Annotated in this window: 34 protein-coding genes, 4 tRNA genes and 1 pseudogene; 18 read left to right on the forward strand and 21 right to left on the reverse strand. The window is 60.0% G+C overall.

Annotated elements, in window-relative coordinates; translation table 11 throughout:
* Positions 1–29: 29 nt before the first annotated feature.
* Positions 30–344, forward strand: coding sequence for a quaternary ammonium compound efflux SMR transporter SugE (sugE, locus tag FW800_RS21480; protein ID WP_010211634.1), 315 nt, complete (start codon positions 30–32; stop codon positions 342–344).
* A gap of 106 nt (positions 345–450) precedes the next feature.
* Here sugE and FW800_RS21485 read toward each other — a convergent pair whose 3' ends face one another.
* From FW800_RS21485 to FW800_RS21495, 3 genes are all read right to left on the reverse strand, one after another.
* Positions 451–2,325, reverse strand: coding sequence for an MFS transporter (locus tag FW800_RS21485; RefSeq protein WP_032877034.1), 1,875 nt, complete (start codon positions 2,323–2,325; stop codon positions 451–453).
* Between the two features lie 59 nt (positions 2,326–2,384).
* A complete protein-coding gene (locus FW800_RS21490; protein ID WP_446438420.1) occupies positions 2,385–3,533 on the reverse strand; it encodes a TDT family transporter in 1,149 nt (382 codons plus the stop codon).
* A 111-nt stretch (positions 3,534–3,644) separates the two neighbouring features.
* A complete protein-coding gene (locus tag FW800_RS21495) occupies positions 3,645–4,832 on the reverse strand; it encodes an MFS transporter (RefSeq protein WP_446438421.1) in 1,188 nt (395 codons plus the stop codon).
* A 90-nt stretch (positions 4,833–4,922) separates the two neighbouring features.
* Here FW800_RS21495 and FW800_RS21500 point away from each other — a divergent pair, with 90 nt between their 5' ends.
* The gene (locus FW800_RS21500) at positions 4,923–5,462 is read left to right on the forward strand and encodes a TetR/AcrR family transcriptional regulator (protein WP_032877039.1); all 540 of its coding nucleotides are present in this window, start codon (positions 4,923–4,925) and stop codon (positions 5,460–5,462) included.
* Positions 5,463–5,487: 25 nt separating this feature from the next.
* Here FW800_RS21500 and FW800_RS21505 read toward each other — a convergent pair whose 3' ends face one another.
* The 4 genes from FW800_RS21505 to FW800_RS21520 form a co-directional block, all read right to left on the reverse strand.
* Positions 5,488–6,267 (reverse strand): ABC transporter permease, encoded by a 780-nt coding sequence (locus FW800_RS21505; RefSeq protein WP_005786689.1) that lies wholly within the window; start codon positions 6,265–6,267, stop codon positions 5,488–5,490.
* Positions 6,264–7,196, reverse strand: coding sequence for an ABC transporter ATP-binding protein (locus FW800_RS21510; protein WP_032877040.1), 933 nt, complete (start codon positions 7,194–7,196; stop codon positions 6,264–6,266). The genes FW800_RS21505 and FW800_RS21510 overlap by 4 nt, the downstream gene beginning before the upstream one ends.
* A 135-nt stretch (positions 7,197–7,331) precedes the next feature.
* A complete protein-coding gene (locus FW800_RS21515) occupies positions 7,332–7,949 on the reverse strand; it encodes a glutathione S-transferase family protein (protein WP_005786686.1) in 618 nt (205 codons plus the stop codon).
* A gap of 56 nt (positions 7,950–8,005) precedes the next feature.
* Positions 8,006–8,665 carry a transglutaminase-like domain-containing protein gene (locus FW800_RS21520; protein ID WP_446438422.1) on the reverse strand — a complete coding sequence of 220 codons (660 nt, stop codon included), beginning with the start codon at positions 8,663–8,665 and terminating at the stop codon, positions 8,006–8,008.
* A gap of 191 nt (positions 8,666–8,856) precedes the next feature.
* Here FW800_RS21520 and FW800_RS21525 point away from each other — a divergent pair, with 191 nt between their 5' ends.
* Both FW800_RS21525 and FW800_RS21530 read left to right on the forward strand, forming a co-directional pair.
* Positions 8,857–11,304, forward strand: coding sequence for an acyl-CoA dehydrogenase (locus FW800_RS21525; RefSeq protein ID WP_446438423.1), 2,448 nt, complete (start codon positions 8,857–8,859; stop codon positions 11,302–11,304).
* 75 nt (positions 11,305–11,379) lie between these two features.
* Positions 11,380–11,787, forward strand: coding sequence for a PA2817 family protein (locus FW800_RS21530; RefSeq protein WP_003190109.1), 408 nt, complete (start codon positions 11,380–11,382; stop codon positions 11,785–11,787).
* A 60-nt stretch (positions 11,788–11,847) separates the two neighbouring features.
* Here FW800_RS21530 and FW800_RS21535 read toward each other — a convergent pair whose 3' ends face one another.
* A complete protein-coding gene (locus FW800_RS21535) occupies positions 11,848–12,822 on the reverse strand; it encodes a LysR family transcriptional regulator (protein WP_050549327.1) in 975 nt (324 codons plus the stop codon).
* A gap of 89 nt (positions 12,823–12,911) precedes the next feature.
* Here FW800_RS21535 and FW800_RS21540 point away from each other — a divergent pair, with 89 nt between their 5' ends.
* Positions 12,912–13,592, forward strand: a complete 681-nt coding sequence (locus tag FW800_RS21540) for an alanyl-tRNA editing protein (protein WP_446438424.1) — start codon at positions 12,912–12,914, stop codon at positions 13,590–13,592.
* Positions 13,593–13,657: 65 nt separating this feature from the next.
* Here the strand turns inward: FW800_RS21540 and FW800_RS21545 are convergent, their stop codons facing one another.
* Both FW800_RS21545 and FW800_RS21550 read right to left on the reverse strand, forming a co-directional pair.
* Positions 13,658–15,232 (reverse strand): alkaline phosphatase D family protein, encoded by a 1,575-nt coding sequence (locus FW800_RS21545; RefSeq protein WP_446438425.1) that lies wholly within the window; start codon positions 15,230–15,232, stop codon positions 13,658–13,660.
* The gene (locus FW800_RS21550; RefSeq protein WP_256858632.1) at positions 15,229–15,351 is read right to left on the reverse strand and encodes a hypothetical protein; all 123 of its coding nucleotides are present in this window, start codon (positions 15,349–15,351) and stop codon (positions 15,229–15,231) included. Before FW800_RS21550 ends, FW800_RS21545 begins: the two co-directional genes overlap by 4 nt.
* 190 nt (positions 15,352–15,541) lie before the next feature.
* Between FW800_RS21550 and FW800_RS21555 the strand changes: the two genes are divergently transcribed.
* The 6 genes from FW800_RS21555 (at position 15,542) to FW800_RS21580 (ending at position 22,762) form a co-directional block, all read left to right on the forward strand.
* Positions 15,542–15,949, forward strand: a complete 408-nt coding sequence (locus FW800_RS21555; protein WP_005786670.1) for an ExbD/TolR family protein — start codon at positions 15,542–15,544, stop codon at positions 15,947–15,949.
* 2 nt (positions 15,950–15,951) lie between these two features.
* Positions 15,952–16,671, forward strand: coding sequence for an energy transducer TonB family protein (locus tag FW800_RS21560; protein WP_446438426.1), 720 nt, complete (start codon positions 15,952–15,954; stop codon positions 16,669–16,671).
* Positions 16,672–16,695: 24 nt separating this feature from the next.
* Positions 16,696–18,981 carry a TonB-dependent receptor gene (locus tag FW800_RS21565; RefSeq protein ID WP_446438427.1) on the forward strand — a complete coding sequence of 762 codons (2,286 nt, stop codon included), beginning with the start codon at positions 16,696–16,698 and terminating at the stop codon, positions 18,979–18,981.
* Positions 18,982–19,005: 24 nt separating this feature from the next.
* Positions 19,006–19,653, forward strand: a complete 648-nt coding sequence (locus tag FW800_RS21570) for a MotA/TolQ/ExbB proton channel family protein (RefSeq protein ID WP_005786664.1) — start codon at positions 19,006–19,008, stop codon at positions 19,651–19,653.
* 56 nt (positions 19,654–19,709) lie between these two features.
* Positions 19,710–20,927, forward strand: coding sequence for a phospholipase D-like domain-containing protein (locus tag FW800_RS21575; RefSeq protein WP_446438428.1), 1,218 nt, complete (start codon positions 19,710–19,712; stop codon positions 20,925–20,927).
* Positions 20,928–21,022: 95 nt separating this feature from the next.
* Positions 21,023–22,762: a dipeptidase gene (locus FW800_RS21580; protein ID WP_446438429.1), complete on the forward strand. Its 1,740-nt coding sequence runs from the start codon at positions 21,023–21,025 to the stop codon at positions 22,760–22,762.
* 1,091 nt (positions 22,763–23,853) lie between these two features.
* Here FW800_RS21580 and FW800_RS21585 read toward each other — a convergent pair.
* Positions 23,854–25,515, reverse strand: a complete 1,662-nt coding sequence (locus FW800_RS21585; RefSeq protein ID WP_446438430.1) for a M24 family metallopeptidase — start codon at positions 25,513–25,515, stop codon at positions 23,854–23,856.
* A 78-nt stretch (positions 25,516–25,593) separates the two neighbouring features.
* On the opposite strand from FW800_RS21585, the gene pdxR reads away from it, so the two are divergent.
* The 3 genes from pdxR (at position 25,594) to FW800_RS21600 (ending at position 30,369) form a co-directional block, all read left to right on the forward strand.
* Entirely contained in the window at positions 25,594–27,084 is a 1,491-nt protein-coding gene (gene pdxR, locus FW800_RS21590) for a MocR-like pyridoxine biosynthesis transcription factor PdxR (protein ID WP_446438431.1), read from the forward strand.
* A gap of 113 nt (positions 27,085–27,197) precedes the next feature.
* Positions 27,198–29,378 (forward strand): hypothetical protein, encoded by a 2,181-nt coding sequence (locus FW800_RS21595; RefSeq protein ID WP_446438432.1) that lies wholly within the window; start codon positions 27,198–27,200, stop codon positions 29,376–29,378.
* Positions 29,365–30,369 (forward strand): NAD(P)/FAD-dependent oxidoreductase, encoded by a 1,005-nt coding sequence (locus tag FW800_RS21600; RefSeq protein ID WP_248129107.1) that lies wholly within the window; start codon positions 29,365–29,367, stop codon positions 30,367–30,369. The genes FW800_RS21595 and FW800_RS21600 overlap by 14 nt, the downstream gene beginning before the upstream one ends.
* 98 nt (positions 30,370–30,467) lie before the next feature.
* On the opposite strand, the gene FW800_RS21605 is transcribed toward FW800_RS21600, so the two are convergent.
* A complete protein-coding gene (locus tag FW800_RS21605) occupies positions 30,468–30,755 on the reverse strand; it encodes a hypothetical protein (RefSeq protein ID WP_005786654.1) in 288 nt (95 codons plus the stop codon).
* A gap of 48 nt (positions 30,756–30,803) precedes the next feature.
* A complete protein-coding gene (locus tag FW800_RS21610) occupies positions 30,804–31,907 on the reverse strand; it encodes a polyamine ABC transporter substrate-binding protein (protein WP_446438433.1) in 1,104 nt (367 codons plus the stop codon).
* Positions 31,908–32,043: 136 nt separating this feature from the next.
* Between FW800_RS21610 and FW800_RS21615 the strand changes: the two genes are divergently transcribed.
* Positions 32,044–32,835 (forward strand): response regulator transcription factor, encoded by a 792-nt coding sequence (locus tag FW800_RS21615; protein ID WP_446438434.1) that lies wholly within the window; start codon positions 32,044–32,046, stop codon positions 32,833–32,835.
* 78 nt (positions 32,836–32,913) lie between these two features.
* On the opposite strand, the gene FW800_RS21620 is transcribed toward FW800_RS21615, so the two are convergent.
* The 4 genes from FW800_RS21620 to FW800_RS21635 form a co-directional block, all read right to left on the reverse strand.
* Positions 32,914–32,989, reverse strand: a tRNA-Gly gene (locus FW800_RS21620).
* Positions 32,990–32,992: 3 nt separating this feature from the next.
* A tRNA-Glu gene (locus tag FW800_RS21625) sits at positions 32,993–33,068 on the reverse strand.
* 105 nt (positions 33,069–33,173) lie between these two features.
* Positions 33,174–33,249: transfer RNA gene (locus FW800_RS21630), tRNA-Gly, on the reverse strand.
* A 3-nt stretch (positions 33,250–33,252) separates the two neighbouring features.
* Positions 33,253–33,328 (reverse strand) — tRNA-Glu (locus FW800_RS21635).
* Positions 33,329–33,697: 369 nt separating this feature from the next.
* Between FW800_RS21635 and FW800_RS21640 the strand changes: the two genes are divergently transcribed.
* Complete coding sequence (locus FW800_RS21640; protein WP_005786648.1) at positions 33,698–34,456, forward strand: hypothetical protein; 759 nt, start codon at positions 33,698–33,700, stop codon at positions 34,454–34,456.
* A gap of 135 nt (positions 34,457–34,591) precedes the next feature.
* Positions 34,592–35,404 (forward strand): alpha/beta fold hydrolase, encoded by an 813-nt coding sequence (locus FW800_RS21645; RefSeq protein ID WP_446438435.1) that lies wholly within the window; start codon positions 34,592–34,594, stop codon positions 35,402–35,404.
* Between the two features lie 35 nt (positions 35,405–35,439).
* Here the strand turns inward: FW800_RS21645 and FW800_RS21650 are convergent, their stop codons facing one another.
* The 4 genes and pseudogenes from FW800_RS21650 to FW800_RS21665 form a co-directional block, all read right to left on the reverse strand.
* On the reverse strand, positions 35,440–36,357 hold the full coding sequence (locus FW800_RS21650; RefSeq protein ID WP_442961457.1) for a methyl-accepting chemotaxis protein: 918 nt from the start codon (positions 36,355–36,357) through the stop codon (positions 35,440–35,442).
* Positions 36,346–37,440 (reverse strand): annotated as a pseudogene (locus FW800_RS21655) (HAMP domain-containing protein); the annotation flags it as partial. The pseudogene FW800_RS21655 and the gene FW800_RS21650, both read right to left, overlap by 12 nt.
* A gap of 80 nt (positions 37,441–37,520) precedes the next feature.
* Positions 37,521–38,933 (reverse strand): aminotransferase-like domain-containing protein, encoded by a 1,413-nt coding sequence (locus FW800_RS21660; RefSeq protein ID WP_032877072.1) that lies wholly within the window; start codon positions 38,931–38,933, stop codon positions 37,521–37,523.
* Between the two features lie 200 nt (positions 38,934–39,133).
* On the reverse strand, positions 39,134–39,895 hold the full coding sequence (locus tag FW800_RS21665; RefSeq protein WP_032877073.1) for an SDR family oxidoreductase: 762 nt from the start codon (positions 39,893–39,895) through the stop codon (positions 39,134–39,136).
* A gap of 228 nt (positions 39,896–40,123) precedes the next feature.
* Between FW800_RS21665 and FW800_RS21670 the strand changes: the two genes are divergently transcribed.
* Positions 40,124–41,131 carry an NADP-dependent oxidoreductase gene (locus tag FW800_RS21670; RefSeq protein ID WP_248132379.1) on the forward strand — a complete coding sequence of 336 codons (1,008 nt, stop codon included), beginning with the start codon at positions 40,124–40,126 and terminating at the stop codon, positions 41,129–41,131.
* Positions 41,132–41,400 lie beyond the last annotated feature (269 nt).

Raw genomic sequence — 41,400 nt, forward strand, 5'->3', positions numbered from 1 at the left:
CGACCCCACTTTGTAGAAGCGAGGTCATCATGTCCTGGATCATTCTGTTTTTTGCCGGGTTGTTTGAAGTTGGCTGGGCCGTCGGCCTGAAATACACCGACGGTTTCAGCAAGCCACTGCCCACCGCCCTGACGATTGCCGCCATGGCCGTCAGCCTTGGGTTGCTGGGGCTGGCCATGAAAGAGCTGCCGCTGGGCACCGCCTATGCGATCTGGACAGGCGTAGGTGCCGTGGGCACTGTGATTGCCGGGATTATCCTGTTTGGGGAGTCCATGGCGTTGTTTCGGTTGGCGAGTGTGGCGTTGATTATTTGCGGGCTGATTGGGCTCAAAATTTCCACTTAAGCCACTACGCTATCGCAGGCAAGCCAGCTCCCACATTTGACTGTATTCACAATTCAAAAGGTGGGAGCTGGCTTGCCTGCGATGAGGCCCTGACAAACAACGAAAACTACCTGACACTCCCCCGCAAACCACCCACTACTGCCTGCAACTGCACTGGCGTTGCCGCCTCCACAACAATCGGCTCACCCGCCACCAACACCACCCGCGACCAGATCCGATGAAAGAAGCCCTTGTGCGGATCGCGACTGAAGAAACTCCCCCACAGCCCCTGCAACGCCATCGGAATCACCGGCACCGGTGTCTCCTCCAGAATGCGCGTCACCCCACCACGAAATTCATTGATCTCGCCATCGGCCGTCAGCTTGCCTTCCGGGAAGATGCACACCAACTCACCTTCCTTCAGATACTGGGCGATCCGCGCGAACGCCTGTTCGTAGATCTGCATATCCTCATGGCGCCCGGCAATCGGAATCGCCCCGGCGGTGCGGAAGATAAAGTTGAGTACCGGCAAACGGTAGATCTTGTAGTACATGACAAAGCGAATCGGCCGACGCACCGCGCCGCCGATCAACAGCGCATCGACAAACGACACATGGTTGCACACCAGCAACGCCGCGCCTTCATCCGGAATAGCCTCCAGGTTGCGATGCTCCACGCGGTACATGGAATGGCTGAGCAGCCAGATCATGAAGCGCATGGTGAATTCGGGGACGATCCTGAAGATGTAGGTGTTGACCGCAATATTGAGCAGCGACACCACCAGGAACAACTCGGGGATCGACAGCTTGGCCACGCTCAACAGCAGGATCGAAACGATGGCCGAGACCACCATGAACAATGCGTTGAGAATGTTGTTGGCCGCGATAACCCGTGCCCGTTCGTTCTCGGCGGTGCGCGATTGGATCAGCGCATACAGCGGCACAATATAGAAGCCACCGAATACGCCCAGGCCGAGGATATCGAACAACACCCACCAGGCCTGGCCGTAGCTGAGCACCGCGAGCCAATCGTTGGCCTGGACGTTCTGCGGGAAGCCGCCGGAGTGCCACCACAGGAGCAGGCCGAACACCGTCAGGCCAAACGAGCCGAACGGCACCAGGCCGATTTCCACCTTACGCCCGGAAAGCTTTTCGCAGAGCATCGAGCCCAGGGCGATGCCCACGGAAAACACAGTGAGGATCAGGGTCACCACGGTTTCGTCGCCGTACAACCACTCCTTGGCGTACGCCGGGATTTGCGTGAGATAGATCGCACCGACAAACCAGAACCACGAGTTGCCGACAATGGAACGCGACACCGCCGGCGTCTGCCCCAGGCCCATGCGCAACGTCGCCCAGGACTGGGTGAAGATATTCCAGTCCAGGCGCAGTTGCGGCGTCGAAGCCGCCGCGCGCGGGATGCTGCGGCTGGCAAGGTAGCCCAGCACCGCCACGCCGACAATCGCCACCGCCACCACCGGCGCGTAATGGGTGGAAGACATCATGATCCCGGCACCAATGGTGCCGGCCAGGATCGCCAGGAACGTGCCCATTTCCACCAGGCCGTTACCGCCGACCAGCTCGTCGTCGTGCAATGCCTGAGGCATGATCGAGTACTTCACCGGGCCGAACAGCGCCGAGTGGGTGCCCATGGCAAACAGCGCCAACAGCATCAATTCAAGATGATTGGTCAGGAAGCCCGCCGCGCCGACGGCCATGATCACGATCTCGCCGATCTTGATCGCACGGATCAACGCGTCCTTGTTGAATTTCTCGCCAAACTGCCCGGCCAACGCCGAGAAGAGGAAGAACGGCAGGATAAACAACAAGGCGCACAGGTTGACCCAGATAGAGCGGTCGCCCTCGATGCTGAGCTTGTAAAGGATGGCCAGGATCAGCGATTGCTTGAAGATGTTGTCATTGAACGCGCCCAGTAACTGGGTGATGAAAAACGGCAAGAAACGCCGCGTGCGCAGCAAGGTGAATTGGGAAGGATGGCTCATCGTCGTCCGTGTTCCTGCGTGGCCTTTATTTATCAGGCCACGACTTTACCTAATCCTGCTTACTTATTCGCTAGTCCTGCAATGCAGGGCGAAACAAAAAGCTCGCCTTTATACGCCCCCTGCACGGTGCGCTTGGCCACGATCAGCCACATCAACGCCAACGCCACCACCAGCGCACTGCCGAAGATGCTGAAGAACCCCAAATGCAACACGTTCGCCAGTTTCAGCGTGGCCAAGGCGTAAACCCCCAGCGGGAAGGTGAAGCCCCACCAGCCCAGGTTGAACGGGATCCCGGCGCGCAGGTAACGCAGGGTGATCAGCACCGCGATCAACATCCACCACAGGCCAAAACCCCATAGGGTGATACCTGCAATCAGGCCCAGGCCATGGGCCATTTCACCGACATTCTCCAGGCCATTGGCGGCGAAGATCGCTGGCGCATCGCCCCCCAACAGCAACATGCCCAAGGCACCGGTACCAATCGGCCCCAGCGCCAACCAGCTCGACGCCGCCATATTGGCGTGGGGCAATTTATGCAAGGCCATGCGCAGCATCAGGATGGTCAGGATGCTGAACGCCACCGGCAGGGAAAACGCCCATAGTACGTAGCTGGTCACCAGCATCACCAGTTGCGCATGGGCATCGGCCAGGTGCGGCGCGAGCAAGCCGCCGCTGGCCGCCGCCACTTCGGCCGCCACCACGGGCAACAGCCAGACGGCGGTCATCTGGTCGATGCTGTGCTCCTGGCGGGTGAACATCATGAACGGGATGAGTACGCCGCAGGCCAGGGACATGGCCACGTCCAGCCACCACAGGGCTTCGGCCAACGGGATGACATCACTGCCCCAACGTGGCAGGCCGAACAACAGCAATCCGTTGAGAATGGTCGCCAGCCCCATGGGGATGGTGCCGAAGAACATCGAAACCGTGGAGTGCCCGAAAATGCGCCGCGCCTCGTGGAAAAACATCACCCAACGGGCGGCATACAACACGCTGAACAACACGAACAGGCCGATGGTGAACATCCACAGGCCTTCAGCGGCAGCGTGCAAGCCTGGCAAAGTGACCGGCAACTGAGCCAGGGCCAGCGCCAGCACCCCGGTGCCCATGGTGGCGGCAAACCAGTTCGGGGTGAACTGGCGAATCACTTCCCGGGGACGGGTCAGGTGGCTGAAAGGTTTGTAACGGTGGGTGGTCGAGCAGGTCATGATTTGATCCTCTTCCTCGCATGAGGTTGAGGCCATGGTAGAACCTGAATGAATATCTATATAACGGGTAATATCTCTAACTGTTATCTACTTTATAGATATATGCCTTGCCTACGCAGCTGCCCTGCTCCGCGCAGAGCCCTGCCATAACTGCCCGCCTAGAGCCCCCAACGCCAACAGGATGAGGACCGCAGCGTAGCCATCGGTGGTGACGATAAGGCCAAACTCCCGGCTCAGATTGCCCGCCACCAACGCCGGTACGCAGAATGCCAGGTAGCTCAGTACATAGAATGCCGACATCAACCCCGCGCGCTCATGGGGCAACGCCAACCCGACGATACTGCGCACGCTGCCCATAAAGCCGCCGCCGAAACCAAAGCCGGCGATCACACTGGCGACAAAGAACAACCACAGGCTGGCCGTCTGTACGGCAACCAGCAACAGCCCCATGCCGACGGCCAGCAGCGCCGCCGACAGGCGCATGACCTTGTCAGCCGCACGGTTGCGCAGGCTGTAGATCATGACCGCGCCACTTAACGTGACCACCGCGACCAGCCCCCCGCCGATCAAATGCGAGGTCGACCCGGTGGCGACCCGCACCAGCGAAGGCGCCAAAGAAGAAAAGAACCCACCCAGCGCCCATACCGCCACATTCAACGGCATCGCCAACCACAAGGCCCGACGCGCTTGCGGTGGCACATGCAGGGTGGGCGCCAGGGACTTCAAGGCCCCCGGTATACGACTGACCGTCTCGGACAACCGCCAGACATACACGGCCTGCAGCACCATCAAACCCAGCAGAGTGAGATAGATCAATTGCGTCGGCCGTGGCGCGTACTCCACCAGCAAACCGCTACCCAGCCCGCCACTGGCCATGCCCAGCATCGGCGCAAGGCTGTTGAGCATCGGGCCGCGCACCCGGTCAGTATCGAGCAGCGTCGCACTCAGCACTGCTGTGGCAGTACCGGTCGCAAAACCCTGTAATGCACGTGCAGCGAGCAGATAGACCGTACTGTCCGCGTTGATAAACAGCAGCATCGCTACGATATTCAGCAGCAACGCGGCAAAGATCACCGGCTTGCGCCCCAGGTAATCGGAAAGCGAGCCCACCGTCAGCAGTGCCGCCAACAGGCTTAGGGCATAGACGCCAAAGATAGCCGTCAGCATCGCGGCCGAAAAATGCAGGTTGTCCTGATACACCTGGTACAACGGCGTCGGCGCGCTGGAGGCGGCGAGAAAGGTCAACACTGTGATCACGAGGAACGTCAGGCTGGACCGCTGGGAATTGACGCTGATCATGGCACACTCCGCTAAAGCTAATATTTTGCTTTTGTGGAGTGTGCTACTCGCTGACGCTTAAAGCAAATTCTTTGTGTTAAGGTTTTAGCCATGGCAATCAAAGAAGGCCTCCGCCCGGGGGGCCGTAGTGCCCGGGTACAAGAATCCGTCCACAGGGCGGTGCGCCAATTGCTGGAAACCCATGAGCGTTCCGGTGTCACCGTGCCAATGATTGCGGCGTGCGCAGGCGTCACGCCGTCGACCATTTACCGGCGCTGGGGCGACCTGTCAGTACTGCTCGCCGACGTCGCCCTGGCACGTATGCGCCCTGATACCGAACCGGCCAACACCGGTAGCCTGCGCGGCGACCTGCAAGCCTGGGCTGAGCAATATCTGGATGAGATGAGTTCGGACGTTGGGCGCAATATGATGCGCGACGTGCAAAGCAGCCCAACGCCGGGGTATTGCGTGAGCATCCTGAGCGGGCAGTTGCAGGTGATGGTTGATCGCTATCCGCTATCAGCGCCACCGAGCGTCGACCGGCTGATCAACCTGCTCGCGGCGCCGACGGTGTTTCGTATTCTGTTTTCGGCCCAGCCTTTGGCGGTTGAAGAACTGCATGCCCTGATAGAGCTGGCCCTGAAAAACTAAAAACCTACTGCATTAAGCTCAGTACTTATGTACGCATCCCGCGCCCACTCACCAGCAGCCGGGCACAACCGATATACAGCACCACGGTCGCCACGATCATAAAGGTGATCGCTACGCTGATCTTGATATCCGACACGCCCAGAATGCCGTAGCGGAAGGCGTTGACCATATGCAGCACCGGGTTGGCCAGCGACACGGTCTGCCAGAACGGCGGCAGCAAGGTAATGGAATAGAACACCCCGCCCAGGTAGGTAAGCGGCGTCAGCACGAACGTCGGGATGATCGAAATATCATCGAAGTTGCGCGCGAACACGGCGTTGATAAAGCCCAGCAGCGAGAAAATCGTCGCCGTGAGCACCACCACCAGAATGGTGACCCCAAGGTGATGCACTTGCAGGTGGGTAAAGAACAGTGACAGCAGCGTCACGATCACCCCGACCATCAGGCCACGCAGCACACCGCCCAGCGTATAGCCGATCAGGATGGTGTGCGGTGACACCGGCGAGACCATGAGTTCTTCGATGGAGCGCTGGAACTTGCTGCCGAAGAAACTGGAGACCACGTTGCCGTAGGAGTTGGTGATCACCGACATCATGATCAAGCCCGGCACGATGTACTCCATGTAGGTGAAACCGCCCATGTCGCCAATCTGCCGGCCAATCAGGTTACCGAAGATCACGAAATACAGAACCATGGTGATCGCCGGCGGCAGCAGGGTCTGCGGCCAGATCCGGGTAAAGCGTTTCACTTCGCGATAAACGATGGTTTGCAGCGCGACAAGGTTGGGTTGCAGTTCGGAACTCATACCGCCACCTTCGCCAGATTTTTCTCCACCAGGGACACAAACAACTCCTCAAGGCGATTGGTTTTGTTACGCAGGCTCAACACTTCGATGTTCTGAGTCGCCAGCTGGGTGAACAGCGCGGTGATGCCCATGGCTTTGTCCACCTGCACCTCCAGGGTGTGGCTATCTACCAGGCGGCTTGGGTAACCCAGCAGGTGCGGCGCCACCGACAGATTGTTCTTCAGGTCGAGCAGGAAGGTTTCCACATGCAACTGGCCCAGCAGGTTGCGCATGCTGGTGTTCTCGACAATGGTGCCGTGGTCGATGATGCCGATGTTGCGGCACAACTGCTCAGCCTCTTCCAGGTAATGAGTGGTGAGGATGATGGTGATTCCTTTCTCGTTCAGCTCGGTGAGGAAGGTCCACATCGAGCGACGCAGTTCGATGTCCACACCTGCGGTGGGTTCGTCGAGGATCAGCAGACGCGGCTCATGCACCAGCGCACGGGCGATCATCAGGCGCCGCTTCATGCCGCCGGACAACGAGCGCGAAGGCACATCGCGCTTGTCCCACAGGCCCAGTTGGGTCAGGTACTGCTCGGCGCGTTCCTTGGCGATTTTCGCCGGGATGCCGTAATAGCCAGCCTGGGTCACAACAATGTCGAAGGTCTTTTCGAACTGGTTGAAATTGAATTCCTGGGGCACCACACCGATGGAGCGCTTGAGCGCCGCCGGGGACTTGTCCAGGTCGTGGCCGAAGATGTTCACCGTGCCGCTGGTCTTGTTGACCAGGGTGGAGAGAATGCCGATGGTGGTGGATTTGCCGGCGCCGTTGGGGCCGAGCAAGGCGAAGAAATCACCTTCGGCGACGTCCAGATCAATACCACTCAGGGCCTGGAAACCGTTGCCGTAGGTTTTGGTTAGCTGCCGGATGGACAGAGCGGAACTCATATCGGAATACGCACCAAAGAAGGGAATAGAAAGAATAGATGAGGGCACAGCGCAGGTAGTTCAACCGACGATGCAATGCAGGCATGGTGCTTGCCCATGCCGCACAAGTACAGTCACCCGTATTAATAGTGTGTATTAAGTCAACGCGGTCATCACCGCTTTGCGATACGCCGGGCGCTGTTGCAGGCGCTGGTACCAGGCCTCCAGATGGGGCATTGCCGGCCGCTCGATGGGCATCTCGAACCAGGCATAGATGAAGCAACCCAGAGGGATATCACCCATGCCGAACGCCTGACCGGACAGGTAGGGTTGCTCGGCAAGGGCCTGGTCGACGGTTTTGAGCGCGTCGATACAGGCTTGGCGCCCGGCATTGATACTGTCCCAGTTTTGCCTGTCAGCCGGGGTGCGCACGATCCCCCAGAACACCGCCTTGAACGGGTCGGCGAGCGTGGAGGTGGTCCAGTCCATCCACTTTTCGGCATTCGCCCGGGCTTGCAGGTCGCTGGGGTAGAAGTCCGATGCCTGTTTGGCGCACAGGTAGCGCACGATGGTGTTGGATTCCCACAGCACAAAATCGCCATCTTCGATCATCGGCACCCGGCCATTGGGGTTCAGGGCCCGATATTGCGGGGTGTCGACCACACCAAAAGCCCCGCCCGCATCAATTGCCTCATAGTCCAGGCCGAGTTCCTCGGCGCACCACAGTGCTTTCCTGACGTTTGATGAATTTTTACGACCCCAGATTTTCAGCATGACCGCGCCTTATTGTGGATGAACTTGGCTGGATGAAGGCAGCAGCATACGCCGGATCAGCCACGGCTTAAATCGTCCTGCAGATCGCCCAGCAGGGTCGGTGCACTGTCGGCAAACAAGTGCGGGTAACACTGGCGGATATGCGCGAAAAAGAATGCCTCGGGGACGTCAACAAATTGCCCGTGATCCATCACATATTCCATTGAGCGACGGCCCTGGCGATTGAACGCGTGGAAGACACTGTCATGCAAGCCATCGAATTCCAGTGGCGGCACATCAAACACGTCGCACAGTTGCTGATTGAACGCCGGAGTCGCTTTGACCCAGCGGCCGTTCAGGTACAGCTCGGTATAACCGTGCATGGCGAACACGTCACTTTTGAGCAGGGCAAGCAGGCGCGGTGTGGACAGGTGGTTGCGCACGTCTGCCAGGCCAATGCGCGCGGGGATGCCACAGTGACGGGCGCAGGCGGCCAGCAAGGTGGCCTTGGGCACGCAATAGCTTTCGCCGGCAGCCAGTGCGAAGCTGGCATTCAATGTGTTGGGGTCGCGGCTGAAGGTGTAGGGGTTGTAGCGAATCGCCTCACGTACGGCGTAATAAAGACTGACTGCCTGGTCACTTAAATCCGTGCGGGTTCCGCGATGTTTTTCGGCGAACTCCACCACCGCAGGGTGGTCACTATCGATGAAGCGGCTGGGACTCAAGTACGCATTCATAAGCTTGATCTCCGAAGTGAGCCTGGAGTTTAACGACAGGCCTGCCACAGAGATAACGACGATTACGCCAAATGTCGGCGCCTGCTGATGGGTATCCCCAGTACAACTTGTAACACCCTGATCACCCGGCTTGTTCGGATGCGGACTAAGCTCCCTGGTGGTTTCGCCCCTGGTTTCACGGAGGATTGCATATGCTGTTGTTGTGGATACTGGTGCTGGTGGTCGGCATTGCCTACCTGGCACACCGCCGAACTGCCCCCCTGCCCGCCCTGGGCGTGGTCGCCGTCTACCTGCTGGCGATGGGCGCCTGGAGCCACGCGCCGGGCTGGCTGCTGCTGATCTTCTGGGTGCTCATCGCCGTGGTGGCCGCGCCGTTGCTGCTGCCTGACCTGCGCCGCCAATACTTCACCAAGCCGCTGTTCAGCTGGTTTCAGAAAGTACTGCCACCGATGTCCGAGACCGAACGCGATGCGATCGATGCCGGCACCGTCTGGTGGGACGGCGAACTGTTCAGCGGGCGCCCCGACTGGGATAAATTGCTGGCCTACCCCAAGGTTCAATTGACCGAAGAAGAACAGGCCTTCATCGACGGCCCCACCGAAGAACTCTGCGCCATGGTCAGCGACTGGGAGATCGGTCAAGCCATGGACCTGCCGCCAGCGGCCTGGGAGCACATCAAGACCCACGGATTCTTCGCCCTGATCATTCCCAAGGAGTATGGCGGCAAGGGCTTCTCTGCCTATGCGCACTCTCAGGTTGCGATGAAGCTTGCGACCCGCAGCGGTGACCTTGCGTCCACCGTGATGGTCCCCAATTCCCTGGGCCCGGCCGAGTTGCTGCTGCACTACGGCACCGAAGAACAACGCAACCACTACCTTCCGCGCCTGGCGCGTGGCGACGACATCCCGTGCTTTGCCCTCACCGGCCCGCTGGCCGGTTCCGATGCAGGCGCCATGCCCGACACCGGGGTGATCTGCAAAGGCGAATGGCAAGGTAAGGAAACCCTCGGCCTGCGTCTGAACTGGGAAAAACGCTACATCACCCTTGGCCCGGTCGCGACCTTGCTCGGCCTGGCGTTTAAGGCTCATGACCCAGACCACCTGCTGGGCGAAGAAGAAGACCTGGGCATCAGCCTCGCGCTGATTCCAACCGATACGCCCGGCGTAGAAATAGGCCGTCGTCACCTGCCCCTCGGCGCTGCCTTCATGAACGGCCCCAACTCCGGCAAGGACGTGTTCATTCCCCTGGAATACCTGATCGGTGGCCAGGAAATGCTCGGCAAAGGCTGGATGATGCTGATGAACTGCCTGTCGGTAGGCCGCTCGATCTCCCTGCCTGCCGTCGGCACCGGCGCCGCCAAGTTCACCAGCCTGGTGACCGGGCAATACGCGCAGGTGCGCGAGCAGTTCAATGTGCCACTGTCAGCCTTCGAAGGTATCCAGGAAGCCCTGGCGCGCATCGGCGGCAATGCCTGGCTGATGGACAGCGCGCGTATGCTCACCGCCAATGCCGTTGACCTTGGGGAGAAGCCCTCGGTGTTGTCGGCGATCCTCAAATATCACCTCACCGAGCGTGGCCGCGAGTGCATCAGCCACGCCATGGATGTGCACGGTGGCAAGGGCATCATCATGGGCCCTAACAACTACCTGGGCCGCAGCTGGCAAGGTGCGCCGATCTTCATCACCGTGGAAGGCGCGAATATTCTCTCGCGCAACCTGATGATCTTCGGCCAGGGTGCAATTCGCTGCCATCCTTTCGTGCTCAAGGAGATGGCCCTGGCCGGTCGCGAAGACCATGACCAGGCGTTGAAAGAGTTCGACGGCCTGCTAATGCAACACATCGGTTTTGCCGTGAGCAACGCCGCCAGCACCCTGGTGCTGAACCTGGGCTTCGGCCATTTCGAAAAAGCCCCCGGCAACCGTTTGAGCCAGGGCTACTTCCGCGCCCTGAACCGCCAGGCGGCTGCATTTGCCCTGCTGGCCGACCTGAGCATGATGCTGCTGGGTGGTGAGCTCAAGCGCCGCGAACGCCTGTCCGCCCGCCTGGGTGATGTACTGAGCCATATGTACCTGGCGTCCGCAGCGCTCAAGCGTTATCACGACCTGGATTCGCCAGACCATCTGGAGCCGCTGTTTGCCTGGGCCATGGAAGAGAGCCTAGGTGAATCGGAACGCGCACTGGATGAACTGCTGAGCAACTTCCCGAACAAGGTACTCGGCTGCCTGCTGCGGGTGATCGTATTCCCGTTCGGGCGTCGGCATACCGGGCCCTCCGATGCACTGGGTGCCGAAGTGGCGGCGGTAATCGGTCGTGCCAAGGGCGACCCGACCCTGGAAGAACTGCTAGCCGGGTGCTATCGACCGCAAGCGGCGGAAGATCCAGTAGGCGCTCTGCAACATGCCTACGATTTGCTCGGCGCCAGCCATCCGTTGCAGAAAAAACTGCATACCGCGCTTAAAAGCGGGCAGGTCAAACCGACTGCTGGTGAGTCTGCCATCGATGCCGCCTTGCATGCCGGCGTGCTGCAACAAGGTGAAGCGCAAACCCTGCGCGATGCCGAAGCGGCACGGCGCAAGGTGATCGACGTGGATGACTTCAGCAAGGACGAGCTGATGCAGGCTGAGGGTAAAGTCCGCTGATACCGGCGGTCATATAAAAACGGGCGCGAGAGGCATATACTCTCGCGCCCGTTTTTGCTTTAGAGGACTTATCTCGTGTCCAACGTCGTTGCCGATCATCTCGTCTTGCTCGACCACTTGCGCAGCATCCTGGTTGCCGTCGGCGAAGCCGAACAGGTGCCCGAGGAAAGCCACTCGCTGTTCCTGGAGCGTTTCGACGAACTGCGCGCCCTGTTGCCGATCGATCCGATCGAAAGCCAGTACCTGGGCCAGGACCTGATGAGCCAGGTCATCCTGCGCTACCCGCAAATCGCCCACTTGGTGCCACGCGACCTGCTGTGGTTCTTTGGCGGCGACTGCCTGCACTTCATGCCCGACGAAGAACTGGACCTGTACCAGGCCCTGGAAGAACGTCGCTATGAGGCCGAACAGAACGACGAACCGTTCGACTGGAACCAGGAAAAGCAACTGCTGGCCATGCCCCAGGACCAGAGCAAGCACTGACTTTTCAAGCACTGAGATTCAAATGTGGGAGGGGGCTTGCCCCCGATAGCAGTGGGTCAGTCAATGTAAAGGTGACTGACAGACCGCTATCGGGGGCAAGCCCCCTCCCACATTTAGCTTTGGCTCCTTGGCCATGCACTCCACCAGATAATCGATAAACACCCGCAACTTCGGCGGCAAGTACCGCGTTGGCGAATGCAGCAACCACGCCTCGCCATGGTAAGACGCAATAAAGTCCCACGCTGGCAACACTTGCACCAACTGGCCCGCCGCCAACGCATGCCGCGCCGTGAAATACGGCAAGCTGCCAATCCCCACATGCTGCAATACCGCATCCAACCGCACCCCAGTGTGGTTCGCTGCATAACGCCCGCGTACGCCAACCGTCACCGCCTTGCCGGCCTGGCGAAATTTCCAACGTGAATCGCCGGGCGTTTCCCCCAGGTAAATGCAACTGTGCTCGAGCAAATCATGAGGATGGCTTGGGGTGCCATGCTCGGCCAGGTACTGCGGCGTCGCGCACAGCAGGTGTTCGATGGGCAATAGCTGGCGCCCGACCAGGCCGGGAGGTGGACTGTCAGTGATACGAATGCTCAAGTCGACATTGTCGTCGATCAGGTCCACATGCCGATCTTCAAGGATCAATTGCACATCCACCTTGGGGTAGCGCCGCAGAAATTCCGGCATATGCGGATGCACCACGAACCGCCCCACCGCCTTGGGCACGCTGACCCGTACCAGGCCCTCGGCTTCATCGGTGAACTGGCCGCTGATTTCCATCACCGAGCGGGCCGCGCTGACCATCTCCTGGCAACGCTTGAACACCTCTTCACCGCCCTCGCTCAGGCGCAGTTTGCGCGTTGTGCGTTGCAGCAAGCGCGTGGCCAGGGCTTGCTCCAGGCGTGAAATGCTGCGGCTCACCGCCGAGGGGGAGACGCTCAGTTGCCGCGCCGCTTCGGAGAAGCTGCCGGTTTCCACGACCTTGACGAAAATCGCCATTTCACCCAACAACGGCAAAGGAAGATTGATGCTCATGACGCACAGGTCCATTGATAATTGAGCGGATTATCACTCATCTGCGCACTATTTATACTGCCCACAGAACCCTGATGCGGATGTAGACCATGACCGAGCGCCTGTTTTTTACCCATGACCACCTGACAGCCGAGCTGGAAGTGCTCAGTTGCACCCCGCACGAAGAGCAATTCGCCGTGATTGCGCAGTCGACGATTTTTCATCCCCAAGGCGGCGGCCAGCCGTTCGACACCGGCTGGCTCGGCGATAGCCAGGTACTGCGGGTCGTGCAGGAAGCCGAACAGGTGGTGCATTACGTCGACCGGCCTCTGGAACCTGGACCGGTCATTGCACGAGTCGACGCACAGCGTCGAGCCTTGCACAGCCGCCTGCATTCGGCGGGCCATTTGATCGGCAACGCCGGCGAACGTCTGGGCTGGATGCCGATCAAGGCCCACCACTGGCCGGGCGAAGGCAAGATCACCTTTATCCGTGGCCAAAGCGCGCAAGACATGGATGCGCAAACGCTCCAGCAATGGGTCAACCAATGGATCGCCGCTGACTATCCACGGCATATGACGCTGGATGAAGGCACCCGCGAAGTCGGCTTCGGTGAATTGCCGGCTTACGCCTGTGGCGGCACTCATGTGCAAGCGTTGAGCGAGCTGGGCCAGGTGACGATCCTGGCGCTATCGGAGAAAAATGGCGCATTGTCGGTGCGCTATGAAATTGAAACTAATGTGGGAGGGGGCTTGCTCCCGATAGCGGTGTGTCAGTCAGCTTACCTGTAACTGATCCACCGCTATCGGGAGCAAGCCCCCTCCCACAGTGGACCGATGCGCCACAGAGAAATAGGCTAGACGGCAATCGCCCCTGCCCTGCCCGGCTCGACCACGAACGACTTCAACGTCGACACCGTCGCCGCCGGGTCACGCGGGTCACTGATCGCCCGAAAATTCGTCAACATGCTGTCGGCCGCCAACTCCACCGACACATACCCGCGCTGGCGGCTGTCGAAGAACTTCACATGGGGGTTGAGCGGCATGATCTTCATGAAAGCGTCATAGGGCGGGCCGTCGGAGGTCACCGACGAGCCAACGAACTCGGTGGCAACCACCGCCGAGTCCGGGTTGTCGGCGTTCGCATGCAGGTCAGTGGCCCAGAACGAATGAATGTCCCCGCCCCAGAACACCGGGTTCTTCACGCGATTGCGCACAATCGACGCCAGCGTCCGTGAGCGGTTAGCCATGTAGCCATCCCACCCATCGGTCCAGCGCCCCGGCTTGTGGTTGGTGAGATCGCGCTGGATCAGCGGCGCCACCAGCAAATCCTGGGCGATCACATTCCATTGCGCCTTCGACTGGGCAAAACCCTGGTCCAGCCAGGCTTCTTGTTGCCAGCCGAGCAACGTGCGGGCGGGGTCGCGCAAGTTGCTGCAAGGGGTGGTGACAACATGCCCCTGGTGGCTGCCATTGGCTGCGATGCACGGTTGCTCGGAACGGTACTGACGCCCGTCGAGCACATGGAAACGTACAAGCCGGCCGTAGTCCAGACGTCGATAAATACGCATGTCCGCGCCCTTGGGCACGCTACTGGCGCGCAAGGGCATGTGTTCGTAAAACGCCTGGTAAGCCGCCGCCCGTTGCTGGAGAAACTGCCCCACCGCAACCTTGGGATCCTGGGACCAGCGGTTGGCATAGTCATTCTGCACTTCATGATCGTCCCAGGTCGCCACGCTGGGTGCGGCGGCGTGCAGGGCTTGCAGGTCCGGATCGGTCTTGTACAACGCGTAGCGGTTGCGATAGTCGCTCAGGCTTTGCGCATTGCCACTGCCGTGAGAACGAAAAACCTTGCCAGAATCCGCCGCGTAGGAGCTGTCGTAAATATAGTCGCCGAGGAAAAACACCAGGTCGGGCCGCTCCGCGGCAAGGTGTCGGTAGGCACTGAAGTAACCGCGCTCCCAGTGCGAGCACGACACAAACCCCAGCCGGGCCGATGCCATGGCCTGCAGCGGCGGCATCGTGCGGGACTGGCCCACCTGGCTCTGCGCACCGAGCCCTTCAAACTGGTACCAATACGGCCGATCCGCCGCCAGCCCCGCCACTTCGACATGCACTGCGTGAGCGAAACGCTGCGTCGCCAGCACCTCCCCCTGCCTCACAATACGCGTCATCGCCGCATCGCTGGCCACCCGCCAACGCACTGGCACTGAGCGACTCAGGCCGCCACGGCCATCCGCGGCGTTGAACAACGGCGCCAGGCGCGTCCATATCACAAAGCCATCCGGCAACGGGTCGCCGGAAGCCACGCCGAGGGTGAACGGATAATCCACCCCGGCACTGCGCGCAAACGGGCTGAGGATCGAAAACGCGGTAGCGACCGTCAGCCCGCCAAGTATCCGGCGCCGGTTGTGGTCTACCCCGCCGCTCACAGACAGCGCTCCCAGTCGTCACGCACGGCGGCAAGGGTAAAAAGCACCTCGGTCTGACGCATTTCAAGCGCTCGTAACAGCAGGCGTGCGTTAGTCAATTGAGGCAATGCTGTGTCCATGGAAGCTGGCTCTCAAGATAAATTTCTCAAGCATGTACGCCCCGAGTGTCAGTTTCATTACGTGCCAAAACTGACCGGTAAGTTTTCTGAAAGACCCGTCCTAGAGCCTTTAAACCGTCAACTAAAGTTAACCATCCGGTCATTTTTGCTTGCTAGCGTGTTGCCCCTAATTCAATAACGGGGTAACGGAATGAGAACCTGGGACGAACCCAAGAAACGCAAGGCGCACATCGAACTGATCCCGATGATCGACGTGATGATGTTCCTGCTGGTGTTTTTCGTACTGGTGAGCCTGAACGTGATTCCCGCGCTCGGCATGAAGACCCAATTGCCCAGCGCCAGCAGCTCGCAGCAGCTCAAACCGCAAAACAAATTCATCCTCACCCTGGGCCTGGAAGGCCAGTTGCAACTGGACGGCAAGGACCTGACGGTGGATGCCCTGGTGCCGGCCTTGAAGGCGGCCGAGAAGCCCGACACCAAGTCGACGATCATCGTCAACAGCGACAAAGGCGTAGAGGTTTCGCGCCTGGTGGAAGTGATGGACACCCTGCGCCTGGGTGGCTTCACCTCCGTGTCCATTGCTACGCGTAAGTCTTGATCATGTACGTTCTGTTTCGTGCGCGTCAGCTGCTGGGCAGTGTCCCGGCCCTGATCGCCCTGGTGCTGATTGCACTGGGTATCCAGTCCCAGACCTTGAAGGTCGAGCCGGTGTATGACGAGTCGGCGGTCGAATTGGCCTTGGTCGAGCCGGAACCGGAAGTCATACCGGAACCGGTGGTGGAACAAGAACCGCCACCGCCGGTAATAGAAGAGGAAGAGGCCGCGCCGGCGCCACCGCCCAAGCCGCTGCCTAAACCCGAACCCAAGCCCAAGCCAAAACCTGTGCCCAAGCCGGCGCCCGTGGTCGCCAAGCCCGCGCCAACGCCGCCACCGGTGGCCGCCAAGCCAACCCCGGCCGCCGTCGCCCAAACGGCACCGACGCCCGCCCCACCGGCGCCACCGAAGGTCGATGGCCAGGCCCTGGAAGGCGGTTACCTCAAAGGCTTGCGCAACGAGTTGGACACCTACAAGCAGTACCCCACCGGGCGCCAGGCGTCACTCGAACGCCCCAGCGGCGAGGTGGTGGTGTGGTTGCTGGTTGACCGCCAGGGCCGCGTGCTCGATTCCGGTTTGCAGACTCAGGCCTCAAGCATGTTGCTCAACCGGGCCGCCACCAACAGCTTGCGTCGCATCAAGCAAGTCAAGCCGTTCCCTGAACAAGCCTTCGGGGGCCGCAATGAGCAGCGCTTCACCGCCACCTTCAACTACAGCGTGCAATAAGCACCCGACATCAGGACGACAGTGATGAAGTTCACCCGCATTCATCTGGCACTCGTTGCCGCGACCAGCATGAGCCAGGGACTGGTCATGGCAGAGACCAGCGACAGTGATGTCGGCACCATTGGGGTACAAGGCAAGACGAGCGCAGGGGGCGGTTACATGGTCCCGGAAGAAAGCATCAAGGGCCGCTCCACGGTGACCAAGGAAGCACTGGACAAGCAGGCAGCAACGGGCAATGCCATCGATAAGCTCAAGTACACCCCAGGCTTGAACATCTCCAGTGAAGACAACACCGGCCTCTCGGGTTTTCGCTTCACCATGCGCGGCATGAACTCCGACCAGGTGGGCATGTCGGTGGACGGCATGCCGATCAACGACTCCGGTAACTACGCGCTGTACTCCAACCTGCTGGGCGACCCGGAAAACATCGACCAGATCTTCGTCACCCAGGGTGCCTCGGAGGCCGATGGCCCGCACATCGGTTCCAGTGGCGGCAACATCGGCATCGTGACCATTCGCCCGACCAAAGAAACCGGCGCGTTCGTCAAACAGGTGGTCGGCAGCAACGCCACGCGCAAGACCTTCGCCCGCCTCAATACCGGTGAAATCAACGGCCTGAGCAACTGGTTGTCGGTGTCCCATACCGAAGGGGAAATGTGGCGTGGCTCAGGCGCGGTGCGTGCGGACAAGGTGGAGTGGAACAGCTTCTTCGACGCCGGCAACGGCAACACCGCCAACCTGATCCTCAAGTACCACGAGCAGGACAACAACAGTTACAGCCAGTTGACCAAGGCGCAGTTCCAGCAGAACGGCCGCAAGTACGGTCCCTACCCGGCCACGCCGAGCGTGGGCAGCAACGGCAAGTACAACAGCTACTACGCCCTGGCGCAGAACCCGTTCCAGACCTTCACCGCCGTGCTCAACACCCAGTTCAAACTGGCCGACAACCTGGCGCTGTCGGTGATCCCGTATTACTACTGGGGCAACGGCAGCGGCGTCGGCTCGTCCGCCTACGCACTCAACCGTGGCTCCAATCAGGGTGGCGTGTTCGACCTCGGCAACCTGCCCACCGCCGCCCAGTACAACGCCGATGGCACACCGAACAGCGGCGTGTACTACCGCCCTTCACGCACGCAAACCTGGCGGCCGGGCATCACCACCAAACTGACCTGGGACCTGGGCGACCACAGCCTGCAATTCGGCTACTGGTACGAGCGCGCACGCCAGAGCCAGACCCAGCCGTTCATTCCCCTAAAGAGCAACGGCAAGCCAGTGGACACCTGGCCGGATTCCAACAGCGCCATCGTCGATGCCAACGGCAACCAGGTCCAGGGGCGCGACCGCTTCACCGTGACCCCGGCGCAAAAGGTCTGGGCCCAGGACACCTGGTACATCAACCCGGATTGGACCTTCATCGCCGGCCTGGCCTACATGAACGTCGAGCGTGAAGGCACCAACCATGGCAGCCTTAACGAACGCCCGGAAAAACGTAACCAGACCTACAACAAACTGCTGCCCAACGCCGGCCTGAAATACCAGCTGGACGAGCGTGACCAGTTGTTCTACAGCCTGTCGCGCAACATGCGGGTACCGCAGAACTACGTGCTCTACGACAAAGGCGCCGGCTCGATCGACGCCGAACCGGAAACCAGCTGGAACCATGAACTGGGCTGGCGCTACAGCGGCGACGACATGACCCTGGCCGCCACCCTGTTCTACATGGACTTCAAGAACCGCCAGGTTTCGTCCCGGGACATCAACGGCGACTTTGCCGACATCAACGCGGGCTCCGTGGTCAACAAAGGCCTGGAGCTGGAATGGAGTGGCCAGTTGCCCCACCACTTCAACTACTACACCTCCTACACCTACACCAAGGCCGAGCAGCAGGATGACCTGACCGTCTACAACGCCGGCAAGCCCATCGTGCTGCCCACCAGCGGCAAGCAGTTCGCCAACGTGCCCAAGAACATGCTGGCGGCCAACGTTGGTTACGACGACGGGCGCTTCTACGGCACCTTCGGCGGCAAGTACACCAGCAAGCTCTATGGCGACCTGACCAACGACGAAGCCATTTCCGGACGCACCGTGTTCAACCTTGGCGCCGGTATCTACCTGCCGGTGGACAAGAAAGTCGTCAAGGACGCGACCCTGCGCCTGAACGTCGACAACCTGTTCGACAAGAAGTACCTGGACGGCGTGTACACCACCAAGACCAACGCGGCCAGCTACAGCGGTTTTCGCGATGGCGACCCGGCCTACATCGTTGGCCTGGACCGCACCGTAACGGTTTCGCTGGAAGCGAATTTCTAAGACTGACCCAAGAGGAACACCAGCATGGATATGAACCTGCTCCACGACGTCACCTTCTATGTGATGTACGCGGCGATGGCCATTGCGATCTTCATCGCCATCGAACGCGGCATCTACTTTGCCTACGTGCGCCGCCAGGCTCGGGCGTTGATCGACGCCCTCGGCGCCCCCGTGCACAGCGAGCGTGACCTGCCGGAAAACCTGAGCCGTCGCGACAGCCTGCCGCTGAACATGATCCTGCCGGTGCTGGCCCAGAAAGCCTCCAACGGTTCACGCAAGGACCTGGACGACGAAATCGACACCCAATACCTCAAGACACGCGCCCCGCTGGCCCGCAGCCTGTGGATCATCGAGACCATTACCACCGCCGCCCCGCTGCTGGGCTTGCTGGGTACCATCCTCGGCATTATCGACACCTTCAAGGCGCTGGCCACGGCGGGTGTTTCCGACCCAGGGCAGATTTCCGGTGGTATCGGCACGGCCTTGTTCGCCACCGGCCTGGGTATTGCCATCGCGCTGTTCTGCGTGGTGTTCCACAACTTTTTCCAGGACAGCCTGGAACGCATCAACGACCAGTTGAAGATCCTGTTGATCCGCGCGGCCAGCGGAGCCCGCGTACAAGGCGAAGTGCCGCACCTTGTACCCACCTCCCTGCACAGCCGCACAGCGTGACCCGTCGGGCGGGCGCGTAATACGCCCGCCCCTTTGTTTTATCCGATGAGACGCCTATGTCCCTTTCGATGAAGTTGCGTATCGCCAGCCTCGCCGGCGTGTTGCTCAGTCCGCTGGCCCAGGCGGACTTTTCCATTCCGGGGTTTGAGCTGGTGCACACCGTGCCGGTGGATACCGCCCTGGTCACCGCCGATTTGCGCCAGACTGGCCCGGTATGGATCGAGCTGTTCGACAGTGCGAAGAGCCGCATTGATATCGGCCAGTTCTACGCCGTCGACCATCCCGGCTCGGTGATGAACACGGTCATCGAACGCCTTGAGGCTGCCGGCAAGCGCGGCGTGAAAATTCGTTTTTTGCTGGAAGAAAAAGGCCTCAGGCTGTCAGAAGCTGCCACCCTGGAACGCCTGCGTGCAATCCCCAACCTGACCTTGCGGGTGCTGCCCTACGGGCAACTGAGCGGCGGCATCATCCACGCCAAATACCTGCTGGTGGATGGCAAGCAGGCGTTTATCGGCAGCCAGAATTTCGACTGGCGCTCCCTGGAACATATCCACGAAACCGGGCTGCGTATCAGTGATGCAGCCGTCGTGGGCCAGGTGCAGGCGATCTTCGATCAAGACTGGCAAGCCCAGGCCGCGCTCGCCGATAAGCAACCGGTGCCGCTGCCGGCCACCGGCCAGGCGCCCGCACGCACCGGCAACTACCTGGTGGCCAGCCCGCAACGCTACAACCCGCCAGGCGTAGGCGACTCACAGCTGGAACTGCCACGCCTGCTAAGCGAAGCCAAAAAAGAAGTGCGTGTGCAATTACTCGATTACGCGCCACTGTCCTACGGGCCTGATCGAACCCGCCCGTACTACGCGGTGATCGACAACGCCGTGCGTGCCGCTGCTGCCCGTGGGGTGTCGATCAAACTGATGGTGTCCAACTGGAACACCGATAAGCTGGAACTGCCCTACCTCAAGAGCCTGGCGGTATTGCCCAACGTCGAAATCAAGATCGTCACCCTGCCCGAAGCCAAGCAAGGCTTTATCCCTTATGCCCGAGTGATCCACAGCAAGACCATGGAGATCGACGGGCAAGTGGCGTGGATCGGCACCAGCAACTGGTTGGGCGGTTACCTGGATAACTCGCGCAATCTGGAGGTGGTGATGCGCAGCGAAGCGATGGCCAGCCGTGTAGGGCAATTGCATGAGCAACTGTGGGACGGGCCCTACGCCAGAGCCTTGAGCGTGACGGATGAATACCCTGAGCCCCATCCTGGCCAGCATTGACCTTGGGCACCTGAGTAGTGGTAGTGTGTGGAAATGTTTCCGACTTGCCTGTCAGAAACACCCTACTCACTACCTGCAAAGGAATGCCTTAAACAATGCACTTTCCACTCAAGCAATTGGCCGTTGCCACCCTGTTCGCGGCTAGCCTTTCGGCACTCTCAACCCCCGCTTTCGCCAACATCAGCGCAGACCAAAGCGCGGCGATTGTGAAGAGCTTCGGCGAGACATCGGTCACCGATTTCCGCAGCTTCCTCGGCAACCTGGCCAAGGGCGAGCTGGGTAAATCGGCTGACGTCGGCCCGGCTATCAGCGCCTTTCTCGACAACAAAACCCTGAACGCCGAGCAACAGAACGAGATTAATCGCCTGCTCGGTATCTACACCCGTGTGAAGTACGGCAAGGCTGCCCTGGAAACCTTGCGCGAACTGGTGGAGATTCCGACCTTCAACGTAGACGGGCTGCCACAGTACAAAAACCCGGAATTCCTCAAGATCGCCGACAAGATCCAGGCCCTGGCCAAATCCTTCAACCTGAACTTCCGTAATGTCGATAACCGTGTGTACGAAATCTCCCTGGAAGGCAGCGGTGATGAAGTCGTCGGCGTACATGCCCATGCCGATGTGGTGCCGGTCACGCCGGAAAACTGGGTGCTGCAGGACGGCACCAAGCTCGACCCGTTCAAGGTCACGCTGATCGGCGACCGCATGTATGGCCGTGGGACCGAAGATGACAAGAACGGCATCGTCGTGGCGATGTATGCCATGAAGGTGATCAAGGAAGAAAAACTGCCGCTGGCGCGCACGTTCAAGCTGCTGGTGGACACCACCGAAGAAACCGCCGGTGACGCGATTCCCTACTACTTCGAACGCAACCCCGTGCCGCAATACAACCTGGCGCTGGATGGCGGCTACCCGGTGGTGATCGCCGAGAAAGGCTCGGGCACAGTCATGGCGACCTTCCCGGTGCGCAAAGGCGAAGGCACAGGCGCGGAAATCATCGCAATGACCGGCGGCAAGGCCACCAACCAGATTCCATCGGTGTCGGTCGCCACGCTGGTCAGCGATAAGCCTGCTGAGTTAGCGGCCAGCCTGCAGCAGGCCGGTAATGATTATGCCAAGCGCAACGGCGGCAATTTCCAGGTCAGCGCCAAGGTCGATGGCAAGGACGTCAAACTCACTGTCACCGGCGTATCCGCCCACTCCTCCGAACCCGAAACCGGGGTCAACCCGGTGGCTCGTATGCTGGAACTGATCCACGGCGTCGACGGCAAGATTGCCCTCAAGCACAACCACATCACTGATGCAGCGCGTTATGCAGCGGACAACTGGGGCCTGGATTACCTTGGCGGCAAATTGGGCGTGGGCTTCGCCGATGACTTCATGGGGCCGTTGACCACCTCGCCGACCTTTGTCGGCCTGGATGACAAAGCCTTCAAGCTGGCGGTGAACCTGCGGGCGCCAAAGGGTAAAACCCCGGAGGCACTCAAGGCACAGATCGAACAGAAACTGAATGCCTGGAACCAGCAAGCCAAGGTCAACGCGAGCTTCGCCTATTCGCTGGATACACCGATGTACCGCAACCCTGAAGGTGAGTGGGTCAAAGCCTTGCTGGCGGTCGCCACGGAAAACCTGGGCATGCCGCACAAGTTCGGCACCTCGGCCGGTGCAACCTCGGTGCACGACTTGCCCAACGGGGTGCAATTTGGCCTGGCCCGTCCGGAAGAGAAGTACACCGGGCACACCGACAGTGAGTTCAAAACGGTTGAGCAGTTCCTGCTGGACCTGCAGATCGTCACTGAAATGATGGGCCGCGTCGGGCAGTTGCCGAAGCTCTGACCCATCCTCATCGCCTGAACCACCGCTTTCGCAGCCTCGCTAAAGCTCGACAGCTCCCACAGGGGATCGGCAGTGCTGGGTTGATCTCGGTTGGCAGCACCATCGCGCCAAGCACAACTCCCGACAACAACACCGCCCAAATGTGGGAGCTGTCGAGCCCCGGCGAGGCTGCGATGGCGGCGGCACAGGCAACATTTTCATCGCCTGAATCACCGCTTTCACAGCCTCGCTGAAGCTCGACAGCCCCCACAGGGGATCGGCAGTGCTGGGTTGATCTCGGTTGGCAGGGCCATCGCGCCAAGCACAACTTCCGACAACAACACCGCCCAAATGTGGGAGCTGTCGAGCCCCGGCGAGGCTGCGATGGCGGCGGCACAGGCAACATTTTCATCGCCTGAATCACCGCTTTCACAGCCTCGCTGAAGCTCGACAGCTCCCACAGGGGATCGGCAGTGCTGGATTGATCTCGGTTGGCAGCACCATCGCGCCAAGCACAACTCCCGACAACAACACCGCCCAAATGTGGGAGCTGTCGAGCCCCGGCGAGGCTGCGATGGCGGCGGCACAGGCAACATTTTCATCGCCTGAATCACCGCTTTCACAGCCTCGCTGAAGCTCGACAGCCCCCACAGGGGATCGGCAGTGCGGGGTTGATCTCGTTTGGCAGGGCCATCGCGCCAAGCACAACTTCCGACAACAACACCGCCCAAATGTGGGAGCTGTCGAGCCCCGGCGAGGCTGCGATGGCGGCGGCACAGGCAACATTTTCATCGCCTGAATCACCGCTTTCACAGCCTCGCTGAAGCTCGACAGTTCCCACAGGGGATCGGAAGTGCTGGGTTGATCTCGGTTGGCAGGGCCATCGCGCCAAGCACAACTCCCGACAACAACACCGCACAAATGTGGGAGCTGTCGAGCCCCGGCGAGGCTGCGATGGCGGCGGCACAGGCAACATTTTCATCGCCTGAACCACCGCTTTCGCAGCCTCGCTGAAGCTCGACAGCTCCCACAGGGGATCGGCAGTGCTGGGTTGATCTCGGTTCGCAGGGCTCTCGCGACAAACACAATTCTCGGCAGCAATGGCAGGCTCTTCAGGCTTGCAACATCAGCATGTCTTCAAAGAACCCACCCACTGGCTCAGTGGGATGGCACAACTGGATCTCCAGCACCCAGGCCATTTCGCTCGGTGGGATTTCCAGGTCAGCCAACTCCTTGCTTTCGAACAAGGCATGGGGGAAATCCGCAAGGCGATGCCCCGCCAGATTGCGTGCCAGCCTCCAGCCTTTCGACACGGCGCTCTGTTCGGCGAAGTCGTAGAGCTCGCGCCCGGTCAGCCCACGCAGCCACGCTTGGCGGGTCTCATCGAACACCTCATGCAACGCAGTCCTGCACGCCAGATGCAGCGGCAACTCACCGAAGATGAACGTGTCGCCGTAGTCGCCTTCATAGCCGTCCCATACCGGCCCCAGGTCGACCACGACGATATCGCTGGCGCGCAGTTTGCGCTGACGATCAACACCTTCGCGGGAGGGCCGGATGGTGTCGGGGCCAAAGCGAATGTAAGTCGGGTGCCAGGTGTGCGAGGCGCCCATGGCCGTGAGTTGCTGGGCGGCCATCTCGAGGGCTTCGCTGGTGGTCATGCCGACCGTCAACCGGCTGGCGATGGCCGCCAGGGCGCGTATGGATTTTTCTCGCGCCGCCAACATGCCGTCCAGGGAATAGCGCGGGCCGACTTTTTCCCAGATCGGGTCGAACGACAGCGACACCGCTTGCGCGCTTGACCGACCACTGGCGACAAACGCCTCCGCGACAAACCGATGGCTCGGCAACCCCGCCTCAACGCAATGGGCACGCACCTGGCTAAGCATGGGGCCGTTACCACACGCATAGACCTGGGCCGCCTCCCAATGATGCCCGTGGCTCAATGCAACCTCCTGCACCCGCCCCTCGGATGATCGCACCGAATGCCAGCGAAAACGGGGGTGCTCGAGCATCGATTCATCCAGAAAGGCGCCGTCATAAAAGTCGGTTGACTGCGCGCCGCCCCAATACAACGTCACCTCGACATTGCGTTTGAGCGCGGTCAACAGGATCGGCTTGATGCCCGCGTAACCGGTACCCGTGGCAAATAGCACGACGGGCGCTGCGTCATCGTCCTGCCAGGTGCAGGCGCCAAACGGTCCTTCCAATTGCATCCGCGCGCCCACGGCCAAGCCATCCAGTACGCCCTCGGAAAAGTACCCGCCGCGCACCCGACGAATCTGGAAGACCAAACGCCCCTCCTCCTCTGTTGGCAGGTTGGCAACCGAGAAGCAACGCGTGTCGCCGTCTGCCAGGTGGAACTTGAGGTATTGGCCAGCTCGCACCTTCAACGGTGTATCGGGCTTGAGCATCAACTCAATGACATCAGGCCCGAGCGCGCGCTTGCCAATAACCTGAGCGCCAACGACCAACGCAGGTGTATCCAGGGACCAGCCGGGAATCTCCAGGCGCATGTCGGTGCAGGCATGGCTCTGGCAAAGCAACATTTCATTGGCGGCCAGGGGGTAACACGGCGCCGGCGCATCCGGCGCCAGGCGCTTGGCCCGGTACTCACCTGCGGCGACCACCACCTTGCACGAGCCGCACGCGCCGCGGCGGCACGAGAACGGCACGGCCAGGCAGCTGGCAAGCATGGCGTCGAGCAACAGTTCGTCGCCGGTCTCAAAAGTTTTTCCCGAGGGAGACAGTTCAATGACATGGCGTGTGTTCATAAAGACCTCGGGGTAAGTGAGGCCTGGATTGTTACGCTAGACTAGGACCATTAAAACCTCCAGATTTGGATACTTCAGATGGTCCAGTTGCGTAAATGGCGCCCCCTGCTCAAGCTTGACGACAACACCCGCCAGGCGTCCTATCGCAAGATTGCCGAAGGCTTGGTCGCCGCGATTGTCGAAGGGCGCCTGCCGCCTGGGACGTTGCTGCCGGGCACACGGGAAATGGCACAAATGCTCGACGTCAACCGCAAGACGGTGATCCTGGCCTATGAAGAAGCGATGACCAAAGGCTGGCTGATCAGCGAGCCGCGCCGTGGCACATTCGTCAATGCGCAACTGGCGCCAAAGCCCCCGCCCTGTGCGGCGCAACCGTCTTTCGCCCCACTGCTGCTGGACCAGCCGGTGGTACCGTATTTCACCCATAACGCCCAGGTGGTCGCGCTTCAACATCGGCACAGTGCGCTGTTCTTCGACAATGGCACCAGCGACCACCGCTTGCTGCCCCAGGCCGTGTTGCATCGCTACTATCGCCATGCGCTGCGTAACAGCTTCGCCTCCAACACGGTGCGCTACGGCAGTGAGGGCACCGGCTATCAGTTGCGCTGCGCCCTGGCCGAGATGCTGCGCAATAACCGCGGGCTGACAGTGACTGCCGAAAATATTTGCCTGACCCAAGGCACGCAGATGTCCCTGTACCTGAGCGCCAGCCTGCTGATCAAGCCTGGCGACGTGGTACTGGTGGAGCGTTTGAGCTACCCGCCGGCGTGGGAAATTTTCCGCAAGCTCGGCGCGCAGTTGGTCACGGTCGACATCGACGATGAAGGTTGCCGCACCGACCAGGTCGAGCGCTTATGCCGCGAGCACACGGTGCGCCTGATCTACCTCACGCCCCACCACCAATTTCCCACCACCGTGAGCCTGCATGCCGCACGTCGACAACACTTGCTGGCATTGGCCGCGCAACATGACTTTTGCGTGATCGAAGAAGACTACGACCACGAATATCACTTCAGCGGCCGCCCTTACCTGCCGCTGGCCAGTGACCGCGCCCAGCGCCATGTGATCTATATCGGCTCGTTATCCAAGGTGCTGGGCTCGACGTTTCGTTGCAGTTACATCGTGGCCCCCACGCAAGTGATTGAAGCCCTGCAGCGCAATGCCGCACTGATGCTGGGCGATGCCGATGCGGTCGCACAGACCATGCTGGCGGACTTGATCAATCACGGTGAGTTGAAAAAACACCTGCGCCGCGTTTCGAAGGAATACAGGGCGCGCCGCACCGTGCTGCGCGACTGCCTGGACCAGGCATTCGGTGAGCGCATACAGATACGCGAGCCCGAAGGTGGCTTGGCGCTCTGGGTGCGTTTCGAGGATAGCCTGGACGTGGATCGCTTGGTGCACACCGCCTTGGAGCATGGGCTGGTGGTACGCAGCGGTCGTCAGTTTTCACCCAGCGACCAAGCGGAAAACGCACTGCGCCTGGGCTTTGCCTCCCTGGACCGGGATGAGATCCATCACGCAACACAACGGCTGGCGCAGGCTATGAAAGCGATGGATAGGCGCTGAACGCGTGATGGCCCGGTGCGACGGTTCCTTTCCCGCCTACCTAGCCGTTCGGTCAGTTACCGCGCCGCCCCCTTTAACGTACCTTGGCCTCTGAACCTGTCGGAGCACTCGGGATGTCGCTGATCAACGCTGTCGAACGCGCCTGCACACGCCTGGCTCCCACCGGCTGGCGTGATCTGTTGCTGCACCATGGCTTGGACATAACCTCGACAACCCTGCGCGATGAACTCGCCAAACCCCTGCTCATCGATCGTACCCAGCCCGGCTTTGAGGACTTTTCGGCCGATGGCGTACGTGGCGTCGAGCCTGGGCACCCGGCCGCCAGCCTGCTGTTTCATGCATTCGCCTCGCCGAATGTGAACCTCGGAATCAACGCCAGTGCACTCACAGCCTTCCCTACCCCTGCTGAAACCGAACACATCCTTAATTATGTCTACGGTGCCAATCCTCCCAGCATGGAGGTTTTGCGGCTGGCCGCCGGTGATGCAGAGCTGGCGATTGCCGTGTTTGCCTATGAATACCGCCCCCGCCCCGAGACCGTGCATGGGCGCCAGGCCGACCTGTGCTTTTCCCGCACCGGAATCGCCCGGGTCGGTACGGCGCCAGCGCTGTATGACCCGCAACGCAGGGGCTTTTTGCCCTTTGTCGAGGACCAGCCCAATCAAATGCGCGTTATCCCGGCGCGCTACGGCGCGTTCATAGCGGCACGGCATGTGGGTCAGCCCGAGCGGTTCGGCCCGATGAATGCTCAATCCATCGACCATGATCTTGAGTTCTGGGTGCCCTTGCATAAGGTATTCGACGGCGACGAGTGCGTGGCGGGTATGGACCTGAGCGTTCAGTTGGTCAATCACCAGGTCAATGAAAAGATCGGTCAAATCCACAGACGCTTTCGCAATACCGGTTGGCAAGAGCCTGACATTCTCAACGCACCTTTCGTCATTACCGAGGGGTTATGTCATTGGGCGGATATCGATGGCTTTGCACCAGGCTTGCTGGTGCCCAACGCCAAGGAGCGGCTGGTGCAGCTGGCTCACTACCAAGGTCGACCGTTGTCCTTCATGATGCCCCCGGGCACCGGCGGCCTGGTGCATGGGCGCCATCATGTGCGTGACGACGGCTCGATTGAAGACCTGAATCAACGTGAGGATGTCGATGCCATCGTCAAGGCCGGAGGCTACCGAGCCTTACACTATCAGGACGCAATGGCCGATGGCTGGGTGCGCGCACTCTGTCCAGCACTGGAACTGCAGAGCATCGCCGCCTATTCGATTATCGGAGCACCGGATTTTTACCCGTTGTGTGGACAACGGGAACTCAAGCAATGGTCCAGCGACCCGCAGGTTTTTCCTTGTCCCACCCCACCCTGTCCGCAGGTATGGCACACGCGAGTCAACCCACTGTCCGATGTGCGGTTTTTCATCAATCAATCGCTCAGGGGCGGTTATTTTTCCGCTGAAGACCGCGGCGCCACTGCGATCGTCTCGCACCCCCAAACGTCCACGACTCCAAGCCCCGGACATCCGGAGGCCTATGCCCAGCGACAATCCTGGCTGCCGGATTTCGCCAGCGGCGTCTTCGGGCCTGGCTGGGAAGTCGGCCGTGGCTTGGTAGATGCCCCATTCACCAATATGCTGTGTGGCTATCAGTTAGCCAGCCCGTTCACGGAAGATGCACGCATCTGTGCTGCACTGGGTTCGTACTGGCCAGGGGTGGCGCCTGATTCAACCCGTACGTTCGAACCACGCAATGTCTCTGCTACGGTCATCCCGCTGACTGACAACGAAATCGGCCTGCTAGACCAGCCTGCCTGGGATGGGCGTAGCGGCCCCTCACTGATCGAACTGGAGGGGCGCACGCTGGTTCAATACCAGGCTTATGAATACGGCGATTACACCCAGGCCGCGCTGGATGGCCGGATCTCACTGGCCGCGACCGGGCGGACCAGCACCAGGCAGTACCATCAGCGTGTCCTGGGCATGCGCCGCGCCTATCAAGCAGTCGGTGCGGGCTCAGACAGCGAGCAACGAAAACGCTGGCCGCTGCTGTCGTTTTTTCAGGTGCAATTACCGGACGAAGCTTTCGAAGTCGCACAGCAAGAGGCCGGTTTGCGACTGGAAGGCGAGGTGGCGTACTACAGGCTTTACAAACACGGCGCGATCAGCACCCCAGCGCACGACTTCAAACTTCGTCATGTGGAAATAGAGCAAGAGATCGAACTGTATATGAGCCAGGACGCGCTGCTTATCCGCCGGGACGGGGAGCCCTGGCGACACCTCGATGAGTCACTTTGACGTCGTTGTTGTCGGCGGCGGCCCGGCTGGCTGCGCTGCAGCAATCCACTGCGCACAGCGAGGGCTACGGGTAGTCCTGCTGGAGAAGACCAGTTTTCCCAGACACCGGCCGGGAGAAACACTGCACCCTGGCGTTGAGCCGCTGCTGCGCCAACTGGGGATCACCCTCCAGAATTACCACCGCCACACGGGCCATTGGGTTCACTGGGATGGCCCGCCTCGTTTCCAGGCATTCAGCGCAAGTGGCGACGAGCAATGGAGGGGCTTCCAGATTCCGCGAGCGTTACTCGACCAGCAATTACTTGAACAGGCACGCAATCTGGGCGTGCAGATCGTTCATCTCAGACATCCGAGCCGGGTATTGCTGGAGCAAGGTCGTGTTCAAGGCGTCCAGGCGCAAGCAGCACAATGGACCGGGCAATTTGTAGTAGATGCCACTGGGCATCACGCCTGGCTGCAACGCCAATTGAAAATACCCTTGCGCCGTTTTTCACCGCGGTTGGTCGCACGTTACGGCTACTGCGAAGACAGCAACCTGCCGGATGAAAAACTCGGGCTGTTTGCCCACTCAGACGGCTGGCACTGGATTGCCCGCATCAGCCCAACCTGCCTGCACTGGACCCAACTGGCGTTTGCACAAGACGTGCCGCACCGCCTGATACCCAAGGCATTGGAGCCACTGAGGATGATCGGCCGGATTCGCGGAGCAGATGTCTCGTGGCGACTGTGCCGCACGACAGCCGGGAGCGGTTATTTTCTAGTCGGTGACGCCGCTGCGACGCTGGACCCGTGCGCCTCTCACGGCGTGATCAAGGCATTGATATCCGGCATGCAGGCGGCCTCGGCGATTATCGATTGTCGGTCCTGGCCGGCTGGCGAAATGACAGTGCAAGCGGCTTATCAGGCTTGGGTAAAAAAAACCGTCGAGCGAGACGTGCTCGCCCTACGTCGCTTCTATCGAGCCCACCCTTATCCACCTGGCTGGCTATGAGACGACCTCAACGAGCCCCAGCGCCGTAGCCAGTGCAATATGCCTTACATGGATATCCTACGATCAAGCTTTGCTTTGCATAGGCGCTGCGCAGGGCGTTATCCACGATGCCTGCGCAACAAAGGCCAGTTGGACGCGAGTGCTCCGGGCTCATAGTCTCGCCCCCTGACCCGTACCAGGTCGGGGAATTCAAGCAACAATGCGCGATTCCCCCTGCCGATGTGCTCCATCACCGCCAGGGTGATGTTTTCTCGCACCATGCCCGTCGAGACGTAATACATGGCCCAGGCTTGTTCCGGCGTGCAGAGGCCGATCTGCTCTTCAATCTCTTTGTACGCTTTGTAGTCGTCTGACTCCAAATAGCACTGATCACCGCCTTGGCGCATGCTGTTGCCCTCCCCGGCCCATGGGTCAAACGCCCAATAGGCCTACACTCACGTACCGCTCTTGACCTTGGTCCAGACCCGGGTACGAATACGCTCCGCCTTCAACGGCAACGGCTCAAGCGGAACCAGCGTGGCCATAGTCTTTTTATCGGGATAAATCCACGGGTTATCGCGCAACTTCTGCTCGACGAACTGCGTGGCATCTTTATTGGCGTTGGGATAGAGCATGTAGTTGGAAGTCTTGGCAATCACCTGGGGGCGCAGCATGTAATTAATGAACTCCAGCGCGGCCTTGGGGTGCCGAGCGTCTTTGAGCAGTACCCAGTTTTCAGACCAGACCAATGCGCCTTCTCGAGGCAGGCTGTAGGCAATCTTGCGTCCGCTGTTGGATTTTTCATTGATCGCCTGCGCAGCCAGCGCACCATTGGCCCAGCCTACAACTGCGCAAATATTGCCGTCAGCCAAATCGGTGTCGATTCGCGAGGAATCGAAATAGAGCACGTAGGGACGGATTTTCAGCAGCAGGGCCTGGGCCTTCTGGTAATCCTCAGGGTTGGTACTGTTGCTGGGCAGCCCCAGGTAGTGCAAGGCGATCGAAATGATTTCGCTGGGCGAGTCGAGCATGGCCACGCCACAGGCCTTGAGCTTGCTGATATTTTCTTCTTTGAAGATCAGATCCCAGCTGTCCACCGGGGCGTTATCACCCAGGGCGGCCTTGACCTTGTCCACATCGTAGCCAATGCCGGTGGTGCCCCAGACGTAGGGTACGGCGTAGCGATTACCAGGGTCATTGACCGCCAGCAGAGACAGGATACCGGGATCGATATGCGACAGATTACTCAGTTGCGAGCGGTCCAGCTCTTGCAACACCCCCGCCTTGATCAGGCCGGGCAGCACATTGGAAGTAGCCACCACCAGATCATAACCGGTGCGCCCGGCCATGACTTTGCTCTGCATGGTTTCGGCGCTGTCGAAGGCATCCATATGCAGCTTGATGCCGCTTTCCTGCTGGAACTCCTTCGGGGTTTGCGGCTCGAGAAACCCGAACCAGTTATACAGATACACCGAAGATTGCGCGGCGCTGGCCGGCGTGCTGATGGCGGCGCCAAGCAGCGAGGCTAAAAAAATAGCTCGCAAGTGTGATCGACTCATATGACTATCCCTGTTACCCGAAGCGCCTTCATGGCTATCGTAAGCTCGGGGTGAATATACCGGGCGTTGTCGAATAGTAAATACCTACAAGTACTTAGCCCTGGCCTGCAAATCCCTAACCCTAAAGGGGTAGAACATGTCGCTTGACCTTCACAACCTGGCTTGGCATCGATCGGTTGGAAAACTGATCATGCAGCTTGATCGACCAGAGTTCTGGAGCTCATTGATTCGCGTATTGAATGAATATGTGCAGATAGACAACTGGGTTGTGCTGGTTTTCAGCGATCACGCCGTGCGGGTGATCAGCCTGCCGGAGGTGGCAGACAGCGAAGAAGTGGATGCCTTTATTCATCGGTATGTGAAAGGTCTTTACCTGCTGGACCCGTTTTATATCGCTAATCGGGAAAACCCGCAGAGCGGGTTCTTCCATCTGCTCGATATTGCGCCGGAACACTTTCTTGAAACCGAGTACTACCAGCAATATTTCGCGCAATACATCTCGGTCGATGAGGCGCAGTACAACGTGCAACTCGATGCCGACAGAACCTTGTGCATGTCGTTTGGCAGTAACGTGCGCTTCACCCAGGCGCAAGTCACGCTACTGGACATGATCAAGCCATGGGTGACGGCAATGATGCATCAACGCATGTGCTTTGAAATTGACCCGCAAAAGAACTTCGCCGAACCGGCTCCATGGACTGAGGCGCTGACCCAGTTGGACACACAAATAACAGCACGCGAGAAAGACGTGCTGAAGTTGCTGCTCAGCGGTTTTTCCAACAAGGAAATCGCCGGGAAGCTGGCGCTGTCGACTGAAACCATCAAAGTTCACCGCCGCAACCTCTACAGCAAGCTCAATATCAAATCGCAGTCCGAACTGTTTGCCCGATTTTTTATGCCAAGGCCGCAAGCCCATGCGGCCGTTTGAACGCGGCAAAACCGTATCTGGCCAAATTCAGCACAAACAAAAACGCCGATCATTTCTGATCGGCGTTTTCGTTGAATATGGAGCGGGAAACGAGACTCGAACTCGCGACCCCGACCTTGGCAAGGTCGTGCTCTACCAACTGAGCTATTCCCGCAAATGGCGTCCCCTAGGGGACTCGAACCCCTGTTACCGCCGTGAAAGGGCGGTGTCCTAGGCCACTAGACGAAGGGGACACGCTACTGAAACACATGGTGTGTATTTCAGTGCCCAGAGGCCTCGTCCGAAGACTTGGTCCTGGTTTCACTCAATGCCGCCCGAGGGCCACACTGCTTGTAAATTGGAGCGGGAAACGAGACTCGAACTCGCGACCCCGACCTTGGCAAGGTCGTGCTCTACCAACTGAGCTATTCCCGCATATGGCGTCCCCTAGGGGACTCGAACCCCTGTTACCGCCGTGAAAGGGCGGTGTCCTAGGCCACTAGACGAAGGGGACACACGTACAACATTCACTCCCTACCGCGTTTCGCTGTGTGCTTTACGCTGTAAGTGGCGCGCATTCTATGGATGGATTGAAAGGTCGTCAACCCCCAAGGATAAATTTATTTAAATCAATGACTTCGCCATGGTTTGCCGGCCCGTGCGGGCATTGTCGCCGCTGGAGCCTTGGCGCCTATATTCTGGCGTTCAACAAGGCGTTATAGTCTGCCTGGGCAAATGATGGCAATGTGCACCCATTCGGAAGCGCTTACCTATATAGAAGAAACTACCCGGGCAACTGGTCGATCGGTCCTATCCGCCGGGTGCCCCAGTCACTACACTCCACAGCAAACCCTATAAAGAGGTCACACCGGTGACACCACTCATGATCACCCTGCTGGTAATAGCCGGGATCGTAATACTGATCGCCATTGGCTACATGAACCACGTGGTGGAAAACAACAAGCTGGAAAAGAAGCGTACCGAGATCGAGCTTAACGATCGGCTGCGTCGCTGCGGTGAAATCACCGAGACTTTCCCCGGCCAACTGATGACCCCGGCGCTCAAACTGTTGCTGGCTCGCCTGGAACTGAACGTCAACCAGCGCCTGTTGAACCTCAATAAGTCCAGCGCGCCAATCAAGGCACGTATCAGCGAGCTGAATGCGTTGATCGCCCAGGGCGAATCGATTCCGGTGGCCAACCCACCTGCGCCGATCCAGACCGAAGCCAAGGCCAAGGACGTGCGCTTTTTGCTCGAAGCCCTGCACGGCCAAGTCACCCGCGCAGCCCAAGACGGTTTCCTGCCAACCAATGAAGCCAAGCACTGGATCAAGGAAATCCGCCATATCCTGGTACTGCTGCATATCGAGTTCTTCAACAACCTCGGCCAACATGCCCTGCTGCAAGGCCAGCCCGGCCAGGCGCGCCTGGCGTTCGAACGCGGCGTGCAGTACTTGCGCAAACAACCGGAACCGGTGCTCTACAGCGCACAGTTGCAACTGCTGGAGTCACAACTGGCCCGCGCCAACTCCACGGTGCTGACCAACAGCCAACCGGCAGAAGACGAAGTCAACGAGCTGACCGAAGGTTTGAAGGTCGTCGATGCCGACGCCGAGTGGAAAAAGAAAGCTATCTACGACTGACAGCCCAGTCAATAACGTGGGAGGGGTGCCAGTTGGATGGCACCCTCACACCATATGCCATCACTTTGCATCTATCCCCCCGCCCCCGACTAGCGTAAAAAAGTGCCCCTCACTCCGTGAAGTTAGAGGCCTGCTATGCCTGTTGCCGTGATTGATGGACAACCGCTGCATTACCTCGACCAGGGCAGCGGCCCGGTCGTATTGCTTGGTTCAAGTTACCTGTGGGCTCGCGACATGTGGACGCCGCAGATTGAAGCGCTGTCCCAGCAATACCGTGTAATAGTCCCCGAGCTGTGGGGCCATGGCGAGTCGGGCCCGATGCCCACGCAAACCCGGTCCCTGGATGATCTGGCTCGCCAGGCCCTGGCGCTGCTGGATCACCTGGACGTCGAGCAGATCAACCTGGTGGGCCTGTCGGTCGGTGGCATGTGGGGCGCGCGCCTGGCACTACTGGCGCCCGAGCGCATCAACAGCGTGGTGCTGATGGACACCTACCTCGGCGCCGAACCTGAAGCGACTCGCCAGTATTATTTCTCGCTGTTCAAGATGATCGAAGACGCCGGCGCCATCCCCGAGCCGCTACTGGATGTGATCGCACCGATCTTCTTTCGCCCGAACATCGACCGTGAATCGGCGCTGTATCAGGACTTTCGCAAATCCCTGCAGGGATTCCCCCGCGAACGCCTGCTCGATAGCATCGTACCGCTGGGCCGCCTGATCTTCAGCCGTGAAGATATCCTGGAGCAATTGCCGCGTCTGGACGCCGACACCACCCTGATATTGTGCGGCGAGCAAGACCCCCCCCGCCCACCTGCCGAATCCGAGGAAATGGCCGGACTGATTGGTTGCGACCTGATCCTGATCCCCGAGGCCGGGCATATCTCAAGCCGCGAAAACCCGGACTTCGTCAACGAAGCACTGCTGACCTTCCTCGCCAACAACGCCTGACCCCCTTCGCCTTGCTCGCCGCACCCCAGCGGCGATCACAGGCGGAAATGCCCCACCATCCCCTGGAGTTCCACGCCCAACTGCGCCAGCTGGACGCTTGATGCTGCATTGCCTTGCATACTCAGCGCAGAATGATCGGCACTTGCCCGAATACTGGTGACGCTGCGGTTGATCTCTTCGGCCACCGAGCTTTGTTCCTCGGCGGCGGCGGCGATCTGTTGGTTCATTTGCTGGATCAGTGACACGGCGGCCGCAATGCTGCCCAAGGCACTTTCGGTTTGCAGGGCATCACCGACCGCCAGTTTCACCAGTTCGCCACTTTGCTGGATCTGCTGCACCGACGACTGCGCCGCACTGCGCAAGGTGCTGACCAGCCGTTCGATCTCCTCGGTCGATTGCTGGGTGCGCTTGGCCAGGGCCCGTACCTCGTCGGCCACCACGGCAAAGCCACGCCCCTGCTCACCGGCACGCGCCGCTTCGATGGCGGCGTTCAAGGCCAGCAGATTAGTCTGCTCGGCCACGCTATTGATCACGCTCAGCACGGCGCCAATGTTCTGGATCTCTGCGCTGAGGCTTTCGATACTCGCGCTGGCACTGTTGCTTGACGTGGCCAGCAATTCGATACGCTGCAAGCTCATGCGCACCACCTGCTGGCCGCTGTCGACCTTGGCATCCGCCGTCTGTGCAGCTTGCGCCGCTTGCTCGGCATTGCGCGCCACATCGTGCACCGTGGCGGTCATCTGGTTCATCGCCGTGGCAACCTGTTCGGTTTCTTCCTTCTGACTGTTGACCTCGTGGTTGGTCTGTTCGGTAACGCTGGACAGCGAATGCGCGGAACTGGCCAATTGTTCAATGCCGGCCTGCAACCCGCTGACCATCTGGCTCAAACCGCTGCTCATCTGCTGCATGGCTTGCATCAATTGGCCAATTTCATCGCGGCGGCTGACCTCCATGCGCCCGCTCAGGTCACCCGAGGCAATCTGCTGGGCCACGGCGATCACGCTGCGCAACGGCGCAACGATCAAACGGGTAATCAGCCAAGCAGCAATCAAGCCCACCAGCAACGCCAAGGCCGAGGAAGCGATGATCAGCAGCGTGCTGCGCTGCAACTGCGCCTGCATGGACTGATCTTCAGCGGCGTACGCCTGATTGACCTGGCTGACCACTTGCTCGGCGCGATCATGCAGTTGCGTATAGACCAGCTTTTCCTGGGCCAGCAGCCCGGTGTACTCGCCGAGCTTTTCACTGAATGACGCGATATGCCCGCTGACTTCGTTGAGTACGGTCTGGTAGCCCGCGTCCTTGACGCTGGTTTTCAGCTTTTCGACCTCGGCCAGGGCCTGGTCGGCCTGCTCGATCTTGCCCTGTGCGCCGTCGTCTGTTTCAGCCTTGCGGCTCTGATCCAGGCGCACTCGCGCTTCGTTCATGGCTTGCAGCATCAGGCGCGACACCTGGCTGACCTGCCCCGCCTGCTCGATAAACTCGGCGCCCTCCTTGCCCTGGCTTTCCTTGAGGCCATAAGCGCCGTCGTCGGCGAGGCCGGCTTGCAACACGTCCAGGTTATTGGCCACGCTGGACACCGACCAACTGGCCATTTCCAGCGCCAGATCCTTGGCCTGGGTCAAGTCGACGAACTCGTCAAACGCCTTGCGATAGGCAATCAAAGCTTGCTCGACATCACTCATCACTCGCTCGTTGACGGCGGACCGGGCCTTGAGGCTGATGGCCTGGGCCAGCAATGCGTCAACACTGTTATGCAGGGCGTCAACAGCCTTGGGGTCGGCGTGCAGCGCGTAGTTCTGCTCGATCAGGCGCACCTTGAGCAGCTCGCTATTGAGCGAAGACATCTGCTTGAGGCCATCAAAGCGCTGACCGACGGTGTGCAGGGCCCCTACACCGATCGCCGCTACCAGGGCCGTCAGAAGGAGTACCAAGGTAAAACCCAAGCCCAGTTTTTTTGCCATGCCAAGGTTGGCGAATCGTCGTTGCACGCCCCAAATCATTGCACTTGATCCTCTTGCAATGGCAGATGCCATAAACCAGGTTTACAAGCAGTCAGAGTGGCAACCCCGAGGCCCCGAGCACAAGCCGCTGGCGTCGCAATAATGGCAAAAAGCTACATGCCCGTCGTTTTCAGAATGGTCGAGGTCGATCTGGTCGGCCCCATGGCACGGAACAACGCCAGTGCGCGCTGATCCCCTGCATAGGCCACATTGATGCGTAGCCAGTCGCTACGCTCCCCGGTGGGGCTGAACAGCGCGCCGGGCGACAGCAGCACGCCGAGCCGCCGTGCACAGGCCTGCAGCCGCGATGGGTCCGGGATGCCCGGTCGCGCCCACAGGAACATGCCCCCTGCGGGAACGGCAAAGACCTGCCACTCTTCATCCTCCAGCACCTGTAAAGTCGCAGCCATCTGCGCATTCAGGTGCTTGCGCAGGCGCTGCACCCACTTACGGTAAGTGCCGTTGCTCAACAAGGTTGCCACCATGGCTTCGGCAAAGCGCGAGGTGCCGAGCCCCGTCAGGGTCTTGAGGTGAGCCAATTGCGCAATGAGCGTGGCACTGGCGCAGAGGTAACCCACGCGCAGGGCGCTGCTCAGGGTCTTGGAAAAACTCGACACATAGATCACCCGGTCATTGTGGTCCAGCGCCGACAAGCGCGTGCAACTGGCATGTTGCAGGTCGCCGTAGACATCCTCTTCGATGATCAGGAAATCCCGCTCTCGCGCCAGTTCCAACAACCGCTGCGCCACCGAGCGGCACAGGCTGGTGCCGGTGGGATTGTGATAAAGGCTATTGATGAACAGGCACTTGGGCCGATGGGTTTGCAGCAATATCTCCAAGGCTGGGATATCCGGGCCGCCACGGGCGCGCGGAACCTCCAGCAGCGTGACACCCTGCAACGCCAACTGGCGATAGAGGTTGCCATACCCGGGTGTTTCCACCACAACCTCATCACCAGCCTTGAGCAAGGTACGTATCAGCAAGTCCTGGGCATGGCTGACGCCATGGGTGGTGAGAATACAGTCCAGGCGGGTGGCTATGTGAATCTGGGTCAGACGCTTGAGCAGTTGTTCGCGCAGCACCGGCAGCCCCAAGGGCGTACTGTAATTGAACAAGGCCCCGGTATCGGTACGACTGAGTTCGCGGATCGCATAGCTGATGTCATCGCTTTCGCGCCAGGCGTCCGGCAGCCAGCCGCATCCCAGCTTCAGCTCGCCCAGCGGGCTATCGGTAAAAGCGCCCCACAGTTGCTCCGCGCCTTCGTACCAGTGGCGTTCCTGGTCAGTGGCGGGTTGCGCCACCACAAAACCCGAGCCGTGCTTCGGAGCCAACAGGCCCTGGGCCACCAACCGCTCGAACGCCTCGATCACGCTGGACTGGCTCAGCAGGTTGTCGAGGGCCAGTTGCCGAATGGACGGCAAGCGCGTTCCAGGGCTCACTCCTTCCTTGCGAATCCAATGGGCCACCGCGCTGACGATTTGCTGAACAACCGGTACCAGGGCTTGTCGATCGATCCCTAAATCCATGAGCCACTCACTTCAACTGTTTGTTAACCCAAAACAGTTAAGCACAGAAGCCCGCCAAAACTTGCTGCCAACTTTTATTAAAGTATTGATTTTATTGGATTATTTACCTACTGATACATATTCGAACACGGCCCACTGCCCCCTATGGAAACGCCCCACAGCACCTCGCCCTATTTTCGAATGCCGTGCGACTTGCCGTCCTAGATCGCCGTCGCGCCGCCATCCACCGCCAGTGACTGGCCGGTGGTAAAGGCGGCACCATCACTGCACAGGTACAATACGGCGCTGGCGACTTCCTCAACCTTGCCGATGCGCCCGACCGGATGCATGGCCGCCGCGAATTCGGCTTTGCGCGGGTCGGCCTCGTAGGCGCGGCGAAACATGTCGGTATCGATCACGGCAGGGCAGACCGCGTTCACGCGGATCTTCTTTTTCGCATACTCAATGGCTGCCGACTTGGTCAGGCCGATCACTGCGTGTTTGGACGCCGCATAGATGCTCATCTTCGGCGCCGCCCCCAGCCCGGCCACCGATGCCGTGTTGACGATTGCTCCGCCGCCCTGGGCCAACAACAGCGGCAACTGATACTTCATGCACAACCAGACGCCTTTGACGTTAACCCCCATGATGGCATCGAACTCATCCAGGCTGCCGTCGGCCAGCTTGCCTTTCTCGATCTCAATCCCGGCGTTGTTGAAGGCATAGTCCAGTCGTCCATAGATGGCGACCGTCTGCGCCATCAATTGCTGTACGTCCGTTTCGAGCGTGACGTTGCAACGCACAAACACCCCTTCGCCGCCGGCCTGGCGGATCAGCGCAACAGTCCCCTCGCCCCCCGCCACGTCGAGGTCGGCAACGACCACCTTCAAGCCTTCGGCCGCGAACGCCAGCGCAGTGGCGCGACCAATACCCGCGGCGGCGCCGGTTACCAGGGCGACCTGGCCAGAAAATGTCATGCTCATGGGAACTGTCCTATGGGAGTGGTAACGGTGGCGCGAGTCTAGCCAACACAGGGATCAGCGCGTCAGCACTATCAGACGGCGGGTTAGCGCTGCATGAATCGCAGTGATAAGTCTACCCGGATGGTTATCAGCGATGCCTATCGACGGGCATTCGCCTCCCGCAGACAACCTTGCCCTGGCGTCACTGAAGGGCTATCACTCATGATTCATTTCCAAAGAGTCCTTGCCATGACCGCCCAGACCAACCGCCAATTCCTGCTCGCCAAACGCCCGGTCGGTGCGGCCACGCGAGAGACCTTCACCTACCAGGAAGTGCCGGTGGGCACGCCTGCCGACGGTCAGGTCCTGGTACGCAATGAATACCTGTCCCTCGACCCGGCCATGCGTGGCTGGATGAATGAGGGCAAGTCCTACATCCCGCCGGTCGGCATCGGCGAAGTGATGCGGGCGCTGGGCGTCGGCAAGGTGATTGCCTCGAACCATCCGAACTTCGCGGTGGGGGACTACGTGAATGGCGCCCTGGGCGTGCAGGATTACTTCCTCGGCGAGCCCCGTGGTTTCTACAAGGTCGACCCCAAGCTTGCGCCCCTGCCCCGTTACCTGTCTGCCCTGGGCATGACCGGCATGACGGCTTACTTCGCCCTGCTGGAGACCGGTGCGCCGAAAGCCGGTGACACCGTGGTCATTTCCGGCGCCGCGGGTGCCGTGGGCAGCATCGCCGGGCAGATCGCCAAGATCAAAGGCTGCCGCGTGGTGGGGATTGCCGGCGGTGCCGACAAGTGCAAGTTCCTGCTCGATGAGCTGGGCTTTGACGCCGCCATCGACTACAAAAGCGAAGACGTACCCGCCGCCCTCAAACGCGAGTGCCCCAAAGGCGTGGACGTATATTTCGATAACGTCGGCGGCGATATTCTCGACGCCGTGCTCAGCCGCCTGGCACTCAAAGCCCGCGTGGTGATTTGCGGCGCGATCAGCCAATACAACAACAAGGAAGCCGTCAAAGGTCCGGCCAACTACTTGTCGTTGCTGGTCAACCGTGCGCGCATGGAAGGGTTTGTGGTGATGGACCACGCGGCGAACTTCGCGGCGGCCGGGCAGGAAATGGCCGGCTGGATGGCCCAGGGCAAGCTCAAGAGCAAGGAAGATATTGTCGAGGGGCTGGAGACCTTCCCGGAAACGCTGATGAAGCTGTTCAGCGGCGAGAACTTCGGGAAGTTGATACTGAAAGTCAGCTGACACACGGCAGATCTAAATGTGGGAGGGGGCTTGCCCTAGGCTTTTGTAGGAGTGAGCTTGCTCGCGAAAAACTCACAGACACCGCGTTCATTCAGACAACACGCGTTATCGTCGACGTTTTTCGCGAGCAAGCTCGCTCCTACAGAGGGCGATGTACGCTTGACTGACTGGCATTAGGGCTTGCCCACGATGACCATGCTGACTCGCTGCTTGCTCTTGCTTTTGCTCTTGCTCTTGCTCTTGCTCTTGCTCTTGCTCTTGCTCTGCTT

The sequence above is a fragment of the Pseudomonas sp. 910_23 genome (assembly GCF_052850795.1).

Excerpts from the sequence above, each read along its gene's own strand:
- sugE (WP_010211634.1), top strand. The coding sequence starts at position 30 with ATGTCCTGGATCATTCTGTTTTTTGCCGGGTTGTTTGAAGTTGGCTGG.
- FW800_RS21485 (WP_032877034.1), bottom strand. The coding sequence starts at position 2,325 with ATGAGCCATCCTTCCCAATTCACCTTGCTGCGCACGCGGCGTTTCTTG.
- FW800_RS21490 (WP_446438420.1), bottom strand. The coding sequence starts at position 3,533 with ATGACCTGCTCGACCACCCACCGTTACAAACCTTTCAGCCACCTGACC.
- FW800_RS21495 (WP_446438421.1), bottom strand. The coding sequence starts at position 4,832 with ATGATCAGCGTCAATTCCCAGCGGTCCAGCCTGACGTTCCTCGTGATC.
- FW800_RS21500 (WP_032877039.1), top strand. The coding sequence starts at position 4,923 with ATGGCAATCAAAGAAGGCCTCCGCCCGGGGGGCCGTAGTGCCCGGGTA.
- FW800_RS21505 (WP_005786689.1), bottom strand. The coding sequence starts at position 6,267 with ATGAGTTCCGAACTGCAACCCAACCTTGTCGCGCTGCAAACCATCGTT.
- FW800_RS21510 (WP_032877040.1), bottom strand. The coding sequence starts at position 7,196 with ATGAGTTCCGCTCTGTCCATCCGGCAGCTAACCAAAACCTACGGCAAC.
- FW800_RS21515 (WP_005786686.1), bottom strand. The coding sequence starts at position 7,949 with ATGCTGAAAATCTGGGGTCGTAAAAATTCATCAAACGTCAGGAAAGCA.
- FW800_RS21520 (WP_446438422.1), bottom strand. The coding sequence starts at position 8,665 with ATGAATGCGTACTTGAGTCCCAGCCGCTTCATCGATAGTGACCACCCT.
- FW800_RS21525 (WP_446438423.1), top strand. The coding sequence starts at position 8,857 with ATGCTGTTGTTGTGGATACTGGTGCTGGTGGTCGGCATTGCCTACCTG.
- FW800_RS21535 (WP_050549327.1), bottom strand. The coding sequence starts at position 12,822 with ATGAGCATCAATCTTCCTTTGCCGTTGTTGGGTGAAATGGCGATTTTC.
- FW800_RS21540 (WP_446438424.1), top strand. The coding sequence starts at position 12,912 with ATGACCGAGCGCCTGTTTTTTACCCATGACCACCTGACAGCCGAGCTG.
- FW800_RS21550 (WP_256858632.1), bottom strand. The coding sequence starts at position 15,351 with ATGGACACAGCATTGCCTCAATTGACTAACGCACGCCTGCTGTTACGA.
- FW800_RS21555 (WP_005786670.1), top strand. The coding sequence starts at position 15,542 with ATGAGAACCTGGGACGAACCCAAGAAACGCAAGGCGCACATCGAACTG.
- FW800_RS21560 (WP_446438426.1), top strand. The coding sequence starts at position 15,952 with ATGTACGTTCTGTTTCGTGCGCGTCAGCTGCTGGGCAGTGTCCCGGCC.
- FW800_RS21565 (WP_446438427.1), top strand. The coding sequence starts at position 16,696 with ATGAAGTTCACCCGCATTCATCTGGCACTCGTTGCCGCGACCAGCATG.
- FW800_RS21570 (WP_005786664.1), top strand. The coding sequence starts at position 19,006 with ATGGATATGAACCTGCTCCACGACGTCACCTTCTATGTGATGTACGCG.
- FW800_RS21575 (WP_446438428.1), top strand. The coding sequence starts at position 19,710 with ATGTCCCTTTCGATGAAGTTGCGTATCGCCAGCCTCGCCGGCGTGTTG.
- FW800_RS21580 (WP_446438429.1), top strand. The coding sequence starts at position 21,023 with ATGCACTTTCCACTCAAGCAATTGGCCGTTGCCACCCTGTTCGCGGCT.
- FW800_RS21585 (WP_446438430.1), bottom strand. The coding sequence starts at position 25,515 with ATGAACACACGCCATGTCATTGAACTGTCTCCCTCGGGAAAAACTTTT.
- pdxR (WP_446438431.1), top strand. The coding sequence starts at position 25,594 with ATGGTCCAGTTGCGTAAATGGCGCCCCCTGCTCAAGCTTGACGACAAC.
- FW800_RS21595 (WP_446438432.1), top strand. The coding sequence starts at position 27,198 with ATGTCGCTGATCAACGCTGTCGAACGCGCCTGCACACGCCTGGCTCCC.
- FW800_RS21600 (WP_248129107.1), top strand. The coding sequence starts at position 29,365 with ATGAGTCACTTTGACGTCGTTGTTGTCGGCGGCGGCCCGGCTGGCTGC.
- FW800_RS21605 (WP_005786654.1), bottom strand. The coding sequence starts at position 30,755 with ATGCGCCAAGGCGGTGATCAGTGCTATTTGGAGTCAGACGACTACAAA.
- FW800_RS21610 (WP_446438433.1), bottom strand. The coding sequence starts at position 31,907 with ATGAGTCGATCACACTTGCGAGCTATTTTTTTAGCCTCGCTGCTTGGC.
- FW800_RS21615 (WP_446438434.1), top strand. The coding sequence starts at position 32,044 with ATGTCGCTTGACCTTCACAACCTGGCTTGGCATCGATCGGTTGGAAAA.
- FW800_RS21640 (WP_005786648.1), top strand. The coding sequence starts at position 33,698 with ATGATCACCCTGCTGGTAATAGCCGGGATCGTAATACTGATCGCCATT.
- FW800_RS21645 (WP_446438435.1), top strand. The coding sequence starts at position 34,592 with ATGCCTGTTGCCGTGATTGATGGACAACCGCTGCATTACCTCGACCAG.
- FW800_RS21650 (WP_442961457.1), bottom strand. The coding sequence starts at position 36,357 with ATGGAGGTCAGCCGCCGCGATGAAATTGGCCAATTGATGCAAGCCATG.
- FW800_RS21660 (WP_032877072.1), bottom strand. The coding sequence starts at position 38,933 with ATGGATTTAGGGATCGATCGACAAGCCCTGGTACCGGTTGTTCAGCAA.
- FW800_RS21665 (WP_032877073.1), bottom strand. The coding sequence starts at position 39,895 with ATGAGCATGACATTTTCTGGCCAGGTCGCCCTGGTAACCGGCGCCGCC.
- FW800_RS21670 (WP_248132379.1), top strand. The coding sequence starts at position 40,124 with ATGACCGCCCAGACCAACCGCCAATTCCTGCTCGCCAAACGCCCGGTC.